Annotated in this window: 59 protein-coding genes, 1 tRNA gene and 4 pseudogenes (1 of these 64 only partly in view); 63 read left to right on the top strand and 1 reads right to left on the bottom strand. The window is 53.5% G+C overall.

Annotation, left to right across the window (positions count from 1 at the left end):
* The 27 genes from TCARDRAFT_RS04330 to TCARDRAFT_RS04205 form a co-directional block, all read left to right on the top strand.
* Positions 1-115, top strand: partial view of an NADH-dependent [FeFe] hydrogenase, group A6 gene (locus TCARDRAFT_RS04330; protein ID WP_007288799.1) — the final stretch only. Its footprint begins 1,610 nt before the window's first position; the window shows 115 of its 1,725 coding nt (coding positions 1,611-1,725); the start codon falls outside the window, past its left edge; its stop codon occupies positions 113-115.
* 171 nt (positions 116-286) lie between these two features.
* Positions 287-928: a redox-sensing transcriptional repressor Rex gene (locus TCARDRAFT_RS04325; RefSeq protein ID WP_007288798.1), complete on the top strand. Its 642-nt coding sequence runs from the start codon at positions 287-289 to the stop codon at positions 926-928.
* A 446-nt stretch (positions 929-1,374) separates the two neighbouring features.
* Positions 1,375-2,880 (top strand): acetyl-CoA hydrolase/transferase family protein, encoded by a 1,506-nt coding sequence (locus tag TCARDRAFT_RS04320; RefSeq protein WP_007288797.1) that lies wholly within the window; start codon positions 1,375-1,377, stop codon positions 2,878-2,880.
* Between the two features lie 20 nt (positions 2,881-2,900).
* On the top strand, positions 2,901-4,547 hold the full coding sequence (locus TCARDRAFT_RS04315) for an acyl-CoA mutase large subunit family protein (RefSeq protein ID WP_007288796.1): 1,647 nt from the start codon (positions 2,901-2,903) through the stop codon (positions 4,545-4,547).
* Between the two features lie 23 nt (positions 4,548-4,570).
* Positions 4,571-4,963 carry a cobalamin B12-binding domain-containing protein gene (locus TCARDRAFT_RS04310; protein ID WP_007288795.1) on the top strand — a complete coding sequence of 131 codons (393 nt, stop codon included), beginning with the start codon at positions 4,571-4,573 and terminating at the stop codon, positions 4,961-4,963.
* A gap of 73 nt (positions 4,964-5,036) precedes the next feature.
* On the top strand, positions 5,037-5,975 hold the full coding sequence (meaB, locus tag TCARDRAFT_RS04305; RefSeq protein ID WP_040683063.1) for a methylmalonyl Co-A mutase-associated GTPase MeaB: 939 nt from the start codon (positions 5,037-5,039) through the stop codon (positions 5,973-5,975).
* A 115-nt stretch (positions 5,976-6,090) separates the two neighbouring features.
* Positions 6,091-6,498 (top strand): methylmalonyl-CoA epimerase, encoded by a 408-nt coding sequence (gene mce / locus TCARDRAFT_RS04300; RefSeq protein WP_007288793.1) that lies wholly within the window; start codon positions 6,091-6,093, stop codon positions 6,496-6,498.
* A gap of 32 nt (positions 6,499-6,530) precedes the next feature.
* Positions 6,531-8,060: a methylmalonyl-CoA decarboxylase subunit alpha gene (gene mmdA / locus TCARDRAFT_RS04295; protein WP_007288792.1), complete on the top strand. Its 1,530-nt coding sequence runs from the start codon at positions 6,531-6,533 to the stop codon at positions 8,058-8,060.
* A gap of 23 nt (positions 8,061-8,083) precedes the next feature.
* Entirely contained in the window at positions 8,084-8,410 is a 327-nt protein-coding gene (locus tag TCARDRAFT_RS04290; protein WP_007288791.1) for a hypothetical protein, read from the top strand.
* A gap of 29 nt (positions 8,411-8,439) precedes the next feature.
* A complete protein-coding gene (locus TCARDRAFT_RS04285) occupies positions 8,440-8,862 on the top strand; it encodes a biotin/lipoyl-containing protein (RefSeq protein WP_007288790.1) in 423 nt (140 codons plus the stop codon).
* A 149-nt stretch (positions 8,863-9,011) separates the two neighbouring features.
* On the top strand, positions 9,012-10,169 hold the full coding sequence (locus TCARDRAFT_RS04280; RefSeq protein ID WP_007288789.1) for a sodium ion-translocating decarboxylase subunit beta: 1,158 nt from the start codon (positions 9,012-9,014) through the stop codon (positions 10,167-10,169).
* A 14-nt stretch (positions 10,170-10,183) separates the two neighbouring features.
* A complete protein-coding gene (locus tag TCARDRAFT_RS15720) occupies positions 10,184-10,339 on the top strand; it encodes a hypothetical protein (RefSeq protein WP_007288788.1) in 156 nt (51 codons plus the stop codon).
* Positions 10,340-10,551: 212 nt separating this feature from the next.
* On the top strand, positions 10,552-11,847 hold the full coding sequence (locus tag TCARDRAFT_RS04275; protein ID WP_007288787.1) for an SLC13 family permease: 1,296 nt from the start codon (positions 10,552-10,554) through the stop codon (positions 11,845-11,847).
* A gap of 392 nt (positions 11,848-12,239) precedes the next feature.
* Positions 12,240-13,583, top strand: coding sequence for an SLC13 family permease (locus tag TCARDRAFT_RS04270; RefSeq protein WP_007288786.1), 1,344 nt, complete (start codon positions 12,240-12,242; stop codon positions 13,581-13,583).
* 139 nt (positions 13,584-13,722) lie between these two features.
* Positions 13,723-14,907: a CaiB/BaiF CoA transferase family protein gene (locus tag TCARDRAFT_RS04265; RefSeq protein WP_007288785.1), complete on the top strand. Its 1,185-nt coding sequence runs from the start codon at positions 13,723-13,725 to the stop codon at positions 14,905-14,907.
* Positions 14,908-14,981: 74 nt separating this feature from the next.
* Positions 14,982-15,533: a hypothetical protein gene (locus tag TCARDRAFT_RS04260; protein ID WP_007288784.1), complete on the top strand. Its 552-nt coding sequence runs from the start codon at positions 14,982-14,984 to the stop codon at positions 15,531-15,533.
* A gap of 125 nt (positions 15,534-15,658) precedes the next feature.
* A complete protein-coding gene (trkA, locus tag TCARDRAFT_RS04255) occupies positions 15,659-16,999 on the top strand; it encodes a Trk system potassium transporter TrkA (protein ID WP_007288783.1) in 1,341 nt (446 codons plus the stop codon).
* A gap of 11 nt (positions 17,000-17,010) precedes the next feature.
* Positions 17,011-18,465 carry a TrkH family potassium uptake protein gene (locus tag TCARDRAFT_RS04250; protein WP_040683050.1) on the top strand — a complete coding sequence of 485 codons (1,455 nt, stop codon included), beginning with the start codon at positions 17,011-17,013 and terminating at the stop codon, positions 18,463-18,465.
* A gap of 48 nt (positions 18,466-18,513) precedes the next feature.
* Entirely contained in the window at positions 18,514-19,791 is a 1,278-nt protein-coding gene (locus TCARDRAFT_RS04245) for an ArsB/NhaD family transporter (RefSeq protein ID WP_007288781.1), read from the top strand.
* 254 nt (positions 19,792-20,045) lie between these two features.
* Positions 20,046-20,465, top strand: coding sequence for a SoxR reducing system RseC family protein (locus tag TCARDRAFT_RS04240; RefSeq protein ID WP_007288780.1), 420 nt, complete (start codon positions 20,046-20,048; stop codon positions 20,463-20,465).
* 14 nt (positions 20,466-20,479) lie between these two features.
* A complete protein-coding gene (gene rsxC, locus TCARDRAFT_RS04235; protein WP_007288779.1) occupies positions 20,480-21,799 on the top strand; it encodes an electron transport complex subunit RsxC in 1,320 nt (439 codons plus the stop codon).
* A gap of 14 nt (positions 21,800-21,813) precedes the next feature.
* The gene (locus TCARDRAFT_RS04230) at positions 21,814-22,809 is read left to right on the top strand and encodes an RnfABCDGE type electron transport complex subunit D (RefSeq protein ID WP_007288778.1); all 996 of its coding nucleotides are present in this window, start codon (positions 21,814-21,816) and stop codon (positions 22,807-22,809) included.
* Between the two features lie 6 nt (positions 22,810-22,815).
* Positions 22,816-23,382, top strand: coding sequence for an RnfABCDGE type electron transport complex subunit G (locus tag TCARDRAFT_RS04225; RefSeq protein WP_007288777.1), 567 nt, complete (start codon positions 22,816-22,818; stop codon positions 23,380-23,382).
* A gap of 10 nt (positions 23,383-23,392) precedes the next feature.
* Positions 23,393-24,055 (top strand): electron transport complex subunit RsxE, encoded by a 663-nt coding sequence (gene rsxE, locus TCARDRAFT_RS04220; RefSeq protein ID WP_007288776.1) that lies wholly within the window; start codon positions 23,393-23,395, stop codon positions 24,053-24,055.
* The gene (locus tag TCARDRAFT_RS04215; RefSeq protein WP_007288775.1) at positions 24,055-24,636 is read left to right on the top strand and encodes an electron transport complex protein RnfA; all 582 of its coding nucleotides are present in this window, start codon (positions 24,055-24,057) and stop codon (positions 24,634-24,636) included. Before rsxE ends, TCARDRAFT_RS04215 begins: the two co-directional genes overlap by 1 nt.
* A gap of 29 nt (positions 24,637-24,665) precedes the next feature.
* Entirely contained in the window at positions 24,666-25,556 is an 891-nt protein-coding gene (gene rnfB, locus TCARDRAFT_RS04210) for an RnfABCDGE type electron transport complex subunit B (protein ID WP_007288774.1), read from the top strand.
* A 68-nt stretch (positions 25,557-25,624) separates the two neighbouring features.
* The gene (locus TCARDRAFT_RS04205) at positions 25,625-27,628 is read left to right on the top strand and encodes a molybdopterin oxidoreductase family protein (RefSeq protein ID WP_007288773.1); all 2,004 of its coding nucleotides are present in this window, start codon (positions 25,625-25,627) and stop codon (positions 27,626-27,628) included.
* Between the two features lie 79 nt (positions 27,629-27,707).
* On the opposite strand, the gene TCARDRAFT_RS15445 is transcribed toward TCARDRAFT_RS04205, so the two are convergent.
* Positions 27,708-27,878: a hypothetical protein gene (locus tag TCARDRAFT_RS15445; RefSeq protein WP_007288772.1), complete on the bottom strand. Its 171-nt coding sequence runs from the start codon at positions 27,876-27,878 to the stop codon at positions 27,708-27,710.
* 171 nt (positions 27,879-28,049) lie between these two features.
* Here TCARDRAFT_RS15445 and TCARDRAFT_RS04200 point away from each other — a divergent pair, with 171 nt between their 5' ends.
* From TCARDRAFT_RS04200 to TCARDRAFT_RS04030, 36 genes and pseudogenes are all read left to right on the top strand, one after another.
* Positions 28,050-28,430 (top strand): NusG domain II-containing protein, encoded by a 381-nt coding sequence (locus TCARDRAFT_RS04200; RefSeq protein ID WP_040683049.1) that lies wholly within the window; start codon positions 28,050-28,052, stop codon positions 28,428-28,430.
* Positions 28,431-28,442: 12 nt separating this feature from the next.
* Positions 28,443-28,961 carry a Gx transporter family protein gene (locus tag TCARDRAFT_RS04195; protein WP_007288770.1) on the top strand — a complete coding sequence of 173 codons (519 nt, stop codon included), beginning with the start codon at positions 28,443-28,445 and terminating at the stop codon, positions 28,959-28,961.
* A gap of 253 nt (positions 28,962-29,214) precedes the next feature.
* A complete protein-coding gene (locus TCARDRAFT_RS04190; RefSeq protein ID WP_007288769.1) occupies positions 29,215-29,487 on the top strand; it encodes a DUF4321 domain-containing protein in 273 nt (90 codons plus the stop codon).
* Positions 29,488-29,497: 10 nt separating this feature from the next.
* On the top strand, positions 29,498-30,067 hold the full coding sequence (locus TCARDRAFT_RS04185) for a Maf family protein (protein ID WP_007288768.1): 570 nt from the start codon (positions 29,498-29,500) through the stop codon (positions 30,065-30,067).
* Entirely contained in the window at positions 30,064-30,762 is a 699-nt protein-coding gene (gene radC, locus TCARDRAFT_RS04180) for a RadC family protein (RefSeq protein ID WP_007288767.1), read from the top strand. The genes TCARDRAFT_RS04185 and radC overlap by 4 nt, the downstream gene beginning before the upstream one ends.
* 38 nt (positions 30,763-30,800) lie before the next feature.
* On the top strand, positions 30,801-31,835 hold the full coding sequence (locus TCARDRAFT_RS04175) for a rod shape-determining protein (RefSeq protein ID WP_007288766.1): 1,035 nt from the start codon (positions 30,801-30,803) through the stop codon (positions 31,833-31,835).
* Positions 31,836-31,849: 14 nt separating this feature from the next.
* A complete protein-coding gene (mreC, locus tag TCARDRAFT_RS04170) occupies positions 31,850-32,749 on the top strand; it encodes a rod shape-determining protein MreC (protein WP_007288765.1) in 900 nt (299 codons plus the stop codon).
* A complete protein-coding gene (mreD, locus tag TCARDRAFT_RS04165; RefSeq protein ID WP_007288764.1) occupies positions 32,746-33,240 on the top strand; it encodes a rod shape-determining protein MreD in 495 nt (164 codons plus the stop codon). Before mreC ends, mreD begins: the two co-directional genes overlap by 4 nt.
* 66 nt (positions 33,241-33,306) lie before the next feature.
* Positions 33,307-35,112 (top strand): penicillin-binding protein 2, encoded by a 1,806-nt coding sequence (gene mrdA, locus TCARDRAFT_RS04160; protein WP_007288763.1) that lies wholly within the window; start codon positions 33,307-33,309, stop codon positions 35,110-35,112.
* Positions 35,113-35,247: 135 nt separating this feature from the next.
* Entirely contained in the window at positions 35,248-35,859 is a 612-nt protein-coding gene (locus TCARDRAFT_RS04155) for a septum site-determining protein MinC (protein WP_007288762.1), read from the top strand.
* A gap of 19 nt (positions 35,860-35,878) precedes the next feature.
* The gene (minD, locus tag TCARDRAFT_RS04150) at positions 35,879-36,670 is read left to right on the top strand and encodes a septum site-determining protein MinD (protein ID WP_007288761.1); all 792 of its coding nucleotides are present in this window, start codon (positions 35,879-35,881) and stop codon (positions 36,668-36,670) included.
* A gap of 17 nt (positions 36,671-36,687) precedes the next feature.
* Positions 36,688-36,969, top strand: coding sequence for a cell division topological specificity factor MinE (gene minE, locus TCARDRAFT_RS04145; RefSeq protein WP_007288760.1), 282 nt, complete (start codon positions 36,688-36,690; stop codon positions 36,967-36,969).
* A 104-nt stretch (positions 36,970-37,073) separates the two neighbouring features.
* Entirely contained in the window at positions 37,074-38,180 is a 1,107-nt protein-coding gene (gene rodA, locus TCARDRAFT_RS04140) for a rod shape-determining protein RodA (RefSeq protein WP_007288759.1), read from the top strand.
* A gap of 107 nt (positions 38,181-38,287) precedes the next feature.
* Positions 38,288-39,019 carry a M23 family metallopeptidase gene (locus tag TCARDRAFT_RS04135; RefSeq protein WP_007288758.1) on the top strand — a complete coding sequence of 244 codons (732 nt, stop codon included), beginning with the start codon at positions 38,288-38,290 and terminating at the stop codon, positions 39,017-39,019.
* Positions 39,020-39,023: 4 nt separating this feature from the next.
* Positions 39,024-39,896 (top strand): M50 family metallopeptidase, encoded by an 873-nt coding sequence (locus TCARDRAFT_RS04130; RefSeq protein WP_007288757.1) that lies wholly within the window; start codon positions 39,024-39,026, stop codon positions 39,894-39,896.
* Positions 39,897-40,022: 126 nt separating this feature from the next.
* Positions 40,023-42,571 (top strand): annotated as a pseudogene (locus TCARDRAFT_RS04125) (TIGR03960 family B12-binding radical SAM protein).
* A 25-nt stretch (positions 42,572-42,596) separates the two neighbouring features.
* Positions 42,597-44,018 (top strand): Rne/Rng family ribonuclease, encoded by a 1,422-nt coding sequence (locus tag TCARDRAFT_RS04115; RefSeq protein WP_007288754.1) that lies wholly within the window; start codon positions 42,597-42,599, stop codon positions 44,016-44,018.
* Positions 44,019-44,157: 139 nt separating this feature from the next.
* Positions 44,158-44,470 (top strand): annotated as a pseudogene (gene rplU, locus TCARDRAFT_RS04110) (50S ribosomal protein L21).
* Between the two features lie 2 nt (positions 44,471-44,472).
* Entirely contained in the window at positions 44,473-44,793 is a 321-nt protein-coding gene (locus tag TCARDRAFT_RS04105; RefSeq protein ID WP_007288752.1) for a ribosomal-processing cysteine protease Prp, read from the top strand.
* Positions 44,794-44,798: 5 nt separating this feature from the next.
* Entirely contained in the window at positions 44,799-45,095 is a 297-nt protein-coding gene (gene rpmA, locus TCARDRAFT_RS04100) for a 50S ribosomal protein L27 (protein ID WP_007288751.1), read from the top strand.
* Positions 45,096-45,211: 116 nt separating this feature from the next.
* On the top strand, positions 45,212-45,433 hold the full coding sequence (locus TCARDRAFT_RS04095) for a Spo0B domain-containing protein (protein ID WP_007288750.1): 222 nt from the start codon (positions 45,212-45,214) through the stop codon (positions 45,431-45,433).
* An 82-nt stretch (positions 45,434-45,515) separates the two neighbouring features.
* On the top strand, positions 45,516-46,787 hold the full coding sequence (obgE, locus tag TCARDRAFT_RS04090) for a GTPase ObgE (RefSeq protein ID WP_007288749.1): 1,272 nt from the start codon (positions 45,516-45,518) through the stop codon (positions 46,785-46,787).
* Between the two features lie 19 nt (positions 46,788-46,806).
* On the top strand, positions 46,807-47,097 hold the full coding sequence (yhbY, locus tag TCARDRAFT_RS04085) for a ribosome assembly RNA-binding protein YhbY (protein WP_007288748.1): 291 nt from the start codon (positions 46,807-46,809) through the stop codon (positions 47,095-47,097).
* 24 nt (positions 47,098-47,121) lie between these two features.
* Complete coding sequence (gene proB, locus TCARDRAFT_RS04080) at positions 47,122-48,261, top strand: glutamate 5-kinase (RefSeq protein WP_007288747.1); 1,140 nt, start codon at positions 47,122-47,124, stop codon at positions 48,259-48,261.
* Positions 48,261-49,514, top strand: coding sequence for a glutamate-5-semialdehyde dehydrogenase (locus TCARDRAFT_RS04075; protein ID WP_007288746.1), 1,254 nt, complete (start codon positions 48,261-48,263; stop codon positions 49,512-49,514). The genes proB and TCARDRAFT_RS04075 overlap by 1 nt, the downstream gene beginning before the upstream one ends.
* A 156-nt stretch (positions 49,515-49,670) precedes the next feature.
* Positions 49,671-50,747 (top strand): efflux RND transporter periplasmic adaptor subunit, encoded by a 1,077-nt coding sequence (locus TCARDRAFT_RS04070; RefSeq protein WP_007288745.1) that lies wholly within the window; start codon positions 49,671-49,673, stop codon positions 50,745-50,747.
* A gap of 13 nt (positions 50,748-50,760) precedes the next feature.
* The gene (locus TCARDRAFT_RS04065) at positions 50,761-51,438 is read left to right on the top strand and encodes an ABC transporter ATP-binding protein (RefSeq protein ID WP_007288744.1); all 678 of its coding nucleotides are present in this window, start codon (positions 50,761-50,763) and stop codon (positions 51,436-51,438) included.
* Between the two features lie 16 nt (positions 51,439-51,454).
* A pseudogene (locus TCARDRAFT_RS04060) lies at positions 51,455-52,668 on the top strand (ABC transporter permease).
* A 48-nt stretch (positions 52,669-52,716) separates the two neighbouring features.
* A complete protein-coding gene (locus tag TCARDRAFT_RS15715) occupies positions 52,717-52,854 on the top strand; it encodes a hypothetical protein (protein ID WP_198003893.1) in 138 nt (45 codons plus the stop codon).
* 81 nt (positions 52,855-52,935) lie between these two features.
* Positions 52,936-53,553, top strand: coding sequence for a nicotinate-nucleotide adenylyltransferase (gene nadD / locus TCARDRAFT_RS04055; protein WP_007288741.1), 618 nt, complete (start codon positions 52,936-52,938; stop codon positions 53,551-53,553).
* Positions 53,554-53,648: 95 nt separating this feature from the next.
* Positions 53,649-53,900: an RNA recognition motif domain-containing protein gene (locus TCARDRAFT_RS04050; protein ID WP_007288740.1), complete on the top strand. Its 252-nt coding sequence runs from the start codon at positions 53,649-53,651 to the stop codon at positions 53,898-53,900.
* 110 nt (positions 53,901-54,010) lie between these two features.
* On the top strand, positions 54,011-54,577 hold the full coding sequence (gene yqeK / locus TCARDRAFT_RS04045) for a bis(5'-nucleosyl)-tetraphosphatase (symmetrical) YqeK (protein ID WP_007288739.1): 567 nt from the start codon (positions 54,011-54,013) through the stop codon (positions 54,575-54,577).
* 35 nt (positions 54,578-54,612) lie between these two features.
* The gene (locus tag TCARDRAFT_RS04040; RefSeq protein ID WP_007288738.1) at positions 54,613-55,581 is read left to right on the top strand and encodes an LCP family protein; all 969 of its coding nucleotides are present in this window, start codon (positions 54,613-54,615) and stop codon (positions 55,579-55,581) included.
* Positions 55,582-55,765: 184 nt separating this feature from the next.
* Positions 55,766-56,115 (top strand): annotated as a pseudogene (gene rsfS, locus TCARDRAFT_RS15710) (ribosome silencing factor).
* Positions 56,108-56,989 (top strand): CvfB family protein, encoded by an 882-nt coding sequence (locus TCARDRAFT_RS04035; protein WP_040683061.1) that lies wholly within the window; start codon positions 56,108-56,110, stop codon positions 56,987-56,989. The pseudogene rsfS and the gene TCARDRAFT_RS04035 overlap by 8 nt, the downstream one beginning before the upstream one ends.
* A 155-nt stretch (positions 56,990-57,144) precedes the next feature.
* A tRNA-Ala gene (locus TCARDRAFT_RS04030) sits at positions 57,145-57,220 on the top strand.
* The last annotated feature ends 176 nt before the right edge of the window (positions 57,221-57,396 follow it).

Genomic DNA, 57,396 nt, shown 5'->3' with positions numbered 1-57,396 from the left:
ATCCCATGAAAATCCGGCCATTAAAGAACTCTATGAGACATGGCTGGGAACACCGCTGGGCGAAAAATCGCACCGCCTGCTTCATACCCACTACCATCCGCAAAAGCGCGGCTAAAGGTTGACAAAGAAGGCGACCAGCTGGTCGCCTTCTTTGTCATAACCGTTATTTATTAGAAGTTCAGAAAATACAATAATCTATATCTGTGCTTTTTTGAACAAAGTAGCAGGATTTTCTTCTCCTAAGTCCGAATATGTAGTGGAACATTATTGGGGGGAGGACCGCTTTTTGAAAGGGCATATCGTCATCTCCAAAGCCACGATTGATCGCTTGCCGCTCTATTTTCGCACACTCCGCCAAGCGCAGGAGGAGGGAGTGGAAATCATCTCCTCGGAAGAACTTGGCCGGCGAATTGGCGTAACACCCGAACAAATCCGCAAGGATTTGGCTTCGTTCGGCGAGTTCGGGAAAAAAGGCGTGGGCTACTATGTGCGCGAGCTTATCCGTCACATCGGTGAAATCTTGGGACTCCACCGCAACTGGAATATTGCTATCGTCGGGGTAGGTCACCTCGGCTGGGCGCTGGCCAATTACCGCAACTTCGCTTCCCTCGGCTTTAATTTGGTCGCCATTTTTGACATAGATCCGGCGAAGGTCGGACAGAAAGTCAATGACGTTCAGGTATATCATCTGCAAGCGCTGGAGACGGTGGTTAAAGAAAAAGGCGTTCAGATCGGCGTTATCACCGTACCCGCTGAGCAGGCCCAGGACGTGGCCAACCGGCTTGTTGCCGCTGGGGTGCGGGGGATTTGGAATTTTGCGCCCATCAAAGTTAACGTGCCCCCGTCGGTCCGCATTGTCAGCGAGGATTTGTCAGTAGGGCTTAGCAGTTTGTCCTACTATTTGTCCCGACAACTTTGCGATAAGTAAAAAAAATGTTAAATTTTCTGCGGGTATTAGCAGGAATTTATCGAGGTATTATGGAATATTATGTATGGTTAATAGCTGAAGTTTCTTTCTGCAATGGCGAGTGCCTTTATACACTTGTACGGACAGGATGGCCAGGTTGCCAAACTGAAAGTACACGCAAAAACCAGGTTCTTACGACCTTTGGCCGAGGCTTAGGGAGGCCATAGGGCAAGTATGAACACCAAGGTTTGTTTTGCAATTTTGCAAAATAAACAATGGTGTTTTTTTGTGTCAAAACGCCGGCGTATATATTTTCTATTTTCTCGCTGATAATAAATGTAACATTGCAAAATAGGCAGCATGAAAACAGCGTAAGGAAAAAAGCGACACCGTGTGTTTTAGCAATGCTGCTAAAGGGTTTTCCCAGTAGCATGGAATTATAGATTATTTGTTGAGGAGGAGAGTGCATGATTGACATTCGTGACCGCGTCCGCAACAGTGCGCTGCATGCCAAGATTGTCAGCGCCGAGGAAGCGGCCGCCATTATCAAGCCGGGCATGAACATCGGCACCAGCGGTTTTACCCCCGCCGGTTATCCGAAAGCTGTGCCCCTGGCGCTGGCGGAAAGAATGAAAAAGGAAAAATTCCAGGTTAACCTGTGGACCGGCGCTTCGGTCGGCAAGGAATTGGATGGCGCCCTGGCTGAGGCCAATGGCATTGCCAAACGACTGCCTTATCAGACCAATGAAGCTATCCGGAAAATGATTAATAATGGCTCCATCCAATACACTGACTTGCATCTCAGCCATGTAGCCCAGATGGCGCGTTACGGTTTCTTGGGCGGCAAGGTTGATGTAGCCATTGTCGAGGCTTGCGCCATCACCGAAGAAGGCCATATTATTCCTACGACATCGCTGGGCAATTCGGCTTCCTTTGTGCAGGACGCCGACATTGTTATTGTTGAAGTAAACGTTACGCAACCTCTTGAACTGGAAGGCATGCATGACGTATACATTCCGAAAGATCCGCCCAACCGCGAACCTATTCCCATCATGAAAGCGGATGACCGGATCGGCACTCCCTATATTCCCTGCGGCGTCGATAAAATAACCTACATAGTTCCTTGCGACCTGCCGGATGCCGTTCGTCCGCTGGCGGCCATCGACGATGACGCCCGGGCCATGAGCGGCCATCTTATTGAGTTTTTGAATAACGAGATTAAGCACGGACGGCTGCCGAAAAATCTGCTGCCACTGCAGTCAGGCGTAGGCTCGGTTGCCAACGCCGTAATCTCCGGTCTTGTCGATTCGCCGTTTGAAAACCTTTCCGTGTATACCGAGGTCATTCAGGACGGCATGTTCGACCTTATTGACGCCGGCAAGCTTACGTTTGCTTCCGGTACGTCGCTGACGCCTTCACCGGAAGGTCTCAAGCGCTTCTACGCCAATATTGCCGAATACCGCAAAAAAATCCTGCTTCGCCCGCAGGAAATTTCCAATAACCCGGAAGTTGCCCGCCGGATCGGTGTTATTGCCATGAACACTGCTATCGAGTTCGACATCTTTGGGCATGTCAACTCCACCCATATCATGGGAACCAAGATGATGAACGGGATTGGCGGTTCCGGCGATTTCGCCCGCAACGGTTATCTGACCTTTTTCTTCACCAGTTCGGTGGCCAAAGGCGGCGCAATCTCTTCCATTGTGCCGATGTGCTCCCATATCGACCACACTGAACACGATGTTGACGTCTTCATTACCGAACGTGGTGTAGCCGATGTGCGGGGCTTAAGCCCGAAAGAGCGGGCCCGGGTCATCATCAATAACTGCGCTCACCCAGACTATCAACCCATGCTGCTTGATTACCTCGAAAGAGCGGAAAAAGCCACTGGCTTGGCCCATACTCCGCATTTGCTGGAGGAAGCTCTTTCTTGGCATATCCGGTTTATGCAAACCGGTACAATGAAAAAGTAACTGCAAAGGAGGACTTGTGAATGGCTAACGAATCTTTGAAAGCCAAACTGGAAGCGTATACTGCCAGAGTGCAAAAAGCGCTTGCCAAATTCCCCGAGCGTAAAAATCTGCCGGAACAACGCATTTACACTCCGCTCGACCTTGAGGGATTTGATTATGAAAGAGATCTCGGGTTCCCGGGCGAGTACCCCTTTACCCGCGGCGTCCAACCCACCATGTACCGCGGCCGTTTCTGGACCATGCGCCAGTATGCCGGCTTTGCGACTGCCGAAGAGTCCAACAAACGGTACAAATTCCTCCTCGAGAATGGACAAACCGGTTTGTCGGTAGCTTTCGACCTGCCGACCCAAATCGGTTATGACTCCGACCATCCGATGTCGGAAGGCGAAGTCGGTAAAGTAGGCGTGGCCATCGACTCGCTTGCTGATATGGAAATCCTCTTCGACGGCATTCCGCTCGACAAAGTTTCCACGTCCATGACCATCAACGCACCGGCTTCCGTACTGCTGGCCATGTATATCGCGGTTGCGGAAAAGCAGGGCGTAACGCCGGATAAACTCAACGGCACCATCCAAAACGACATTCTGAAAGAATACGCCGCCCGCGGCACCTATATTTTCCCGCCCAAGCCCTCGATGCGGCTGATCACCAACATCTTCGAATATTGCTCCAAGCATGTGCCCAACTGGAATACCATCTCCATTTCCGGTTATCATATTCGCGAAGCCGGTTCGACTGCCGCGCAGGAAATCGCCTTCACGCTGGCCGACGGCATTGCCTACGTCGATGCCGCAGTCAAAGCCGGCCTGAACGTCGACGACTTTGCCGGCCGTCTGTCCTTCTTCTTCAACGCCCACAACAACGTGCTGGAAGAAGTGGCCAAGTTCCGCGCCGCTCGCCGCATGTGGGCCAAAATCATGCGCGAGCGCTTCAAAGCGCAAAATCCGAAATCCTGGATGCTCCGCTTCCATACGCAAACTGCCGGTTCCATGCTCACCGCCCAGCAGCCTGACAACAATATCGTCCGCGTTGCCCTGCAAACGGTGGCGGCGGTACTCGGCGGCACCCAGTCGCTCCATACCAACTCCAAAGACGAAGCGCTGGCTCTGCCTACCGAAGACTCGGTACGCATCGCTCTGCGCACTCAGCAGATCGTTGCTTACGAAAGCGGCTTAGCCGACGTAATCGACCCGCTGGCCGGTTCTTACTATATCGAAGCAATGACCAACAAGCTTGAAAACGAAGCTTGGGAGTACATTAAGAAGATCGACGAACTGGGCGGCGCCGTGGTTGCCATCGAAAAAGGCTACATTCAGAAAGAGATTCAGGACAGCGCCTATAAATGGCAAATGGAAGTCGAAACCAAACAGCGCATTATCGTTGGCGTCAACCAGTTCCAAATCGAAGAAAAGCCGGTCGAAGGCCTGCTGCGCGTCGATGCTTCCGTTGGCGAACTGCAGAAGAAGAAGCTGGCTGACCTGCGGGCCAAACGCGACAACGCCGCAGTACAAGAAAAACTGGCTGCCCTGGAAAAAGCCTGCCAGGACGAAAATGTTAACCTTATGCCTTACATTCTCGATGCCGTTAAAGTTTACGCTACTCTCGGCGAAATCTGCGGCGTAATGCGCAAAGTATTCGGTGAATACGAAGCGCATGTCAACCTGTAAGCGAAGAGTTAGGAGGGACAACGATGGAAAAACGGATTAGAGTATTAGTAGCTAAGCCGGGTCTGGACGGTCATGACCGCGGCGCCAAAGTCGTAGCCCGCGCTCTCCGCGACGCCGGCTTTGAGGTGATCTATACAGGACTGCGGCAAACTCCGGAGCAGATTGCCGAAGCGGCTCTGCAGGAAGACGTCAATGTCGTGGCGATGAGCTTACTTTCCGGCGCGCATAACACACTGTTCCCGAAAGTGGTAAACCTGTTGAAAGAAAAGGGAATGAACGACGTTTTGGTAATCGGCGGCGGCGTTATTCCCGATGCCGACATTCCCGGCCTGAAAGCTGCCGGCGTCAAAGAAGTATTTACGCCTGGCACGCCCACTTCGGTCATTATCGACTTCATTAAACAAAATGTTAAGTAACCATTGATAAATATGGCGTTTATGCAGCTCCCCGTTTGGGGAGCAGCATAAACCCATAGGGTGGTGCATGTTGTTGAAAATTGCGGAAGAAGTGCTTGCCGGTTCGCGATTGGCGCTCGCCCGGGCAATTACCGCGGTGGAGAACGAATATGACGACGCCGTTAAAATTATGCAGGAACTTTACCCCCATACCGGCAAGGCTTATGTCATTGGTATCACCGGTCCTCCAGGCGCCGGCAAAAGCACGCTGACCGACAAGCTGGCCAAAGAATACCGCCGCCAGGGTAAAACAGTTGGCATCGTCGCGGTGGATCCTACCAGTCCTTTTTCCGGCGGCGCCATTTTGGGCGACCGTATCCGGATGAATGAACTGACGCTGGACGAAGGCGTCTTTATTCGCAGTATGGGTACTCGGGGCAGCTTGGGCGGCTTGTCGCGCAAGACGGCCGAGGTAGTAAAAATTCTGGATGCTTCCGGCAAGGACATTATCTTTATTGAAACGGTCGGCGTCGGCCAGTCGGAAGTGGACATCGTCAAAGCGGCTGATACGACGCTGGTGGTATTGGTTCCCGGCCTCGGCGATGACATTCAGGCCATTAAGGCCGGCATATTGGAGATTGGCGACATTTTTGCCATCAACAAGGCTGATCGTGAGGGCGTGGACCGCCTGAACATTGAACTGGAAATGATGCTTGATCTTAACTCCGAAGCCGTCGACTGGCGGCCGCCTATTAAACGCACCGTCGCCAGCCAAAACACCGGCATCAGCGAACTGGTTGCCGCGATTGAAGACCATCGGCGCTATTTGGAGCAATCGGGTCAGCTGGTAAAACGCCGCACCGAACGGACGAAGAATGAAATTGTCGCCATGCTTGATGAACAAATCGGCCGTTATATTATGAATAAAGTGCTTACCGGCGACGAATTTGCCCGCCTGGTGGCCAGCGTGCAAAGCCGCGAGCAGGATCCGTACAGTGTGGTAAGCGGCATTCTCAGCGCCGTTTTGCGCTAGGTAATGATTGCCCGCGGTAGTAAAAAATTTTTAAACAAAAGGATTTTTTTGCGTGTTAGTATAATTATCCAATGTTCCCATATGTCGAATTTTGCTAAGCAAAGGAGGTTTATCCATGTTTAAAGTCCTGAAGGTTGACCACATCGGTATTGCCGTGAAAGACCTTGAACAAGCCAAGAAATTTTACACGGAAGTACTCGGCATGGAAGCAATGGGCGAGGAAGTAGTGGCTGAGCAGAAAGTGAAGGTCTGCTTCATTCCCTGCGGCGACAGCGAGGTCGAACTCTTAGAGTCCACTTCGCCGGACGGCCCGATTGCCAAGTTTATTGAAAAGAACGGCGAAGGCATTCAGCATATCGCGCTGCGCGTCGACAACATCGAAAACGCCTTGGCTGACCTCAAAGCCAAAGGTGTGCGCCTAATCGACGAGAAGCCGCGTTATGGCGCAGGTGGCGCCAGCATCGCCTTCTTGCATCCGAAAGCTACCGGTGGTGTCTTGCTCGAACTGTCCGAGCGCAAGTAATGTGCCTGGCCGGCGCATCTAGGAGGTGTGATATGGCTACTGTTCAAGAAAAAATTCAAGACCTGAAAAAACGTCAAGAAAAGGTTAAATTAGGCGGCGGGCAAAAGAGAATTGAGAAACAGCATGCCTCCGGCAAACTGACGGCGAGGGAACGAATTGAGAAGTTGCTTGATCCCGGCAGTTTTGTCGAGCTTGACCAATTTGTCCGTCATCGCTGCACTAATTTTGGCATGGAGAAGGAAGAAGCCCCCGGTGAAGGCGTCGTTACCGGCTACGGCACGATCGACGGCCGCCTTGTCTATGTATTTGCTCAGGACTTCACCGTTGTCGGCGGGTCGCTGGGTGAAATGCATGCCGCCAAGATCGTCAAGGTGCAAGAACTGGCCATGAAAATGGGTGCACCGCTTATCGGCCTGAATGATTCCGGCGGCGCTCGCATCCAGGAAGCCGTTGATGCTTTGTCCGGTTACGGTAAAATCTTCTTCCGCAATACACTGGCATCTGGTGTTATTCCGCAGATTTCGGCCATCATGGGCCCGTGCGCGGGCGGCGCGGTGTATTCACCGGCTCTTACCGACTTTATCTTTATGGTAAAAAATACCAGCCAGATGTTTATTACTGGTCCGCAGGTCATCAAGTCGGTTACAGCCGAAGAAGTCACCGCCGAAGAACTGGGTGGCGCCATGACGCATAATAGCGTTTCCGGTGTAGCGCACTTCGCGGCGGAAAACGACGAGGACTGCTTACGGCAGATCCGCTATTTGCTGAGCTTCCTGCCCAGCAACAATTTAGAGGAACCGCCGGTTGTCGATACCGGCGACGATCCCAACCGCATGGACGAAAGCCTGAACACGCTGCTGCCTGACAATCCGAACCAGCCTTACAACATGAAAGATGTTATCAGCCGCATTGTCGACAACGGCGAGTTCTACGAAGTTCATGCCCATTACGCGCAAAACATTATTACCTGCTTTGCCCGTTTTGACGGACAAACGGTCGGTATTATCGCCAACCAGCCTTCCGTTATGGCCGGCTGCCTCGATATTAACGCATCCGATAAGGCAGCTCGCTTCATTCGCTTCTGCGACGCCTTCAATATTCCGCTGGTCAACCTTGTCGACGTTCCTGGCTTCTTGCCTGGAACGGGCCAAGAGTACGGCGGCATTATCCGTCACGGGGCGAAAATGCTTTATGCTTACTCCGAAGCCACCGTGCCGAAGGTCACCGTTATTACGCGGAAAGCCTACGGCGGCTCGTACCTGGCCATGTGTTCGCAAGACCTCGGCGCCGACCAGGTATTGGCTTGGCCGACAGCCGAAATCGCCGTTATGGGTCCTGCCGGCGCTGCCAACATTATTTTCCGCGGCGACCCGGACGCCAAAGCGAAGACGGAAAAATATGTGGAAGAATTTGCGACCCCGTATAAAGCGGCGGAACGCGGGTTTGTCGACATGGTCATTGAACCGATGGAGACCAGACCGCGCATTATCACGGCCCTTAATATGCTAGCTACCAAGCGTGAATCGCGCCCGGCCAAGAAACACGGCAACATTCCGCTGTAGCCGTCAAGAAGGGGGATTGAAACATGGGGTTCTTTGATTCCTTGTTTGGCGGCGGCAAAAAGGCCGAGGCTCCGAAAAAAGAGAAGAAAAAGAAGGCTGCGCCTGTTCCTGCCGACGAAACGGCTGAACCGGCGCAGGCTTCCGGTCTGACGCCGGAAATTATTGCCGCCATCAGTGCAAGCGTGAACATGGTCCTCGCCGATGAGTCCGACCCGGCCGTAGTGGCGGCAGTTGTGGCTGCCATTGCCCACGCTCAGGGCGGCGTCAGGGCTGTTCGCTTTAAGCGCACCAACAATATTTGGGCTGTTACCGGTCGCCAAAAAATTATGGATAGCCGGCAGTTTGTTTAAAAAACACATAAGGATGGAGGAATAAGAGCATGAGAAAGTTTAAAGTAACTGTCAATGGTGTCACTTACAACGTTGAAGTGCAAGAAGAAGGCGTAGCCGTTGTGGCTGCTCCTGCGGCCGCCCCCGCTCCGGCTGCAGCTCCCGCGCCTGCACCTGCTCCGGCCGCTGCCCCCGCTCCGGCTGCAGCTCCCGCGCCTGCGCCCGCTCCGAAACCCGCTCCGGCTGAAGTAGCTGCCGGTGACACTCCGGTTACCGCGCCGATGCCTGGCAAAGTGACCAAGATTGTTGCCAAAGTTGGCCAGCAAGTCAAGAAGGGCGACACCATCATGATTCTCGAAGCCATGAAGATGCAGAATGAAATCGGCGCTCCGGTCGCCGGCACCGTTAAGTCCATCAACGTTACCGCCGGCCAAAGCGTGAAGCCTGGCGAAATTATGGCGGTCATCAGCTAATCGGTATACCGTGCTTTATCGGTTTTGCGCGGCAGTCGCCGCGCAAAACCGGCATGAAGCCAGATATATCCGGTTGTTAGTTTCCGCTACGTTTTGTAATATGTATATTGTATCCATATATTTATTTACCATGGGAGGGTAAAACAACAATGGAAGCTCTGATTCAACAGTATCCCTGGCTGGACGAGCTGCTCATGGGTATTCTGGGACTTTCCTGGAAACACGTGGTCATGTGGCTCATCGGCGCGGTTCTTATCTATTTGGCCGTAAAGCATGACTACGAGCCGGCGCTGCTCCTGCCCATCGGTTTCGGCGCGATTCTGGCTAACATTCCCCATTCCTCGGCTGTTTCGCAGATCCCCGGTGAAGAAGGTTTCCTGTATGTTCTGTATAAAGGCGGTATCGCTAACGAACTGTTCCCTGTACTTATCTTTATCGCTATCGGCGCAATGTGCGATTTTACCCCGCTAATCCGCCGTCCGTCGGTCATGTTCTTTGCGGCCGCCGCTCAGTTCGGGATTTTTGCCACCGCTGTCGGCGCCACGCTGGTCGGCTTTAAGTTTGAACATGCCGCATCCATCGGCATCATCGGCGCCGCCGACGGTCCGACCACGATTTATGTGGCCAGCCGTTTCGCGCAAGAACTGCTTGGACCTCTTTCGGTCGCCGCGTACTCCTATATGTCGCTCGTGCCGGTTATTCAGCCGCCGATCGTGAAACTTCTCACCACCGAAAACGAGCGCAAAATCAAAATGGGTTACATGGGTGAAGAGCCTGTTTCCCAAACGGCTAAATTCCTGTTCCCCATTATGGTTGTCCTCATTGCCGGTATTGTGGCGCCTATTTCCGTTGCCCTCATCGGCAGTTTGATGTTCGGCAATCTGCTGAAAGAGTCCGGCGTAGTCGAAAACCTTGCCGGCGCCGCGGAAAACGAACTGGCCAACCTGGTAACCCTCCTGCTTGGTATCGTTATCGGCGGTACCATGGACGCTGACCGGTTCCTGACGATTGACGTCGCTCTGATTATGGGCCTGGGCGCTCTCGCCTTCGTCTTTGACACTGCCGGCGGCGTTATCTTCGCCAAACTGCTTAACCTGTTCAGCTCCACCAAGATCAACCCGATGATTGGCGCCTGCGGTATTTCGGCCTTCCCGATGTCCGGCCGCGTCATTGCCAAAATGGCTCTGAAAGAAGACCCCACCAACTTCATTATTCAGCATGCTATCGGGGTTAACGTTGCCGGACAGGTTGCGTCCGTTGTGGCCGGCGGTCTGGTACTGGCGCTGATCCCCGCATTGGCGAAGTAAGGGAGGAAAAAACAATGGGTGCTACCGCGAAAGCTCTTACCATGATGGCAGTTGCCCTGCCGACCATGTTTGCCGTAATTGGTGTGTTCTATCTTGCAACAAAAGCTCTCCATGCCGCGTTCCCGGCGGTTGAAGACGAAGAAGAGGGCGAAGACGAAGACGAAGAATAAGTATTTGGTATAATTTGTCTAGCGATACATTATGTGTCGCTAGACAGATTACATAAAAATCATATAATCAAAAATCACATAATCAAATATGTAAACGCCAGCATCCCTGCTTTTTTGCACCAGGCAAATGTCCTGACATCGCAGCGGAAAGGCCTCTTGCTATCCAGGTAACGTACTCTAGCGGGAATAATAAACAGCGAGGAGGAAAAATCATGGCAATCAGCACAGCAGCCCTGGCGTCAATTATTGCGCTGGGCATCATCGTCCTCATTTCCTGTTTTAAGGAAATGAACGTCGGTATCCTCGGCATTGCCGCAGCCCTGTTGGTCGGCATTCTTTTTTCCGGCATGAAGATTGCTGCTATTTTCAAGGGCTGGCCGATCGGCCTGTTCATGATCCTAATTGGTGTTACCTTCATGTTTGCCTGCGCCCAGGTCAACGGCACCATGGAAAAATTCAGCGCTTATGCCGTTCGTCTGGCGAAAGGCAATACTGCGTTGATCCCCATTATCCTTTTCCTGCTGATTACTGTCATCACTACGATTGGTCCTGGCAACATTGCCACTACGGCGCTGATGGCGCCGATGGCCATGGCTATCGCCGGCCGGATTGGCCTGTCGGCGTTTGCCATGACCCTGCTGGTCGTTGGTGCGGCTAACGGTGCTGCTTTTTCGCCGTTTGCGCCGACCGGCATTATTTCCAACGGTCTTATCGCCAAAATGGCGCCCCAGCTCGGTCTTACCGACCTGCAGGGCTTGGCTTGGAAGGTTCATTGGAACTCGGAAATTGTCCAAGGGGTCGTTAACTTCGGCGGTTTCTTCCTGTTTGGCGGTTTGGCTTGGATGCGCAAACAGCGCGGCGGGTCATCGCTGAACATTGACGAAATTGCGCCGAAGCCCGAACCGTTTACCGCGAAACAATGGGCTACCCTGGCCGGTATCGCTGCCCTTATTTTCTCCGTTATCGTCCTGAAATGGGACGTTGGCGCCGTAGCCTTCGGCATTGGCGCAATCTTCATGCTCTTCGGCATTGCCGATGATGCCAAAGCGGTCAAAGCCATGCCCTGGGGCGTTATCCTCATGGTCTGCGGTATGTCGGTGCTTATCGACGTCATGGACCAAGCCGGCGGTCTGAATGCGCTGGTCAGCATGATCGCTACCGTTTCCAATCCAACTACCGTTAACGGCGTTTTGGGCCTGATCACCGGCATCATTTCCGCCTATTCGAGCTCGTCCGGTGTTGTAATGCCCATGTTCCTGCCGATGGTGCCTGGTCTCATTCAGCAAATTGGCGGCGGTGATCCGGTCGCTATGATATCGTCCATCAACATTGGTTCGCATATTGTAGATACTTCACCGCTGTCCACCCTTGGCGCTCTTTGCATTGCCTGCGCGGCCGAACATGAAGACAAAGCCAAACTTTTCCGCAACCTCATGCTATGGGGTCTGTCCATGTCGGTTGTCGGCGCAATTGTTTGCTACATTGCCTTCGGTATTCTCGGTTTGTAATTTAGCTTAGAGCAGGGGAGGGGATCACCTCTTCCCTGCAATCTTAAGTACCCACGCAAGAGGACTAGACTGGCAAATCACATTGTGGTGCAGGTATTAGCGTGCCATGTATAGAGTATTTATTAAATACCAAATGATGCTCTATATTTTTTTCGCAGTAGTTGTCAGACTAGTCCCTATTTACATAATTGTGGGTATCATGATAATATTATAATTATAAAAGGAAGGAGGGGATGCGCACGGTGACAGCAGAGTGGCGGCAGTTATTGAGATGGTAATGCAGCCTAGTCAAACCTGTAACGGACAATACGGCAAGGCCTCCTGTCCCGGATTAAAAATTTTAAAACCGTCCTCATGTATTTTATCTATAATGTGGAGGAGGAGAAAAAGATATGGATATCTCGTTGGCAGCAATGATGTCAATCGTTGCGCTCGCAATTGTCGTCATTATAAGCTGTGTTAACGAAGACCTCAACGTCGGTTTCCTTGGCATCGCTTTTGCCATTCTTGTCGGCGGTCTCTGGGGCGAAACAGCGGCCGCCAAAGTTATGAGCTACTTCCCGACTAGCCTGTTCATGATTTTGGTCGGCGTTACCTTTCTCTTTGGCATGGCGCAGACCAACGGCACCATGGAAAAGCTCACCGCATACTCGGTGCGGCTCTGTAAAGGCAATACCGCGTTAATGCCCCTGATCATTTTCATTCTTACCACCTTTGTTACCACCATCGGACCGGGCAACATCGCCGGTACTGCCCTCATGGCGCCGGTCGCCATGGCGATTGCCACCCGGATCGGCATGCCGGCCTTCCTCATGACCCTGCTGGTTGTCGGCGCCGCTAACGGCGCAGCTTTCTCCCCCTTTGCCCCAACCGGCATCATTTCCAACGGTCTGATCGCCAAGATGGCGCCCCAGCTGGGTCTTACCGACCTGAGCGGTCTGGCCTGGAAAATCCATTTCAACTCTGAAATTGCCCAAGGCTTTGTCAATATCGGCGGCTTCTTCCTCCTCGGCGGCTGGGCCTGGATCCGTAAACAGCGCGGCCAACAGCTAGATATTGATGAGCTTGCTCCTAAACCCGAGCCTTTTACTAAACATCAATGGTTGACTATCGCCGCGGTTGGCGTGCTCATCGTCCTCGTCGTTCTGCCTGGTTTGCCGGCCTTCAAAGGCGTCTTCCCCAAACCCGTTATGAACCTCTTGTCTAACGTCGGTTCTATCGCTTTCCTGTTGGCGGGCATTCTCATGCTGACCGGCTCAGGCGATAGCAAAGCGGCAATCAAGGTTATGCCGTGGGGCGTTATCATGATGGTGTGCGGCGTTACCGTCCTCATCGAGGTTATGGATAGAGCCGGCGGCCTTAATGCCATCGTTAAGATGATTGGTGCTCTTTCCAATCCGGTTACCGTAAATGCTTGGCTAGGTCTGTTTACCGGCATTATCTCCGCCTATTCGAGTTCGTCCGGGGTGGTAATGCCCATGTTCCTGCCCATGGTGCCCGGTCTGATCAAGGAAATCGGCGGCGGCAACCCGGTGGCGATGATTTCCTCGATCAACATCGGCGCCCACCTTGTCGATACATCGCCTCTTTCCACGCTCGGTGCGCTCTGCATCGCCTGCGCCGGCGAACACGAAGACAAAGCCAAACTGTTCCGCAACCTGCTCATCTGGGGTCTGTCCATGTCGGTTGTCGGCGCCATAGTTTGCTGGGTCTTCTTCGGCATTCTCAACCTCTAATCGTTCCTTTAGGCCTGAGCGGTTTTTCGCTCCGGCCTTTTAAATTTTAAAGTTTCCGCTAGCAGGTTTTTTTCGTTGGTTTTCCAAAATACTATATTTATCCTGGAAATATCAAACTAAGGAGGTAGTATTTTTAGCGATGAAACCGCTACAAGGAGTTGTCGTTTTAGACCTGACCCGGGTGTTGGCCGGCCCTTATGCGGCCATGATGATGGCCGATTTCGGCGCCAATGTGATTAAAATCGAGCCGCCGGGGGTAGGGGATGATTCCCGGGCGTTTGGTCCGTTTGTCGGCAAGGAAAGCGCCTATTTCATGAGTCTTAACCGCAATAAACGGTCGATGACCCTTAACCTAAAACATCCTGAAGCCCGGGAGCTTTTTAAAGAGATGGTGAAAAAGGCCGACGTCGTCCTGGAAAACTACCGGCCGGGTACTATGGAAAAGTTTGGGCTGGGGTATGAAGAACTTAAGAAAATCAACCCGAAAATTATTTACGCCGCCTGTTCAGGTTTTGGCCATACCGGGCCTTACATGGATAAACCGGCCTATGACGTTATCGTCCAGGCCATGGGCGGAATTATGAGCATTACCGGCCAGGAAAATGGCGAACCGACGCGTGTGGGCGCTTCGATTGGCGACATTACGGCCGGCCTGTTTACCATGATCGGGGTTATGATGGCCCTCTATCATCGCAGCATCACCGGTGAGGGACAGAAAGTGGATGTCGGCATGCTGGACTGTCAGGTAGCCATTCTGGAAAACGCTATCGCCCGCTACCTTACTTCCGGCGTCGTGCCCAAACCCCTTGGCAACCGTCATCCGTCGATTACGCCGTTTGAAGCCTTTACGGCGAAAGACGGGTATGTCATCGTCGGCGCCGGCAATGACCGGCTGTGGGAAAAACTGTGCAATCTCATCGGCCGTCCCGATTTGGTAGCTGACGAGCGGTTTGTTACCAATGCCAAACGGACCCAGAACGTGAAGGAGCTTAAAGTAATTCTCGATGAAGTCTTTTCTGCCAAAACGGTGGACGAGTGGCTTAAAGAACTGGAAGAAGCGGGTATTCCCTGCGGGCCGATTAATACGATCGACCGGGTGATTAATGACCCGCAAGTTCAGGCCCGGAACATGATTGTCGAAACCGACCATCCCGTTGCCGGTAAAGTCAAGATGGCGGGCGTGCCCATCAAGATGTCCGCCACCCCGGGTGCGGTAGAACGGCCGGCGCCGCTGTTAGGCCAGCATACCGAGGAAATATTGATGGAAATGCTGGGGCTGTCAGCCGAGGAAGTGGCTGCCCTGCGGGCCAAGGATGTGCTGTAACCGGCTTGTTGCACCGCTGTCCGTTATGCTGTATACTGTGATTGCAGCATAATGCAAGCGGGGAGGCAGCAGCAATGGGAACAAATGGCAGTATTGTTGAGCATTCGATTATTTCCCGGAAAAACGTTATGGTAATGGGCGTTGTCGCTCTGCTGTTCCTGGCCTGGGCGGCATTTACGGCTTACCGGTGGTTCTATTTGAACATCAAGCAGCCTTCGGAAGCCTTCTTCCTGGCAATGCTGGCTTTTGCGCTGTTTGAGCGGTCCAAACCGACTTATGTGTATGAGGCCGGCAAAAAGATGCTGCGGATTACCAAACATGGTTTGTTTGGCACGGATGTTTACGAAATCCCGTACAAGGATATCTTCGGCATTTACCAGTATAAAGCGCAGCTCATCCGGCCGGTTAAGTTCCGGCGCACATACCGCCTCCACTCGGCCCTTGACAACCGGCGGGTTTGGACGGTTGCTTATATGGTGCCGGGAAAAAAAGGCAAACCGGAAAACAGGCGCGTGTACTTTAAGCCAAGTGAGACCATGCTCCGCTTTTTGCAGGAAAAAATGCCAAACAAGGTGATGGTTCCGGAAGAACAGGTGGTTGTCGATATCATCAAGAACACTGACTAGGCGTAAGCTCCAAAGAATTTTCTTTGGGGCTTTTTCTTTGCCAGGAGTTTTTCGTTTGGCAGCGAATACTTTGTCGTTTAGTATTTAATGAAAATTTTCTCATAACTTGTTACGGAGGTGACCCTGTGCGCGTTGTCATTGTCGGCGCAGGCAAGGTGGGTTATAGTCTCGCCCAGCGCCTGTCCGAAGAAAACCACGAGGTGGTGGTAATTGAGAAAGATGAAGAACGCCGCAGTATTGTCCAAAACAACCTTGATGTAATGACAATCGCCGGTAATGGCGCCAGTCCCCGCGTCCTGACCGAGGCGGGGATAGAACAGGCTAAACTGATGATTGCCGTAACCGATAGCGACGAGGTCAACATGATTGCCTGCATGGCCGCCAAGCAAGCAGGGGTGGCCCGTACGATCGCCAGGGTGCGTGATCCCGAATATGCGGCGCAGGACCAGCTGGTCTTTAATCGGTTTTTAGGCGTTGACTTGGTCATCAACCCGGAAATGGTGACAGCGATCGAAATCAGCCGTATCATTCGTACCCCGGCGGCACTCGACGTCGAGGACTTTGCCGGCGGCAAAGTACGGATGCTGGAAGTGAAAATCCGGTCCGATTCACCCCTTGTTAATGTTCCGCTGCGCAAGCTAACGCTGCCGCCGCAGATACTGGTGGCCGGTATCCTGCGGCAGGCGCGGATGATTATTCCGCGGGGCACCGATGTAATTTTGCCCCATGACAGTGTTTTTTTCGTCGGCGAACATACTGCCATTGAAGCTTTTGAAGGCCAGTTTATGAATAAGCAGTCGCCGGTAGAGCGAGTCATGATTATCGGCGCCGGCCGGATTGGACGCCATTTGGCCGTTCTGCTGGAAAAAAACGGTCTTTCCGTAAAAGTGCTGGATAAAGACCGCAGCCGCTGTCAGGAATTGGCGAAAATGCTGACTAAGGGCATGGTATTATGCGGGGACGGTACGGACATTGATTTTTTGGCCGAGGAGGGGGTCGGCGAGGCCGATGCGGTTATCTGCCTCACCGACGACGACAAGCTTAACTTGCTAATGGCGCTATTGGCCAAACACCTGGGCGCACAGAAAACGTTTGTGCGCGTCGGCCGATCGGAATATATTCCGCTTCTTGAACAAGTAGGCATTGATGTGGCTTTGTCGCCGCGCCTGCTGACGGCCGGAGCAATCCTGCGCCTGGTCCGCCGCGGCGATATTGTTCATGTGTCGCTCTTGGAGGGGGCTAAAGCCGAAGCCATGGAGATCATCGTGTCTCCTAACTGTGACGGGGTAGGCAAACGGCTAAAAGACATTCATTTCCCCCGTAACGCGTTAGTGGGCGCCATTGTTCGCCAAGACCGGACGATTGTGCCTGACGGCAATGAAATTTTGTGCGCCAATGATCGGGCAATCGTTTTTGCCCTGCCGGACACGGTTGGCAAAGTCGTAGAATTCTTTGAAGGCAGGTAGAGCTAACTTTTATGCATTATCCGTTAGTAGCAGGGATTCTTGGGCGGTTGATGCTTGTCTACGGACTGTTTATGGTTGTTCCACTCGCCTTGGCCATAGTATGGCGCGAGGCAAGTATCGGCGCTTTAACTATCTCGGTGCTGTCATGTTTGGTGACCGGTGGCGTAATGGCGTTTTTGGCCCCGAGCAGCGGCCGCATCGGCATCCGGGAAGGGTATGCCACCGTACTGGGGGGGTGGCTGTTTGCCTCGTTGTTTGGCGCTTTGCCATATTGGCTCGGCGGGGTCATGCCAACGTATATTGACGCCGTGTTTGAGACGGTATCGGGCCTGACGACGACTGGCGCCAGTGTAATTGACCGGTTGGATGATGTGCCGCGGAGCATTATCTTCTGGCGGAGCATGACCCACTGGCTGGGCGGGATGGGCATTATTGTCCTGTTCATCGTCATTTTGCCGCACATCGGTGCCGGCGCCGCTCACCTGTTCAAGGCCGAAGTGCCGGGGCCCACGGCCGACCGTGTTTCGCCGCGCATCCGCGATACGGCCATAGCGCTGTGGATCATTTATACCATTTTAACGGTCGCCGAGATTGTTCTCTTAATGTTGGCCGGCATGTCCTTGTTTGACGCGGTCAATCACGCTTTCGCCACTCTGGCCACCGGCGGGTTTTCCACCAAAGATGCCAGTATTAAGCACTATGACAGTTTGGCCATTGAACTAATTGTCGTCCTGTTTATGATTATTGCCGGCGGCAACTTCGCCCTCTATTTTCAGGGCTGGCAAAAAGGGTGGCATCGGGTTTACCGTGATACCGAGTTCAAGGTTTATCTTGTTATTATTGCGGCCAGCACCTTTTTAATTGCCGTTAATCTTTGTCTGGCGGCAGGCGAGGAGGCCGGAAAGGCGCTCAGGGTGGCCCTCTTCCAGGTGGCGTCTATTATCACCACCACCGGTTTTGCTTCGGCTGACTTTGACGCCTGGCCGCCGCTAGCTAAATTAGTCCTGTTTATTTTAATGTTCATTGGCGGCAGTGCCGGGTCGACCGCCGGCGGCATCAAAGTGTCCCGGATTATTCTGCTGGTAAAACAAGGATGGGCGGAACTTAAGCGCTCGCTCCACCCGCGCGTGGTCGTCAGCATCTGTGTTGATCAAAAGAGTGTCGAGCCGACTGTCCTCAACACCGTCTGTCAATTTTTCTTTCTCTATATGTTCACCTTTTTTGCGGCCGTTCTGCTCGTGGCGGCCACCGGCCTTGCGCCGTTCGATGCCATGAGCGCCGTGGCGGCGACCCTGGGCAATGTTGGTCCCGGTTTTGGCGTTGTCGGTCCGACTACCACCTATTCCAGTCTTTCTCCTTTGGCCAAAACCGTTCTTACGCTGTGCATGCTGTTAGGACGGCTTGAATTGTTTACGCTTCTTGTATTTTTACGGCCGGAATTTTGGCGGGCCCATCGCAACTGGTGATAACTACAAAACAGGGTCAAATTTTCATTGACTGAGGAGGTAATCTACATGAATGGGCAAATGGCCCTCATGGCCGTGATTGTCTTTGTTGCAACTTACGGTATTATTGTTTCGGAAAAAATTCACCGGACCAAAATCGCCCTCGTTGGCGCTCTTGTCCTGCTGCTTGTTAAAATCATGCCGCAGGAAGAAGCGATCGCCAAGGTCGATTTTAACACCTTGGGACTACTTATCGGCATGATGATTATCGTGGCCATTGCCATGCGCACCGGCATGTTTCAATATATGGCCGTCAAGCTCGCCAAGCGGGCACAGGGCAATCCGGTCAGGATTATGAGCGTCTTTTTTGCCTTTACCGCCGTTACCTCGGCGTTTTTGGACAACGTGACGACCGTTTTGCTGGTAACGCCGATTATTTTCTCCATTACCGGAATTTTGAAAATCAATCCGGTGCCGTTTCTCATTTCCGAGATTATGGCCTCCAATATTGGCGGCACGGCAACGCTCATCGGCGATCCTCCCAACATTATGATTGGCGGCGCCACCGGGTTGACTTTCAACGATTTTCTCATCAACCTGACGCCGGTCATTATCATCATCGGGTTCGTTACCAACTGGCTGTTCCTCTGGCTGTACCGCAAGGAGCTTGTCGTCGACCCTGCGGCCCAGCAGGGGATTATGCAACTTGATGAGGAGTCGTACCTCACGGATAAAGCGCTCCTGCGCAAAGTGCTCATCATCCTTACCTTGACGATCGGCGGCTTTGTCGCCCACGGGCCGCTTGGCTTTGAATCGGCTACCATTGCCATGGGCGGGGCGGCTATCCTGCTCTTAATCAGCGGGATTGAACCGGAAGAAATCTTCCGGGACGTGGAGTGGAATACCATCTTTTTCTTTATCGGCCTCTTTATCCTGGTCGGCGGTCTGGAGGTTACCGGCGTCATTCGCATGATTGCCGAATGGGGGCTGGCAATTACCCATTCCGATGTGTTGCTGATGAATGTTTTAATCCTATGGCTGTCGGCCATTGCTTCGGCGTTTATTGACAACATTCCTTTTGTGGCTACCATGATACCGCTGATAAAGGCCGTCAACCAAATCAGTGGCATTGATGTTTCCTCCATGTGGTGGGCCTTGTCGTTGGGCGCCTGTCTGGGAGGCAATGGCACCATCATCGGCGCTTCGGCCAACGTCGTGGTATCAAGTATTGCCGCCTCCCGCGGTTATCCCATGACTTTTGTCAGCTACCTGAGAATTGCCTTTCCGCTCATGCTTGTTTCCATTATTATTTCCAATATTTACATTTATTTCGTTTACTTGCGCTAACGAGAAAGGGACAGGCTGCCGGCTTGTCCTATTTTGTTTATTATTACTTTTGCCATTTTTCATGAAAGTGAAAAAAATAACTTACACCGCTGGAGGTAATTTTCGCTGATAACCGAATATTTTTATAGAACTAATATCGTCAACAAGACTATTTATTCTCGCGGACGCATAAGAATCAAGAGTAGTGCAAAAGGCAAGCGGCGTGGTAGCGATCAACTGGTATGACCATAAGACCAACCAGAGGAGGCGATAAAGTGGCAAAAGAGCAGGAGGGTATCGTAATCGAGCTGGCAGGGGATATGGCCAGAGTCAAAACCAGCCGCCATAACGACTGTGAAAACTGCGGGGCCTGCCCTGGCAACGCGGCAATTGTGGTGGAAGCCAGCAATGCCATAGGGGCACGGCCAGGCCAGCGGGTAGCTCTGCAGGTTCCGGAAGTGAACATGCTGAAAGCCGCTTTTATTGTTTACGTCCTGCCGCTTTTGGCATTATTTATGGGGGCGGCTACCGGACATTATTTGGCCGGTGGGCTGGGCTTGCCCGCCTTATGGCTGCAAATCGGCGGCGGCGGCCTTGCTTTTGGTGCGTCCCTTGCCTACATCCGCTATGTTGATCGCCGGGCCAAGTCGAATGCCAAAATGCAGCCTATCATTACGCGCATTTTGTCTAACTAAAAAGGGGTGAAAGTATGGCAAAAAGCTTTCGTGGGGGGGTACATCCCAACGATCGGAAAGGGTATACGGCTGCCAAACCCGTTGAGGTTGCGCCAGTACCGCAGAAAGTCATTATTCCTACCCGCCAGCATATTGGTGCGCCGTGTGCGCCAATTGTCAAGGTAGGCGATCTGGTCAAAAAGGGCCAGGTCATTGCCGATGCGCAGGCCTTTGTTGCCAGTCCGGTACATGCGTCCACATCCGGCAAGGTAGTGGAAATCGGCGAATATCCGCACCCTGTTTTCGGCACGTGTCAGGCCATTGTCATTGAAGCCGACGGTCTGGACGAGTGGGCCGACGGGTTGCCGCTCAGCCGCGACTGGCGCAGTATGGACAGCGGTGCGATCCGCGATATTATTCGCCAAGCCGGGATTGTCGGCATGGGGGGCGCGACCTTTCCGACCCATGTAAAAATGGCGCCGCCCAAGGAAAAACCAGTAGACACATTTATTTTAAACGGCGCCGAATGTGAGCCCTATTTAACCGCCGACCATCGCGTCATGCTGGAAGCGGCCGACCGCGTGGCAACAGGCATGCAAATTGCCATGAAGGTGCTTGGTGTAACAAAAGGACTTATTGGCATTGAGGAAAATAAGCCTGATGCTATCGACAGCATGCGTAAAGCCTGTGCGGGAACAGGCATCGAGGTAGTGCCGCTTAAAACCAAGTATCCGCAAGGGGCGGAAAAAACGCTTATAAAAGTGCTGACTGACCGGGAAGTTCCTTCGGGTGGACTGCCTATGGACGTGGGGGTTGTCGTGCAGAACGTCGGCACGGTCGTAGCCATTGCCGATGCCGTCGAAAAAGGGCTTCCCCTCATTGAACGGGTGGTAACCGTTACCGGCGGATGCGTCGCGGAGCCGAAAAATTTGCTGCTCCGGATAGGTACAACTTTCCGGCAGGCCATTGAGTTATGCGGCGGATTTAAAGAACAGCCGGTGAAGGTGATCATGGGTGGCCCCATGATGGGACTAGCCCAGCGCACGCTTGAAGTGCCGGTTATTAAAGGAACTTCCGGTATTTTGGCCCTGGCGGCCGGCGATGTCAATCATGGCCCCGAGCGGCCTTGTATCCGCTGTGGCCGCTGCGTCGAGGCCTGTCCGATGGGACTGGTGCCCAGCATGCTGAGTGTGCTTGGCGAACGGGGGCTTTACGCCGTCGCCAAAGACGAGCATGATCTGTTAGATTGTGTCGAGTGCGGGTCCTGTGTCTACGTTTGCCCGGCCAAGCGCAATATTGTCCATTACATTAAACTGGCCAAAGCGCAGAACGCGGCTGCGGCCGCGAAGAAATAGGGGAGGTCGGCGGTATGAGCGTACAAGCGAAAATGGAAACAGGCACGCTTACAGTGTCGGCATCGCCCCATATTCGGTGCGATGAGTCGATTGCCAAGATTATGTGGACTGTCAACGCGGCCCTGGCGCCGGCGGCGCTATTTTCCGTTTATCACTTTGGCCTGCCGGCGCTTACGACCATGGTGATCTGTATTGTCGCGGCGGTTGGCACAGAATATTTGATCCAGAAATGGCAGGGGAAAGAGGTGACGGTCAGCGACGGCAGCGCCTTTTTGACCGGGCTATTGCTTGCTATGAACGTACCCGCTACTTTGCCATGGTATATGCCGCTTTTAGGTTCGATTGTCGCGATTGCCATCGCCAAACATACCATGGGCGGCCTTGGCTACAATATTTTTAACCCTGCCCTTATTGGTCGGGCCTTTATGCTAGCGTCCTGGCCGGTAGCCATGACGACCTGGCCGGCCATGCCAAGCAAGGTGGACGGCGTGACGTCGGCTACACCGCTTGGTATTTTGAAACTGCAGGGTTATGAAAAGCTAGTGCAGGTCTTTGGCGACCGTCCGGAATTGTACAAAGCGCTCTTTTTGGGGCTGCGTAGCGGCAGTATGGGCGAGACGTCGGCGCTGCTTATTCTGCTCGGTGGTTTGTATCTTATTTACCGGGGCTATATTAATTGGCAGGTTCCGGCGGCTATGATCGGTACGGTTGCCGTCCTGACCTGGGCGTTTGGCGGCTCAAGCGGCCTGTTTACCGGTGATCCGCTGGTGCATATGATTTCCGGCGGTTTGATGCTCGGCGCCTTCTTTATGGCTACCGATATGGTTACAATTCCTATTACCCTTAAAGGGCAAATTGTGTTTGCCGTCGGTGCGGGGGTTTTAACGGTGCTCATCCGTCTGCTTGGCGGTTATCCCGAAGGCGTCTGCTACGCCATTTTGCTGATGAACTCGGTGACGCCGCTCATCGACCGGCTGATAAAACCGGTAAAGTATGGGGCAAGGAGGTAAGCGCGCATGTCACACGGCCATGAGCAGCAAAGCAACAGTATTTTTAAGGTAGGCATGAATCTTGCCATCGCCTGCTTCCTTTCCGGGGCGGTTATTGCCAGCACTTATGCCATGACGGCGCCGATCGCCGCCCAGGAGCGCATTAATCAGAAAAACAAGGCCATGAAAGAACTCGTCGCCGATGCCCAGGAATTTAAGCCTGTTGACGGTAAAACGGATTGGTACGCGGCCTTGAAAGACGGCAAAATCGTGGCTTATGTGGTGCCGGCGGAAAGCAAGGGCTATGGCGGCGCCATCAAGATGGTGACGGCCATCAGCCCTGATGGCAAAGTAATCGACTACAAAATATTGGCTCACAATGAAACTCCCGGCCTGGGCGACAAGGCGGCCGAGCCCAAATTCCGCAAGCAGTTCGCCGGCAAGGCTGCTCAAGATCTGGAAGTGGTAAAAACACCGACCGACAAAAATATTCAGGCCCTGACAGGCGCTACCATCACTTCCCGGGCCGTTACCAAGGGTATCCGGGAAGCGGCGGAACAAGTGGCCGCCTACGCGGCAAGCCAGAAGAAGTGAGGTGTGGGTCGTGAGTTTGTGGCAAATTTTTTATAAAGGTCTTTTTGAACAAAACCCGATTTTCCGGCTGGCCTTGAGTTTGTGCCCGGCCCTGGCAGTAACTTCCACCGCGACCAATGCCTTGGGGATGGGCCTTTCGGTGCTATTTGTCATTACGGCAAACAACGTTGTCGTATCAATTTTCCGGCATTGGGTCAACCCGAAAGTGCGCGTACCGGTGTTTATTACCTCGATTGCTACCATTGTTACCGTGGTGCAGCTAACGCTTGAAGCATTTTTTCCGACCCTGTACAAAGAATTGAGCATCTACTTGGCCCTGATCGTCGTGTTCGCCATTATTTTGGCGCGGGCCGAAGTATTTGCCGCCAAGAACACCGTTGTTCCGTCATTCTTTGATGGCCTGGGGATGGGTGTTGGCTTTGCCGGGGCGATGGTGCTGATTGGTATGATTCGTGAATTGTTTGGCGCCGGTACGGTCTTCGGCATACCTGTTTTCGGCGCCGGGTACGACCCGGTCCTGATTATGGTTCTGCCACCCGGCGGTTTTATCTTGATCGGTTTGTTAATCGGCACTTTCAATTTAATTGGCGAGTATCAGGATAAAGTAAAAGCCGCCAAGGCGAAACAGCAGCCGGAACTGGCAACCATGACGACGCAAAGGAGTGAAGCCTGATGGCAGAGTACTTTACCTTATTCATGGGCGCCGTGATCGTCAATAACTTTGTGCTTACCCGGTTTCTGGGCCTGTGCATTTTCTTTGGCGTGTCAAAAAACCTTAATGCCTCGATCGGCATGGGGATGGCCGTTACCTCGGTTATGACGCTGAGCTCCATATTGGCGTGGGTTGTCTATAACTATGTGCTCCATCCGTTTGGGCTTACCTTTTTAACAACAGTAGTATTCGTCGTTTTGATCGCCAGCTTCGTGCAGCTATTAGAGATGATTATTAAAAAACATGCGCCCACGCTGTATAACATGTGGGGCATTTACCTGGTGCTGATTGCCACCAACTGTATCGTCTTAGGCGTGCCGCTTTTGAATGCCGAGTCGGGATATAACTTTACCAAGAGCGTTATTCATGCAATCGGTTCCGGGGCGGGGTTCGCGCTGGCCATTATTCTTATGGCCAGTCTCCGGGAAAAGCTGCAGTATGCCGATGTGCCCAAGCCGCTGCAAGGGCTTGGCATTGCCTTTATCCTGGCCGGGATGCTGGCATTGTCGTTCTTCGGCTTCTCGGGCATGATCCCGCTATAATGCCTTAATTAGAAGCGGAGGGAAATAAGATGAGCACATCCATACTGATTTTGCTTGTGTTAACGTCGCTCGGACTGGTTTTTGGGTTTATCCTGGCTTTTGCCAATAAAAAATTTGCCATTGAGGTAAACCCGCTCATCCACTTGGTAGAAGATGTCTTACCGAAAGGACAGTGTGGTGCCTGTGGCTTTGCCGGCTGTCAGGCTTATGCCGAGGCGGTGGTGCTGCGGCCCGACGTGCCGCCCAACCTTTGTATTCCCGGCAAGGAAGCGGTGGCTAAAGCGGTTGCCGAACTCACCGGCAAAGTTGCGGAAGCCGTTGAACCGCGCATCGCCCAGGTCAAGTGCGCCGGCGTAGCGGGAAAAGCGGCCAAGGACTATGAGTATCAAGGCGTACAGGACTGCGTTGCCGCAAGCCTCTTGGCCGGCGGTTTCAAAACCTGCAAATACGGCTGTTTAGGGCTTGGCACCTGCGCCAAAAATTGTACGTTTAACGCTATTACCATGAGTCCGGATGGGCTGCCGGTTATCGACCCTGATAAATGTACCGGTTGTGGTAAATGTGAAACAGTATGTCCGAAACAGGTTATTACGATGATGCCGCTAGGGGCGCGCGTGCGGGTGAACTGCAACTCCAAAGACAAGGGGGCAGTGGCCCGCAAGGCCTGCAGCGTTGCCTGCATTGGCTGTTCGCTTTGCGCGCGGGAGTGTCCGCACGGGGCGATTAAAATAGAAAATAACCTGGCCACCGTTGATGCCCACATTTGTAAAGAGCAGTGCACTGATGCCAAGTGTCTGACTAAATGTCCGACGAAGGCCATCCGGCCGGCCGTGCTGGGGGTCGTTCCCGGCAGCGAGAGTCAGGCTAGCGTGGAAGCGGTCTGTCCTTCTTGTATAAAGCCGCCTAATGTGGCTGGCTAATCTCTACCGCAAACCGCCTATTTGTGGTAAGCTATAGTTAGCTTATCATAGATGGGCGGTGTTATTTTATGGCGATCGAGAAAAGATCTGTTTGTCCCTATGATTGTCCCGACGCCTGCGGGTTGTTGGTGAAAGTGGCAAGCGGCAAAGTCACGGGGGTTAGGGGCGACCCTGACCATCCCTTTACCCGCGGCAGTTTGTGTCCGAAAATGGCCCACTACGAGCGGACGGTGTACGCACCGGGCCGCCTAACCCGGCCGCTTTTGCGCACTGGCCCGAAAGGGGCCGGGCAGTTTAAGCCTGTTTCGTGGGATGAAGCCATTAAGATAATTGTTGAAAGGTGGCAAAAGATCATTGCCGAGAACGGCGGTGAGGCCATTTTGCCGTGCTCATATGCCGGCACGATGGGACTCGTCCAGCGTAATGCCGGTCACGCCTTTTTTTACCGGCTGGGCGCATCACGGCTTGATCGCACCCTTTGCACGCCGGCCAAAGATTACGGCTGGAAAGCGGTAATGGGCGGAACGCTGGCGCCCCATCCCGATGAAGCAGCCGCCAGCGACCTCATCATTTTATGGGGCTTGAATGCGTTAGCCACCAACATTCATTTTCTTCATGCCGTGCGGCGGGCCAAAAGGCAGGGCGCAGCCGTGTGGCTAATTGATACCTATGCCAACCCTACGGCCAAAATTGCCGACCGCGTCTTTCTCGTCCATCCCGGCAGCGACGCTGCCCTGGCGGTGGCAATGGCCCATGTCTTGGTACGTGACGGTTTAGTAGACCAGGCCTTTATTGACCGCCATGTCCAAGGCTATGAAGAGTATAAGAGGGAAATACTGCCTGACTATACCCCCACGGCAGCCAGTAAACTGACCGGCCTGCCGGCGGAAGTGATTGAAGAAATGGCCTTGGCCTATGGCCGTGCCGCGGCGCCGTTTATCAGCGTGGGCGGCGGTTTAGCCCGCTACGGCAACGGGGCGATGACGGTCCGGGCGATTGTGACGCTGCCGGCGCTGACCGGGGCGTGGCAGAAGCGGGGCGGCGGTGTGCTGGTCGGCGTTGCTACTGGCAGTGCTTTAAACGTTTCGCTCGTAACCCGCGAAGACCTTATGGATGAGCGAACGCGGATCATCAATATCAATCAAATCGGCGATGCCCTAAATGATTTAACCGATCCCCCGATAAAGAGCCTCTATGTTTATCATTCTAATCCGGCGGCCGTGCTGCCTGATCAGAACCGGGTAATCCAGGGTCTGTTACGGGAAGACTTGTTCACCGTAGTCCATGAGCGCTTCCTCACCGACACAGCCCGTTATGCGGACATAGTCTTGCCGGCTACCACTTCGCTGGAACACAGCGATATTTATCGCGCTTACGGCCATTATTGCCTGCAGCGTGCCTTTCCGGTCATTGCGCCGGTCGGCGAGGCCAAGTCCAATTGGGAAGTTTTTTGTCTGCTGGCGCAGGCGATGGGCTTTACGGATGAGATTTTCCGGCGGACAACCGACGAACTCATTGAAGAAATGCTCGCTCACCCGACGCCTTGGCTTGAGGGAGTGGACATGGCGCGGCTAAAGGCCGGCCTGCCGGTTGAACTCCCGCTGCCGGCGGATTATAAACTGGATTTTAAAACTCCGTCCGGTAAAATTGAAATTTACAATCCCCGTGACGCGGAGCCGCTACCCCGCTATCTGCCGCCCCATGGCGACGAAGCCCCGTTCTGGCTGATGACGGCGCCCAGTTTGTATGGTCTGAATTCGTCGTTCAATGAGCGAGCCGACCTCATTCGGCGGCGCCAGCGCATGAGTCTGCTTATGAATCCTGACGACGCCACGGGAAAGGGACTGCGCGATGGCCAGCGCGTGATTGCATTTAACCGCCGGGGAGAAGTCGCCTTTTATCTTGCCGTGTCGCCGGCGGTGCCGCCTGGCGTCGTTGTTGCCGAAGGGGTATGGTGGCTGGACTACGCCTTAAACGGCCGCACCGTTAATGCGCTTACGTCGCAGCGCCTGACCGACCGGGCCGGCGGCAGCACCTTTTATGATACCAAAGTAGATGTAAGAGCAGAGTAGAAATGCAAAAAAGGGACAAGGTCTTAGGCGATCTTGTCCCTTTTCTATGCACCGGTGGGCTATTGCGGGATAGTGTTTTTTAACCGGCAAAATAACCGTCGAGCAGCTTGATATACTGCTTTTTGGTTAACAGTGGCTTAAAATCGGCGATAATAGCTTTGGCTTTCTCGGCATTGCCGGCCAGGAGATCGATAACGGTCATGGCCAGCAGTTTGGCCGGCAGAACACAGGCGGCAACGTAATCCACCACTCGGAAATCGCGGACATGGAGTGAACCGGCTACCCCGGCCGGAAAAAGGGGAGGTGGTGCGCCACCTCCTTAAGTTTTTTCCATTATTTACACGGCTGCCCCGATAGTTTACAATGGTAAACAGAGGTAAACAGAGGTAAACAGAAAAATGTGCCGGCGGGGTTGATAGGAATGGGCCTTACACGGGCGGATAAATGGCTGGCGGCTTTGCTGGTTGCGGTGGCGCTGGCCGGAATAGGCCTTGAGCTGTGGCTGCTGCCCCAGCCAGGCAGTAAAGTTGTCCAAATTTGGCAGGACGGCCGGCTTGTTCGGACGGTTACGCTGCGGGAAGGCTACCATGAAGAAATACGGCTGGGTGGTGCCAGCCGCTTCAATATTGTGGAAATAGATGGCACGCGGGTGCGGGTGCGCGATGCCGATTGTCCCGACCGGTTGTGCGTTCGCACCGGCTGGGTTATGGCCGAACCGCAGCAGGTAGTATGCTTGCCCTACCGAGTTGTGGTCAAAGTAGTGTCATCCGTTCCGCCAGACGTTGATACAATTGTCCGCTAGTGAGGGAAAGCCATGCACACTAGACGAATGGTTCTTATTGCGCTACTTACTGCAGTCGCAGGCGTCCTCCATGCGGTGGAAGGGTGGCTGCCTCTGCCGGTGGCCGTACCTGGCGCCAAGCTCGGTTTGGCGAATATTGTGTCACTTGTTGTCCTGGAATTGTTCGGGTGGCGAGCGGCGCTGCTTGTTGGCCTGCTGCGTGTTCTGCTTGGGACGCTGCTGGGCGGCGTCTTGCTTGGCCCGGCGTTTGCCATGGCCTTAAGCGGCGCCGTTGTCAGCACGGCAGTCATGGCGGTGATTCTCCCGCGGTGGCGGCCTCCATTTTCGTTGGCCGGGATCAGCGTCATTGGTGCGGCGGTGCACAACATAGTTCAAATGCTGACTGCGGCCTTTTTGGTTGCCAGCCCAGGACTTTTCTGGTATTTGCCATATTTACTGCTGTTTGCGGCGCCTACTGGCCTGGTAACTGGCCTGACGGCACAGTATTTCCTGGCGAAACTGCCCCGGGACTTTACTTCAGGCAATTTATAGCCAAACAAAAACTAGCCGGACAAAGTTAGTAAGAATAACATTTAGCCGCATATGGAAACATTTCTTGTCGTCCGGTATAACGAGAAACGCAACAAATCCAGCCGGCGACATTTACAGCAACATATGCCGATCTATCAAATCTGACAAGAAATGCGTAAAATCCAGACAGCGGTGCAAGGATTTCTTTTTTGTGTGTAGAAGAATGTTTGATGCGGCCCAAGCGGTATCTTAGACGATGCAGGGGGTTATACTGGTGAAAGGCGGCAGAAACAAAGGCGTTGGCACGCTGGTGTTGTTTTTAGTAACCGGCGCGGTGTTGGGCGGGGTTCTTGGTGAGGTCATTGCCGGTTCGACGCTGCTGGCCGGAATTGTACCTTATTTGATTAAAACTTATCCGGTCTTTGACTTTCCGCCGGTTACCATAAACTTATATGTGCTTCGTCTGGTAATAGGATTTGCTTTCCATCCCAATCTGATCAGTCTGTTAGGCGTTATCGTAGCGCTAGTTCTTTTCCGCCGTTTCTAGGAGGTAGCTTATGGGTATTATTTTAGCGTCCGCCTCGCCGCGGCGTCAGGAACTGCTAAGGCAGGTAGGCTGTCAGTTCGAGGTTGTTGTCAGTGATGTGATTGAGGATAATGAACAGAGCATGGCGCCAGCCGAACTGGCGGTAACACAGGCCACGGCCAAGGCGCTTGACGTAGCGACAAAAGTGAGCTGCGATCGGATCGTGGTTGGCGCTGATACCATTGTCGTGCTGGAGGGGCAGGTATACGGTAAACCGGTTGACGCCGACGATGCTCGGCGCATGCTAACCGACTTATCCGGGAAGGAACATCAGGTTATTACCGGCGTGGCTGTTGTCAAGGGGCAAAACGTATGGACCGACTTTGCCGTAACTAGTGTCAGGATGCGTAATTTGTCCGCTGTAGAAATTGAGCGCTATATTGCCACCGGTGAACCAATGGACAAAGCCGGTGCCTATGCCATTCAAGGCAAGGGCGCTCTTTTGGTTGAGGGCATAAGCGGTTGCTATGCCAACGTAGTGGGGCTGCCCCTGGTTACTTTGGCCAGACTCTTAGACAAAGCGGGCGTTGAATTACTATGAAAACAACGCTTGATAAACCTTTGACGCTCAAAGAACTGCCCGAAGAGGAGCGGCCACGGGAAAAATTGCTGGCCAAAGGGCCCGCGGCGTTGAGCAATGTCGAACTGCTGGCGATCTTGCTCCGCACCGGTACCAAAAATCAGTCGGTCATGCGCCTGGCCGAGGGGCTGCTGGCGATGCAGGACGGTTTGGCCAAGGTTAGCCGGCTTACCGCGCAAGAGCTCAGCAAGATAAAAGGTATCGGCGCGGCCAAAGCCGTTACGCTTGTCGCCGCCATGGAACTTGGCAAGCGGCTGGCATCGCTCGAAGCCATGCAGCGCGCGGTCATCAGATCGCCTCAGGACATCCGGGATCTCATGATGCCGCGCTTGCGCTATGAAACAAAGGAACACTTTGTTGCTCTGCTGTTATCAACCAAGAACCATGTTCTGGCCATGCCTGTCATCTCGGTGGGCAGCCTGAACGCCTCGCTCGTTCATCCGCGGGAACTATTTCGCGAGGCCATCAACCATAGCGCTGCCGCCGTCATTCTTGTACACAACCACCCGAGCGGTGACCCCACTCCTAGCCGGGAAGATATAGAAATTACCGGGAAAATGGTCCAGGCGGGCGAGATTTTAGGCATTGCCGTTCTCGACCATGTAATAATCGGCGACGGCAAGTATGTTAGTCTGAAAGAAAAGGGAATAATATAAACAGTTTTATGTGCTGATGAAAGGAGTCTTAATCATATATGGTTAGTTTATTCAATTCGCTGGCGCGCGATATGGGGATCGACCTTGGCACGGCTAATACGCTTGTTCATGTAAAAGGCAAAGGCATTGTGCTGCGCGAACCGTCGGTAGTGGCGATTCAGCGCGATACCGGCGAAGTACTGGCCGTGGGCGAAGAGGCCAAACAAATGATCGGCCGGACACCTGGCAATATTGTTGCGATCCGGCCGCTGAAAGACGGTGTCATTGCTGATTTTGACGTTACGCAGGCCATGCTCAAGTATTTTATTCGCAAGGCTATGGATACACGTTCTTTCATTCGCCCCCGCGTTGTTGTCGGCGTTCCGTCAGGGGTGACGGAGGTCGAAAAACGGGCTGTCATTGATGCCACCATCCAGGCCGGCGCCCGGGAAGCGTACTTGATTGAAGAGCCGATGGCGGCGGCCATAGGCGCCGGACTGCCGGTACACGAACCGACAGGTAACATGGTTGTAGACATCGGCGGCGGCACGACCGAAGTAGCGGTTATTTCCCTGGGAGGTATCGTCACCAGCCGCTCGATTCGGATTGGCGGCGATGAATTGGACGAGGCCATTATTCAGTACATTAAACGGACCTATAACCTCATGATTGGCGAGCGGACAGCCGAGGAAATTAAGATCTCCATTGGCTCGGCCATTGTGCCGGCGGAGGATGAGACCATGGAAATCCGTGGTCGTGACCTGGTTACCGGCCTGCCGAAAACATTGCCGATCCGGGCAACGGAAATTCAGCGCGCGCTCAGTGAGCCTGTTTTCGGGATTATCGAGGCGGTAAAAGTTACGCTGGAAAAGACACCGCCTGAATTGGCCGCTGACATTATGGATCGGGGGATTGTCATGACCGGGGGCGGTTCGCTGCTGCGCGGCCTGGATAAGCTACTTAACAAAGAAACCGGCATGCCGGTGCATATTGCGGAAGACGCCCTGTCATGCGTCGCTTTGGGTACCGGCAAAGCGTTGGAGAGTATTGACCTGCTAAAACGCGTGCTGATGTCGCCGAAAAAGCTCGGATAAGGGGGAGGCCCGGGGTGCGTTTTTTTCAAAAAAAAGCGGTCTTGTTAACAGTAGCGATATTGACCGTCTTTTCGCTGGCCTTCTTCGCTGCCCGCGGCAAGTACCAGTTCACCGTTTTGGAGCAAGTGGTGACGACGGTGCTGGCGCCGGTAGAATCACTCGTGGCCAAAATTGGCTATACTGTTCGCAGGGTAACATCCTCTTCTTGGCAGTTGGTGACCGTATATCGCGAAAACCAGCAGCTTAGGGCCGAGATCGAGCAACTCAGACAAACCAACCTGAATGTGACGGAAGTTCTTGCCGAAAACGCACGACTGCGGGCCATGCTCGACTATAAAAAGGGAGCGCCGCAGTTTGACTTTGTAACGGCGGCAGTGATCGCGCGCGATCCGGGTACGTGGACAAATGTAATTGTTATTAACCGGGGGGCAGCAGATGGCCTGACTAAGGACATGCCGGTTGTCACGCCGCGAGGATTGGTAGGCAATGTTGTCCAGGTATACCAAACGACGGCCAAGGTACAGCTTATTTTAGACCCGCGCAGCGCTGTCGGCGCCATGGTGCAGCGACCTGAATCGCGGGTGGCGGCTATTGTCGAAGGCACCGGCGCCAATCCGCTGTCGCCCCGCATGGTTAACCTGGCCCGCGACGCCGATATTATTAAAGGTGATAAAATTATTACCTCCGGTTTTGGCGGTATTTACCCCAAGGGGCTTTTGATTGGCGAGGTTACTGACATCGTCAACGAAGAAGGCGGGCTGCTAAAATATGCTGTCTTGAAGCCAGCTGTCGATTTTGATAGACTAGAAGAGGTCATGGTGATTGTCCGCTCTCGCGAACTCGCGCCGACTCAGCCGGCGCCGTCGCCTGCCGGAAAAAGCGCGCCTGAAGTGCCGAAAGGAGCGGCAGGATGAGGACGCTGGTATGGTCGGGGCTTATTCTGATCACGATAATTTTTCAGGCTGCCGTGATCCCGCTTATCGGCTATAAGGGAGTGCGGCCTGATTTACTACTGATTATTGCCGTTTCCACCGGCCTACTCTTTGGCAAAGAACAGGGGGTGGGTGTCGGTTTTTTTGCCGGCCTCATACAGGACTTGGCGTCAGGCAATATCTTCGGGCTTAATACGCTGGCCAAAATGGCGACCGGTTATGTCGCCGGCCTGGCGGAACGCAAGGTATTTAAAGAAAACATCCTGCTGCCGGTGCTGGCTACCGTCGCCGCTACCCTGTTTCATGGCGCGATCATTGTGGTGCTGCTTGCCGGTTTGGGGTATAAGGTTGATATTGCGGCGGTTTTTATTTATAACTTTTTACCGCAACTTGCGTATAATGTAGTTTTGGCCATTCCTGTCCATCTGCTGGTGGTTCGCGTCAGCCGGATTGGTAGTTCTCCCCGCGCCTGATTAAGCGGGGGTTTTTGGTTAGAAAGGAGGGGTGTTGGGTGCTGGTCAAACGGATTAACCACCGCTTTGGACGTGCTGGCGATAGTCATTATCTTGGTGTTCGTCGCGCTCGTCAGTCGTCTGGCATTTTTGCAGGTGGTACAAGGTAAATATTACGAGCAACTGGCAGACGGCAACCGTATCCGGCTTATTCCTATTATGGCCCCCCGCGGCATTTTCTATGACCGTAACGGGATGACGCTGGTATCCAACCGCCCCGGTTTTACCGTGTCGCTCTTGCCGATTACCGGGCCTGTACCGCCGGAAGTAGTGGACAAGTTAGCCGGGATTTTGGGGATGAAGCGGGAAGAAATTGAGACCAAAATTAAACAGCACACCGGCACCTTTGAACCCATCCGCATCAAGACCGATATTGGCCCGGAAATCGTGACGAAAATCGAGGAGCGGCGCAGCGAGCTTCCCGGGGTGGTAATCGAGATCCAGCCTGTCCGCAACTATGTTTATAATGAGCTTGGCGTACATGTTTTTGGCTATGTCGGCGAGATCAATGATGTAGAGCTGGAAAAAAAGAAAGCGGAAGGCTATAAAGTTGGCGATATTATCGGTAAAGCCGGGCTCGAGCGAGTATATGACCGCCAGTTGCGCGGCACGGACGGCGGCGGTCAGGTAGAGGTTGACGTAACCGGTCGGCCGGTGCAGATTTTGGGCAAAAAAGAGCCGACGCCGGGTAACAACCTTATTTTGACTCTCGATTACCGGGTGCAAAAGGCGGCCGAAGCTGCTATTGACGAACAACTTAAATATCTGCAGACTAAAACAAAATATGTTAACGCAAAAGCGGCGGCCGCCGTGGTTATGAACCCGCAGACAGGTGAGATTATTGCCATGGTCAGCCGACCGGCCTTCAATCCTAATCTGTTTAACGGCGGTATCTCGGCTAAAGACTGGAAGGCGATTAACGAAAATCCTTTTGACCCGATGACAAATAAGGCTATTTCCGGGGAATATCCACCTGGTTCAACTTTTAAAATCGTGACCGGGGCGGCCGCCTTGGAACTGGGGAAAGTTACGCCGGAGGAAAAAATTCTTGATACCGGCAAACACTGGATCATTCCTAAAGGCAATGCGATGGGCGAGGCGCTTGGCTGGATTAACTTTAAGGAAGCGTTATCCAAGTCAGATAACGTATACTTCTACGAGATGGGTTACCGACTTGGTATCGACAACCTGGAGAAATATGCCCGGATGTTTGGCCTTGGTGCTCCCACCGGGATAAATTTGCCTGGTGAAATGGACGGGCTGGTGGCCAACCGTCGTTATAAAGAAAAAGTATACGGCGAAGACTGGTACTTATCTGAAACTTTTGACGCGGCCATTGGTCAGGGCTTTCAATTGGCGACACCGCTGCAGTTAGCGGTGCTTATTAGTGAAGTGGCGAATGGCGGTTATCGCTACCGGCCTTATCTGGTAAGCAAAATTACCGGGCCGGACGGTAGTGTTATCAAAACTTTTCAGCCTGAAATCATGGGCAAGGTCGAGCTTTCGCCACAGACGCTCAATCTGATCCGCGAGTCGCTGGCCGAGGTGGCCAAGGAAGGCGGTACGGCCTGGGAAGTTTTCCGCGATTTCCCGATCACCATTGCTGGCAAGACAGGTACGGCGGAAAACCCCCATGGCGACGACCATGGCTGGTTTGTGGCCTACGCGCCTTATGAAGACCCGCGGATAGCCGTCGCTGTAATTGTCGAACAGGGCGGCTTCGGTGCTTCCTCCGCCGTACCCATTGCGAAGAAAATCTTTGAGGCGGCCTTTAACTTAAATCAGCCGCCGAACGCACAGCAGCGCGTATATAAGCCGCATACCGCCTTATAAGCATGGGGCGGCAAATGAGAGTGATTAAAAGGGGGCCTTGAGCGCCCCTTTTTCCGTTTTCGGCAGGAATATTCCGTTTGGGTCGCGAATTAAATTGCAGATATTCGGTACACATGGTAAAATTTGGGAGAGAATATGGCGGAAACTGTAGTATTTAAAGGAACCAAGGGTGGTCTTAGACTGCTCTTTGATGAAACAGAAGATTTTGCCGTCGTCTTACAGCAGTTAGCCGCAAAGCTGGAGCAGGCTTCCGCATTTTTTACCGCCGGCGCCAGCATTGCCGTTCCGGCGGCAGCTACGTTTATGCCGGAGCAGCGACAGCAGCTCCGCGACCTGTTGGCTCGGTATGGTTTGATCATGGCTGAACCGGAAGCGCCAATGCCGGCCAAGCGGGAAGAGGGGCCGCTAGCCGCAGGCAAGGACAAGCCGTCGGTACTGGTGATCGGCAAGACACTACGTGGCGGGCAGAAAGTGGAATATGATGGCGCCATTATCGTGGTCGGTGATGTAAATCCGGGCGCTGTCGTCATTGCCGGCGGCGACATAACCATCCTCGGCGCCTGCCGGGGCGTTGCCCATGCGGGCGCCTACGGCAACCGGGAGGCGACCATTACCGCCGACCGGCTTATGGCCACGCAACTTAGAATTGCCGATTTAATAGCCCGTGCGCCTGACCATCTGGAAGAGCCGCAGTGTCCGGAGCGGGCACGCATTGTCGGCGAAGCGGTAATTATTGAGCCAGCCTAATAGTATGAGGAGGATTTAGATGGGAGAAGTCATTGTTATAACATCAGGCAAAGGCGGCGTTGGCAAGACGACGACTACCGCTAACCTGGGCACAGGCTTTGCCCTCCAGGGTAAGCGGGTCGTACTTGTTGACGCTGATATCGGACTGCGCAACCTGGATGTGGTAATGGGCCTGGAAAATCGTATCGTTTACGATTTGGTCGATGTTACCGAGGGCAACTGCCGGCTAAAGCAAGCCTTAATCCGGGACAAGCGTTATGAAACGCTGTATTTGTTGCCGGCCGCCCAGACCCGGGATAAAACGGCGGTGAGTCCCGACCAAATGAAGCAGTTGTGTCAGGATTTGGCGCAGGATTTTGACTATGTAATCATTGACTGTCCTGCCGGCATTGAACAAGGCTTTAAGAATGCGATTGCCGGTGCTGACCGGGCGATTATTGTGACTACGCCCGAGGTTTCGGCGGTACGGGATGCCGACCGCATCATCGGTCTTTTGGAAGCTGAAGGCAAACACAACCCCAAGCTCATCATCAACCGGATCCGGCCCCATATGGTGAAAAAGGGCGACATGATGGATATTGACGACATTATCGAAATTCTGGCCATCGACCTTCTGGGGATTATTCCCGAAGATGAGTATATCGTTATTTCCACGAACCGCGGTGAACCCGCGGTGGCCAACCCGGCTTCCCTGGCCAGCACGGCTTACAAAAATATCGTTCGGCGGCTAATGGGCGAGAATGTGCCGCTCATGACATTGGAAGCCGAGGAAGGGTTTTTCGGCAAATTGAAAAAAATTTTAGGCCTGTAAGGTAAGGAGGGAGCGGCGTGTTTGAGTTGTTGCAGAAAGTGTTCGGCAAAGAGACGGGCGGGTCAAAGGACATCGCTAAAGAACGGTTGCGGTTGGTGCTTGTTCACGATCGGGTCAACGTTTCGCCTCAGTTTATGGAAGTTCTGAAAGAGGACATGATTAAGGTCATTTCCAATTACATGGAGATTAATGAGCGGGAAATGGAAGTTCAGCTTACCCATACCAACAGCTCGGTGGCATTGGTGGCCAATATTCCGGTTAACCGTATGAAACGCAGCGCTTTGATGCCCGAGCCTTAAAAGCAGGGGTAGTCCCTGCTTTTGCCACTTTACGTGCGCCTGGATGACGGCGGCGTTTGGGATTATAATATAACAGAAATCTGTTTATAAGGAAAAAATTAAGGATGTTAAACCGTCGTTTACTGAAAAATCTCGATTACACGGTTATCACCGTGACCGTGCTGCTGGTCATGATTAGCCTGGTCATCATTGGCAGCGCCACCCATATCAACACGCCGAGCGAAGACCGTTACTGGTATGTACAGCGCCAGGGTTTGTTCGCCCTTATTAACTTCGTGCTGATTTTTATCATGCTCCATTTCGACTATAAGGCGCTAAGCAAGTATGCCAATATCCTGTACGTCGTCAACCTTGTTATGCTGCTGGCGGTCATGTTTGTCGGCACTTCCGCCCTGGGCGCCCAGCGCTGGATACAAATCGGGCCGATTACCCTGCAACCTTCCGAATTTTCGAAACTGATTATGATTATTTCCCTGGCGCATATGCTGGACAAGCGCATGAATAAGCTTAACACTTTTAAAGACATCATTCCCGTTTTTATCTATGTGGGTGTCCCTTTTCTTCTGGTGCTCAAGCAGCCTGACCTCGGCACGTCTCTCGTCTTTCTGGCCATTCTGTTCGGGATGATTTTTATTGCCGGTATCAGTATTAAGCACTTGCTGGCTATTTTTGGCGCCGGTATCGCCTTTATGCCGATTTTTTGGCACTTTCTCAAAGATTATCAGAAAAAGCGGTTGCTTGTTTTTTTGGATCCCAATGTTGACCCGCTTGGGTCGGGTTATCACATTATCCAGTCCAAGATTGCCATCGGCTCCGGCATGCTTTTTGGCAAAGGTCTCTTTGCCGGTACGCAGAGCCAGCTTAACTTTTTGCCTGAAAACCATACCGACTTTATTTTTGCCGTGATCGGCGAAGAACTGGGTTTTGTCGGCGCCGTTGCCATTCTTTTGTTGTACTTTGTTTTACTGTACCGCGGCGTGAAGATTGCCGCCGCCGCCAAGGATAACTTCGGTACGCTGCTGGCGGTCGGTATTACGTCGATGTTGACTTTCCACGTCCTTGTCAATGTCGGTATGACGGCGGGCATCATGCCGGTGACCGGCATTCCGCTGCCGCTGATGAGCTATGGAGTAAGTTCGCTTACCACCAACCTTATGAGTATTGGCATCTTGCTGAATATCTATATGCGGCGACAGAAAATCCTCTTTTGAACGAAGAGTGCACAATTAGGCTTGTGCACTCTTTTGTTATATTTGAACGGCTTTGTCATATATATTGCATAAGAACTTATTTTCGCGCATATGTGGAGGGGATGGCGATGGCAAAGCTGTGGCATAGATGGAAAAGTCGCTGGGACAGCAGGGACTATCATTGGCAATACCACCGTGATGACGAAGTGGATTACGGCTGGCTGAAGCAGGCGGCGGTGGCAGCGCTTATTTTTTCCGCTGTCTACATTGCCCACGTTTCCGAGACGGTAGTCGGCAGAGTGGTAGATGACGGCATTCGCTATATTCTTGCTACGGAAACCGATTTTGCCTATCTTGCCGACTGGTTGGCAAACTACGCGCCGCGCACGTTTGACACGACGGTGCTCAAACGGGTCCAGACGACTGTTTCCCGTCCGGCCGACCCGCTCATGTATATGAGTAAGCCGGTGGACGGTAAAATTGTTTCCCCTTTTGGCTGGCGAACCCATCCGGTGCTCAAACAGCAAATGCTGCATGAAGGCATTGATATCGAAGCGCCGCTGGGCGCCAGCGTTAAGGCGGCAGCGCCAGGCAAGGTAAAAATGGTTACGGACAGCGCCCAACACGGCCGGGTGGTCATTATTGAACATAGCCAGGAAGTGGAAACGATTTACGGTCATTTAGGCGAAGTGCTGGTAAAACCCAATGAACCGGTTAGCCAGGGCCAGGTAATTGCTCGGGTGGGCAAGACCGGCATTACGGCCGGGCCGCTTTTGTACTTTGAGGTTCGGGAAAAGGGCAAACCGATAGATCCGCTGACACGGCTTAAAGGAACATTCCCGGACAAAGAAGGGAAGTGACAGTTTGCGGGCCGGCAAAGTGGCAGGCGTACAGTTAATCCTTAATAATTGGTTCTTACTGCTGATGGCTTTATTTGCTGCTGCCGGCATGCTAGGAAAAGCGCTGGTGGTGTTTGGCTCGGTTTTGTGGCACGAGACGGCCCATGCCCTGGTGGCGCATCAGCTGGGCTATCGCGTGCGGGAGATCGAACTGCTGCCATTTGGGGGGGTGGCCCGCATCGATCGGCTGGGGGAAGCTGCGGCGAGCGAACTTTGGATTGCCGCGGCCGGACCGCTGTCCAGTCTTATTATGGCCGGCCTGTTAGCTATGGGGCGCACGGCATGGCCAGCGTGGTCGGAGGAACTTACCTTCTGCCTCCATGTTAACTTAACTTTAGCCGCCTTTAATCTCTTGCCGGCACTGCCGCTCGACGGCGGCCGCATTTTCCGGGCGCTGCTCAGCAGAGGGCGGGATTACGGTCAGGCGACGGCGGTAGTCGTCAGGCTGGGTAACCTTATCAGCCTGGGACTACTGGCGGCCGTGGCCTTTGACTACCTTGTCCACCAGAGTATTAATCTCACCTTTCTTATCGCCGCCGTGTTTTTATACGCCGCCGCCAAGGCTGAAGCTTCTGTTGTCAGTTTCCGCATAATGCGGGTGCTGGCCGGTAAAAAGGCCGAACTGACGGCGCGGAGGGTGATGCCCACCGTTCACTTCACGGCGGTGGCGGGTGCGGCCGCCCGTGACGTGGTCCGCCAGTTTGGCCCGGAGCAATATCATATTGTGCTAATTGTCGATGATAATTTTCGCCTGCGCGGCGCCCTTACCGAGACAGAGGTGTGGGAAGCATTGCCCGAGCATGGACTATACGCTAAAATCGGTGATTTTTTACCTTAATCCTGCCGTCTTTGGCAGGATTTTTGCATAAAGCGGAGAAGCTAAGGTTGCATTCGGGAAGTAATGCCGACTCATGGGCAATACTATGGCCAAAAGATGATACTTTTCTTGCTTTGGAGGTAACCGATGATTGTTCTCGATCCGGCCATTCTTAGCAGAGTGGCGAAACCTGCCCGTTATACCGGTCATGAGTGGAACAGTGTGCACAAAGACCATGGCAAGGTCGATGTCACTTTTGCGTTGGCTTTTCCTGACGTTTACGAAGTAGGGATGTCCCATCTTGGACTCAAAATCTTGTACCATATCCTAAACCGGCGACCGGATACGGCCGCGGAGCGCACGTTTGCCCCCTGGGTGGATATGGAGGAGGAAATGCGCCGCCATGGCATTCCGTTATATGCGCTGGAGAGTTTTCGTCCGGTGCGGGAATTTGATGTCCTGGGCTTCACCCTCCAGTATGAAATGAGCTATACCAACATTCTCAACATGCTCGACCTGGCAGGCATTCCCCTGCTGGCGGCCGAGCGGGGCGATAATGACCCGTTTGTCATTGCTGGCGGTCCCTGCGCGTTTAATGCCGAGCCGCTGGCCGATTTTATCGACTTTTTTGTGTTGGGTGAGTCAGAAGAAGCGGTAGAAGAAGTTGTTGCCGGCATTGCCGCCTGGAAAAAGGCCGGCCGGCCAGGTGGTCGCACCGGTTTGTTAGCCCGCATGGCGGCAATCGATGGTGTCTATGTTCCTTCCTTCTATGATGTGACTTACCAAGCCGACGGCACGGTGGCGGCCGTCGTTCCGCGCCGTGCGGAAGCTAAAGCGACCATTACCAAGCGGATTGTTAAGGATCTGGAAAAAATCGACTATCCCACTAACCCGATAGTACCATATACAGATATTGTCCATGACCGCATTATGTTGGAACTTTTCCGCGGCTGTACGCGGGGTTGTCGCTTCTGCCAGGCTGGCGTGCTGTATCGGCCGGTGCGCGAGCGCAAAGTGGAAACACTGCTCCGTCTGGCTGAGGATTTGATAAATAATACGGGTTACAGCGAAATTTCCCTCACCTCGCTCAGTTCGGCCGATTACTCGGGGCTAGACCGGTTGGTAACCGAACTGATTAATCGTTTCCGCGATCGCGGGGTTAGCGTTTCGCTTCCCTCGCTGCGCATCGACAGTTTTTCCATCGAGCTGGCGCAAAAAGTGCAGCAGGTGCGCAAAAGTGGATTGACATTCGCGCCCGAGGCGGGAACCCAACGCATGCGCGATGTCATCAATAAAGGCGTAACCGAAAAAGATCTGGAAGAAGCGGTGGGCGCCGCCTTCCGCGCCGGCTGGTCGGCCGTTAAACTGTATTTTATGATTGGGCTGCCCACCGAACGGGAAGATGATGTGAAAGGCATTGCCGACTTAGCATACCGCGTTCTCGATCTTTATAAAGAATTAAAGGGTCGTCGCGGGGCCAAAGTAACTGTTAGCGTGTCGTCGTTTGTGCCGAAGCCGCATACGGCCTTTCAGTGGTACGGCCAGAACACGGTTGACACTCTCCAGGAGAAACAAAACTATCTCCGCTCGCTTTTGCGCGATCGCGACATTTCCTTCAATTGGCACGATGCCCGCATCAGCTTCCTGGAAGGCGTCTTTTCGCGCGGTGACCGCCGGCTGGGCAAAGTTCTTATGGAGGCTTGGCGGCGCGGCGCTAAATTTGATGGTTGGTCGGAACACTTTAAATACGAAGTTTGGCTGGCGGCCTTTGCGGCGGCCGGACTGGATCCGCATTTCTATGCTACGCGGGAGCGCTCCTTCGCTGAGCGGCTGCCGTGGGATCATCTTGATGCCGGCGTTAACAAGGCTTTTCTGCGCCGTGAATACGAGCGGGCGCTGGCCGGCACTTTCACGGCCGACTGCCGCCGCGATTTATGCAGCGCCTGCGGCGTTTGTCCGGGATTAGGCGTGGATATCATTGACTGGGGGGACAAGCGGTGATGGCCAAAGTGCGGCTGGAGATTACCAAAGGCGATGAAATACGTTATATTTCGCATCTTGACTACTCGCGCACCGTGGAACGGGTGCTTAGGCGAGCCAATGTGCCCGTGGCTTACTCAGAGGGCTTTAACCCGCATATGAAGGTAGCATATGCTTCTGCATTGGCGGTGGGGGTAGCCAGCTGTGCCGAATATGTGGATATTGAACTGACCGAAGAAATACCCCTGGACGATTTTCTCGCCCGGGTGACGCCGCAGCTTCCGGCCGGAATTCGCATAAACCGGGCCCGCTATATCAATCCGAAAACGCCAGCCCTGATGGCGACGGTCAATTTAGCCGTTTACGAAATTCGCGCTCCCTTGCCGCCGGCGGCGGCAGAGGCGGTAAAGGCCAGCCTGGCCCGGTTTCACGACGCGCCGGTGGCTCCTTATGTAAAAGAAAGCCCAAAAGGCCGGCGCGAAGTGGACGTTAAGCAGTATCTAGCCGGGCCGGTGCGGGCCGTAATGGCAAACGGCGCGCTCTGGCTGGAAATGGCGATAAAGATTACTAAGACCGGCAGTGTCAAGCCCGGCGAAGTGCTCGAATGTCTTGTTCGACAATTTGGCCTGCCGATAGAGCCTATGGCGGCCGTAATTGACCGCACTGGCCTGTACATTAGTGACGGGGCGGTGCGGCTGACGCCCCTTGACGTGTAAGGGGAGGCTAAAGGGGGAGAGGGCTGTGGGCAAAACCATTATCGCCAGCATTATGCCGGAAGAAAGTCGGATGGCGCTGGTCGAGGACGGTGAGCTGGTGGAGTATGTTCTCGAGCGGAGCGCAACCGGCCACTTGGTAGGCAATATTTATAAAGGAAAAGTAAAAAACGTCCTGCCTGGTATGCAGGCGGCATTCATCGATATTGGCGGCGACAAAAACGCTTATTTGTATGTAGGGCATGCTGATGCAAACGCAGGCCGGCTTACGGTCGGTCAGGACATACTGATCCAAATTGTCAAAGACGCCAGCGGCAGTAAGGGACCGCGGACGACAACGGGATTAATGCTGCCCGGCCGCTATGCGGTGCTTGCGCCTTATTCCGACGGTACCGGCGTTTCCCGCCGGATCGAAGACGATGCTGAGCGCAAGCGGCTCCGTCAATTAGCCGATAAGGTCAAACCCGACGGTGTAGGTATGATTGTCCGCACCGCTGCCGCCGGTTGCAGCGAAACGGAACTGGCGCGTGATGTGGAATATTTACATAACCTCTGGGCAGCCCTTGCTGCCCGAGCCAAACGGTCGCCGGCCCCGGCCCTGCTTTACCGTGACGTAGACTTAGCGATTCGCATTGTGCGCGATTATCTCGATGATGATGTGACCGAGGTGGTCATTGATAACCGCGATGCTTATGGGCGGGTGTGCGACCTCTTGCAACATCTGGCGCCGGCGGCGCTGGCGAAAGTAAAATTTTATCAATACCCGGAAGATATTTTTGTCCACTACGGTATAGCCGCTGACCTCAATCGCTTGCTCAAACGGGAGGTGGAACTGGCCTGCGGCGGTTTTCTCGTTATTGACCAGACCGAAGCGCTTACCGTCATTGATGTTAATACCGGCCGGTTCGTCGGCGATACCAGCCTTAGTGATACGGTCTTCCGGGTTAACATGGAGGCGGCGGCGGAAATTGCCCGCCAGCTCCGGCTGCGCGATATTGGGGGCATCATAATTGTCGACTTTATCGACATGGCCAAGGCAGAACATAAACAGGCCGTACTTGCTTTTTTGGCGGAAAAAATGCGGCGCGACCGCACGCGTTCCAAAATTTTGGGCCTCACCAGCCTGGGACTTGTGGAAATTACCCGTAAGAAGGGACGACAGGACCTGAATAGTCTTATGTATAGCGAATGTCCCTGTTGTGCAGGACGGGGACGAATTCAGTCGCCCGAGACGGTGGCCATTAATATCCGGCGGCACCTGCGCTGGGCGGCGGCGCAGCGCAAACTGGCATCGCGTCTGGTTATTCAGGCCCACCCGCAGGTTGTGGAAATATTATCCCGCCAGGGCGAATTGGCGCGCCTGGAGCGGGAATTGGCGCGAAAACTTACGCTGGAGTCGGCACCGGCCATGCACCCCGAATGTTACTCTATTTTGTATGATAAAGAATAACCGGGCTTCATTGACAAAGCTTATCCAGGCTGGTAGAATTAATTGATGTAGGCACTGGCCTGCTTTCAACCGCTCGGAGAGGTGGGGAAAATCCGCAAGGTACCGTATCCGGCGAGTCTATAGCAAGGGAGGTGTAGCAATGTACGCAATTATTGAGACTGGCGGCAAACAATACCGTGTAGCCGAAGGCGATGTACTGACGATTGAAAAAATTGATGCCGGTGAAGGGGAAACAATCGACTTCGACCGGTGTTCTCACCGTTGTGAAAGACGGCGAAGTGCTTATCGGCAAACCGATGGTGGCTGGCGCGAAAGTAACTGCCAAAGTGCTGGAACATGGCAAAGGCAAGAAGATTTTAGTTTTCAAATATAAAGCTAAGTCCAACTACCGCAGACGGCAAGGCCATCGTCAGCCCTTTACCAAAGTTGTGATTGAGAAGATTCACGCCTAACCATGATTAGGGTGGAGATAGTTCGTAACCGCGCCGGGGCGATTGAAAGTTTTTGCGTTACCGGCCATGCCAATACGGCGCCGCACGGTGCGGATATTGTGTGCGCCGGCGTATCGGCGCTGACGGATTCGGCGGTGCTCGGTCTCGAGCGCCATCTTGGCCGTAAGCTGACCTTACAGGCCGGCTCAGGTCTTTTGTCCGTGAAATTGGCGGCGCCGCCTGATGAGCGGACAGACGCCATTTTGGAAACTATGCTGTTAGGTATTAAGGAAATTGCTCGCTTATATCCGCGTATTGTTCGGATTGTTGAACACGGGAGGTGAAACACGTGTTTAGGTTTAATCTTCAGCGTTTTGCCCATAAAAAAGGTGTTGGCAGCTCGCGCAACGGCCGCGATAGTGAATCTAAACGTCTTGGCGTAAAGCGCCATGCCGGTGAGGTTGTCACCGCTGGCAGCATTTTGGTGCGCCAACGCGGCACGCATTTCCATCCGGGCGTTAACGTCGGTATCGGCAAAGACGACACCCTATACGCCAAAATTGCCGGACGGGTCGCTTTTGAACGCAAAGGGCGCTACAACCGGCAGGTTAGCGTATATCCCTTGGAAAGCGAACAAGCCATGTAATGAGACAATACCTGCGGTTGACCGCAGGTATTATTTTTTGCTGTGCCGGTAGGAATTTTGTGTTTTAGCGCGAAAGAGTCAAGCAAAGTGCCAATAATCCGGAAGGACTGATAGCAATGGCTACCGGCGAGGTATGTTCCGAACTTATCCGTCTACTGAAAATGCAGCGTCATGACTTTATTAATCACCTGCAGGTCATTCATGCCATGCTGCAACTGGGGCGAGTGGAAAAGGCGCTCAAGTATATCGAAGACTTGTCGCATGACCAGGCACTCGTCACTGAACAATTGGCCAACCATAAAGAGCTGGCCAATTGCCAGCGTAAGACCGGAACGTGATTATTTTTGGGCAAAAAGTGCATATTACTATTACTTGCCAGATATGGCCACTGGCCAAACGAAAAGGCAAAGGGGATTTTGAATGTTTATCGATCGTGCAAGGATTTTTGTCAAGGCTGGCGACGGCGGCAACGGTATGTCCAGCTTCCGGCGGGAAAAGTACGTGCCCAAAGGCGGGCCGAACGGGGGTGACGGCGGCCGCGGCGCCGACGTTTACCTCATTGTCGACGACAGCCTGAATACACTGCTTGATTTTCGGTATAAACGTAAGTTTCAAGGTGAAAACGGCGGCGCCGGCGGTTCCAGCAATAAGCATGGCCGAGACGCCGAAGACCTGTTCATCAAAGTGCCGCCCGGGACCATTGTGCGCGATGAGGCGACCGGCGAAGTGATTGCCGATTTAACCGCGAACGGGCAGCAGGTACTGGTGGCCAAAGGCGGCCGCGGCGGCCGCGGCAACGCCCGCTTTGTTTCCAGTGTTAACCGTGCCCCCACGTTTGCGGAAAAAGGCGAGCCAGGTGAAAGCCGTTGGCTTATTTTGGAACTGAAAGTGTTGGCTGACGTGGGGCTAGTTGGTTATCCCAGCGTCGGCAAATCCAGTATTCTGGCCCGGGTATCGGCGGCAAAACCGGAAATTGCCGCTTATCACTTCACGACCCTGACGCCGGTGCTGGGGGTGGTGAGTGTCGGCGACGGGCGTAGCTTTGTGCTGGCCGACATTCCGGGATTAATTGAGGGTGCTCACGCCGGCGTAGGTCTTGGGCATGATTTTCTGCGCCATATCGAACGGACCAAAGTGCTGATTCATGTCCTTGACGTATCAGGCCTGGAGGGGCGCGACCCTATTGACGATTATCACAAGATTAACGAGGAACTCCGATTGTATAACGAGAAACTGGCCCGGCGGCCGCAAATTATTGCCGCCAACAAAATGGACTTGCCGGAGGCGCAGGCTAATTACAAACGGGTTGCCGAGTACATGGCTCGGGAAGGACGGGAGATTTACCCCATTTCGGCGGCCACCGGCGACGGTCTTCCGCTCTTGATGCAGCGGGCCGCCCAGCTTTTGGCCGAGTACCGGGAAGAGCCGGAAGCGGCCGAGGAGGTAAAAGTTTACACTGCCCAGCCGGAAGAGCCGTTTACGATCCGGCGCGCTGACGACGGCGCCTTTGTGGTCGAAGGCAAAAACATCGAGCGGCTAGTCGCCATGACTAACTTTGACAATGACGAAGCGGTGCGCCGCTTTCAGCAAATCTGGCGGAAGCTGGGCATTGACGATGCGCTGCGCGAGCGGGGGATCCAAGAAGGGGATACGGTACGCATTCACGGTGTAGAATTTGAATTCAGGCCATAGGAGGATTTTATAAAATACGATGTTAACAGGTAAACAAAAACGCTTTTTACGGGCTAAAGGGAGTGTTATCGACCCGGTCGTCCAAATCGGCAAGGCCGGGGTCGTCGGCTCTGTGGCCGCCAGCACCGAACAGGCCCTGCTGGCCCGGGAACTAGTGAAGGTGCGAGTGTTGCGCAACTGTCCGCAAGAACCGGTCGAGGCCATTGCCGCACTGGCTACAGCCGTTGGCGCCGAGGTCGTCCAGGTTATTGGCCGCAATGGCCTGTTATATAAACGTAACCCCGAGAAAAGTAAAATCGAACTGCCGTAATCAGGTAAAAATGGGGGAGAGGGTATGCTAACGCGAAACAGTCTTGCCGCGGCCCGGCGCATTGTCGTTAAAGTAGGCACCAGTACGCTTACCCATAGCACCGGTAAGCTGAACTTACTCCGCATTGAACGGCTGGTAAGAGAACTGTCCGATTTGGCTAACCAGGGAAAACAAATAATTTTAGTGACGTCAGGGGCGGTTGGCGCCGGCATGGACCGGCTGGGCCTCAAGGAAAAGCCGAAAACCATCCCGGAAAAACAAGCGGCGGCGGCGGTGGGGCAAGGTATTCTTATGCATACTTATGAAAAACTGTTCGGTGAGTATGGCCAGACGGTAGCGCAGGTACTCCTGACGCGGGAAGATTCGGTTAACCGCAAGCGCTACGCCAACTCCCGCAACACCTTGCTGACCCTGCTTAATATGGGCGTCATCCCCATCATTAATGAGAACGACGCCGTTGCTATTGATGAGCTAAAAATCGGCGATAATGACACTTTGTCGGCGATGGTGGCCAGTATTGTTGATGCCGACGCGCTTATTATCCTTTCTGACGTGGAAGGTGTGTATACCGCCAACCCGCAAACTAATCCCGATGCCGCGCTGATTGCCGAAATCCGCGAAATTACTCCGGACGTGGAGGCTTTGGCCGGCGGTCCGGGTACCATGCGGGGCACTGGCGGCATGTATACAAAGATCCAGGCCGCGAAAATCGCCATGAGTTCCGGCGTGATGATGGTCATTGCCTCCGGCAGCCGCGACGGCGTGGTACGGGAAGTACTGAGCGGCGCCGAGGTAGGCACCTTGTTTGTGCCGAAAGAAAGCCGTCTGCAAATCCGCAAACGGTGGCTCGCTTTCGGCGCCCGTATTCATGGCGCAATAACGGTAGATGAAGGCTGTGAACAGGCGCTGCTAAAAGGTTCCAGCGTGCTTGCTGCCGGCATTAGGGCGGTAGAAGGCGATTTTGAGCAGGGTAACACCATTCGGGTGCTGTCCCTCACCGGTCGGGAAATTGCCCGGGGGATAACCAACTACAGCGCCGAGGATACTCGCAAAATTATGGGCGCTCATACCAACGAGATCGCCGGTATCCTGGGCTATAAGCTTTATGATGAGGTTATTCACCGGGACAATATGGTATTATTAGTGGGAGGGGGAAAAACGTGATGGACTACCGGGCAGAACTGGAGGAGAAAGGTAGTAGAGCCAAGCAGGCGGCGCGCAAGTTGGCGACTCTGCCGACAAATATAAAAAACCAGGCATTGTTAAATATGGCCGATGCCTTGGAAGAACACCAGGAAACGCTGCTGGCGGCCAACGCCCGTGACATGGAGAATGGACGGGCCAAGGGCCTTAGCTCTTCCTTGCTTGACCGGCTGCTTTTAAATGGCAGTCGCATCAAGGCCATGGCTGATGGCCTGCGGCAAATCGCCGCCCTGCCTGATCCGGTGGGGGAAGTGCTTGGCATGTGGCGACGACCGAATGGCCTCGAAATTGGCAAAGTGCGGGTGCCGCTCGGCGTCATCGGTATTATTTACGAGGCTAGGCCCAATGTCACGGTCGATGCCGCCGGTCTGTGCCTAAAGGCGGGCAACGCAGTCATCCTGCGCGGCGGGTCGGAAGCCATCAACTCCAATATCGCGATCACCAAGGTAATTACACGGGCGGCGCAAGCGGCGGGCATTCCGGAAGGAGCTATCCAGCTGATTGAGACTACCGACCGGCAGGCCGTCAACGCCTTGCTGCGACTAAACCGTTACCTTGACGTTATCATCCCCCGCGGCAGTGCGGGTCTTATTCAAACGGTGGTGGAAAACAGCACTATCCCCGTTATTGAGACTGGTATCGGCGTATGTCACACCTTTGTCGATGCCAGTGCCGATTTGGCAATGGCCCAGGAAATTGCTTTCAATGCCAAGGTATCCCGGCCGGCGGTGTGTAACGCAATGGAAACGCTGCTGGTACACCGGGCTATAGCTGCCGAATTTCTGCCGTCGGCACTGGAGCGGCTGCACCAGGCCGGGGTGGAGCTACGGGGGTGCCCGGAAACGCGGCGCTACCATCCGGCGGTTAAACCGGCCACTGATGAGGACTGGGCGACCGAATATCTGGACCTGATTTTAGCGGTCAAAGTAGTAGGCAATCTGGAAGAGGCGCTGGAACATATCGCTGCCTATGGAACGCGCCATTCCGAGGCCATTGTAACGCGCGATTACGATAACGCCCGGCGTTTTCTGCAGGAAGTAGACGCGGCGGCGGTCTATGTCAATGCTTCAACGCGCTTTACCGACGGCTTTGAGTTCGGTTTTGGCGCCGAAATCGGCATCAGCACCCAAAAGCTTCATGCCCGCGGCCCCATGGGTCTGCCCGAATTGACCAGTATCAAGTATATTGTTTATGGCAATGGACAAATCCGCTAAACGCGGAGGGCTCCTGTCAGACGGCAGGGGTCCTTTGTGTTTTTTGGCGGTCGCCGCGACCACTCCTGATTGACTAGCCAGTCACAAACCCGTACAATGAATTTAAAAGACTGGGTTACAGACCAAGGCCAATGATATAGTGGAGGGGAGCATGTTATGCAGGCTCTATGGCGCAAACTGCTGCAACACAAGAAATGGTGGATTTTGCTAATAATCATTGCGGTGGCGGTTAAATTCGGCGCGCCACTGCTGTGGACGGAACCAAAGCCGGCGACAGTTGGCCGCTCGGTGGCGGTGGAACGGGGCGACATTACATCAGTCGTATCGGCGACTGGAACAATCAAGCCGGTGAACAGTGTAGATATCAGCTCCAAAATAACCGGACTGATTAAAGAAGTACGGGTAGCGGAAAACGATCAGGTGAAAGCCGGTCAGGTGCTGATCGTTTTGGACGATACGCATCTCCGGGCGCTTGTCAACCAGGCAGCGGCCCGTCTGGCCAATGCTGCCGCGAACTTGGAGCGCTCGCAGCGGCTGGCGGCTATCGGCGCGATTTCCCAGCAACAATTGGATGCCGCCCGCATGGATTATGATGTGGCGAAAGCCGCCTATGACGACGCCCAGTCGCAGCTTGAAGATACTACTATCAAGGCGCCGATTGACGGCAAAGTTATCGGCAAGCCGATTCCGGCCGGTCAGACCGTGGCGCCGGGGATTTCAAACCCGATGGTGCTCATGACCATCGCCGATATGTCGAAAATGCAGATTGAAACCCAGATTGACGAGTCTGATATTGGCAAAGTAAAAGTGGGCCAAAAAGCCACGTTCACAGTCGACGCTTACCCCGGCCAGACCTTTTCCGGCGTGGTATCCAGTATTTCGGAAAAGGCGTCTATCCAACAAAACGTGGTCTACTATCCCGTCATTATTGACGTGGAAACAGGCGCCGGGTTGCTTAAACCGACCATGACGGCCCGGGTTTCCATCCTGGTTGGTGAAAGCAAGAACACGCTCTTAGTGCCGCTGATGGCGGTTAAAGAAAATAAAGGCCAGCGTTATGTTCAAGTGCTGCGCGCTGGTCAGCCCCAAAATATTCCGGTTAGTATCGGACTGACGAGCGACGATAAAGTAGAGATTACCAGCGGCTTGGCCGAAGGCGACCTGGTCCTGCTACCGCAGGCTAAACAACCGGCCGCACCGCCCAATGCCCTCAGGCGGTTTTTAGGCCGTTAGCGGGGGTGGCGGCATGAGTATTAATCTAAAAGATATTGCCAAAATATATCACATGGGTGACCAGGTAGTGCATGCTTTAGCCGGGATAACGCTGGACATTGCCGCCGGTGAGTTTACCGCTATCATGGGTCCGTCCGGGTCCGGCAAATCGACGCTGATGAATATTATTGGTTGCCTTGACCGGCCCACCAGCGGCTCTTACCGGCTGGACGGACAGGAAGTCGCCAGCCTAAATGACGACGAGTTGGCCGTCACTCGCAATCAAAAAATTGGCTTCGTGTTTCAGAACTTTAATTTGCTGCCGCGCATGACGGCCCTGCAGAATGTAGCATTGCCGCTTGTCTACGCCGGGGTTGCCAAACATGAACGGCTAGAGCGCGCGGCGAAAGCTTTAACCATGGTCGGCCTTGAACACCGCCTGCACCACCGTCCCAACGAATTGTCGGGCGGTCAGCGGCAGCGGGTAGCCATTGCCCGCGCGCTGGTCAATAATCCGGCGATACTGATGGCTGACGAGCCGACCGGTAACCTTGACACCAAGTCAGGGGACGAGATTATGCAAATCTTTACTGACTTGAACCGGCAAGGACGGACCATTATCCTTGTTACGCATGAACCGGACATTGCCGCCTTTGCCCGGCGCATCATTCATATTCGCGACGGACAAGTCGTGCGGGATGAAAGGCGATAGGGGGGAGGAAAGCGACGTGTTTTGGGAAAGCGTCCTTATTGCCCTCGAAGGGTTAAAAGCCAATAAGCTGCGCTCTATTCTCACTATGCTGGGCATTATTATCGGCGTTGGCGCCGTTATTGCCATGGTGTCCATTGGCTTGGGCGTGCGGGAAAAAGTACAAAACTCTATTGCCGGGCTTGGCAGTAATCTGCTTATTGTCACCCCGGGAGCGACGTCGCCCACCGGCGTCCGGCTAGCGGCTGGTTCGAGCACTACGCTGACGAACAAGGACGCCCAGGCTATTGCCCGGGAAATCGCCGGGGTCAGTATGGTCGCTCCCAGCGTCAGTCGCCAGTACCAAATCGTGTACGGCAACAAAAACTGGATCACCAACGTGCAGGGTACAACGCCGGAGTTTCTCGCTGTTCGCAATTTCACGGTAGAAACGGGAACTTTTTTTACCAACCAGGATGTAGATACGCGGGCTCGTGTGGCCGTGTTGGGCAAGACCGTGGCGGAAAATCTCTTTGGCGACATCAGCCCTGTCGGGCAGACCATCAGAATAAACAAAGCCCCGTTTCGCGTTATCGGTGTGCTACAGGCTAAAGGTCAATCGGCCAGTGGCGCCGATCAAGATGACTTGATCGTTATTCCCTTGACGACGGCGCAGGAGAGGATGCTGGGGATTACGTACCTGCACAGCATTAGCGTGCAAGCAGCAAGTCCGGAAGTAATCAACCAGGTGCAAGAAGATATCACCACCTTGCTGAGAACGCGCCACCGATTAGGGCCCAATGTTCCCGATGACTTACAGTGCGCAACCTGGCGGCCGTTATGGCCACCGCCGAGGAAACCACCCGGACAATCACGCTGCTATTAGGTAATATTGCCGCCATTTCTCTCTTGGTTGGCGGCATCGGCATCATGAATATCATGCTGGTGTCGGTAACGGAGCGGACGCGGGAAATAGGCATCCGCAAGGCTCTTGGCGCCACATACCGCAATATTTTGCTCCAGTTCTTGATTGAAGCGGTCATTATTGGTGTGACCGGCGGTCTAATCGGAATTGCCGTGGGGATAGGCGGGGTGTATGTTATTTCGGTTCTTGCCGAGTGGAATACGGTGATCTCATTCGCGGCTATTTTCATGGCGTTTGGTTTTTCCGTACTTGTTGGCTTGTTTTTCGGCATCTATCCCGCTCGTAAAGCGGCGCTGCTTGATCCCATCGAGGCTCTGAGGTATGAATAAATTCCGTTTCTGGTACAATAAAAACATAACCGGTGAAAGGAGTCGTTTATGGGATACTTTTACGCCCTATGGAATTATCTTAAAACGGACAAGGCCCGTTATGATCTGATGGACTATATTCGGGCTGCTATCATTATTGGCGCGGTCATGGCCATGGTGCGCGTGCTGGCGGACATCCTTCTTTAGTCCCGCCATTTGTTTCTTCCAAGTTGGACAACACTCTGCTATAATAGGAAAAGAACTTATTCATAGCAGGGAGAGGGCCAAATGGCGGAGGGTAAGACACGGATTGGCATTATGGGCGGTACTTTCGATCCCATTCACATTGGGCATCTTGTGACGGCGGAAGCAGTCCGGATTGAGTTCGGCCTGGACAAAGTGCTTTTCATTCCGGCGGCTAATCCGCCGCATAAACAGCATGCGCAGGTAACGCCGGCGATTCACCGTTATATTATGACGGTTATGGCGACCTATTCCAATCCCAGCTTTTTTGTATCGCCCATCGAGCTTGAGCGCCCAGGCCCATCATATACCATTGATACAGTACGGGCCCTTATTGACCAGTACGGCGAAAAATCGGACTTCTATTTCATTACCGGCGCCGATGCCATTGCCGACTTGCCAACCTGGAAAGACATCGACGAACTGCTCGGTTTGTGCCACTTTGTTGCTGCTACCCGCCCCGGATGCATCAGCATGATTGATGCGGTCATTCGCCGGTTCGGGGCCAAAGGCCGTCAGCGTATTCACCGGCTAGCCACGCCGGAGCTTGAGATTTCGTCTACCGATATCCGCGAGCGCGTAAAACTTGGGCGGTCGATTAAATACATTGTCCCCGAAAGCGTGGAGCAGTATATTCTTAAAGAAGGTTTATACCGTGGCTAGCAGTGTGCCAAATTAAGGCAGGCATAAATTACGGAGAATCGTAAATAATGAAAATGTAAACATCATCCCAATTCGCGAAAGAGGTGATTCTCCGCATGGCCAAAACACTGTATGTCGGCAATCTTCCTTGGGGAACTACTGAAGCGGCGCTTGCTGATGCTTTCCGGCCGTATGGCACGGTGTACTCCAGCCGTATTATTATGGATAAGGAAACAGGGCGCTCCCGGGGGTTCGGCTTTGTCGAAGTAGCCGATGAAGATGCTGAAAAAATGGTAACGGCAATGAATGGCTCAGAGCTTGGCGGTCGCCAGATTGTCGTCAACGAAGCCAAACCGCGGCAGGGGTAAGTACTGAGCAAGCGCCAACTTGATATAGGGGAAAGAGCCTCCTTGCGGGGGCTTTTTATTTTTAGAGGAATAATGGAAGAAAAGGGCGAATTTTGTTGTGGGTGAAAGTTATGGATTATCAACAAATTAAGGCAAAATTAGCACGACGTCTAACGCCTAAACGGCTGGCTCATTCCGTAGGTGTAAGCGAAACATCCGCCTGGCTGGCGGAAAAATACGGCGCTGACGTCCGCGAGGCGCGGCTGGCCGGTCTAGTGCATGACTGCGCCCGGGAGATGACCAGCAATACCCTATTGCAATTGGCAGAGGCCTTTGGTATAGTGGTGAATGATGTCGAACGGCAGGAGCCTGTTTTGCTTCACGCTCCTGTCGGGGCGGCGCTGGCCGAACGGGAATACGGCATCCGCGATCCCCAAATCCTGCGGGCGATTGCTTTGCATACTACCGGCGGCGCAGATTTAACTTTGCTGGACAAAATTGTCTACCTCGCCGATTTTATCGAGCCTCATCGCGATTTTCCCGGCGTAGACAAGCTACGTTCGCTGGCGGGAATAGACTTGGACGCGGCAGTACTTGCCGCATATGACCAGACGCTGCAGTATATTGTCAGCCGCCGTGCCCTGCTCCACCCGGCTACGGTAGAAGGCCGCAACCAGTTGCTGATAAAGCTGAAATAGTATTTGTGCATCTGTCTTGGGAGAGGAGGATGACTATGCGCAAAACGCGACGTCGCATCCGCTGGTCCCGCGTCTTTTTGTTGCTCTTTGTGCTTGCTGCTCTAACCGTTTCGCTGGCTGGCGCAGCCCTTTACGCTTACAATGCTTTTTTTGCTGCGCCGGTGACCGCGCGGGAGACGCCGGTGCCGGGGTCGTCCCTGCCTTCTGCTGATAAGCTTAATAAACGCGTAAATGTGCTGCTGCTAGGGATTGATGACGGCGACCCGGAAACACCGGGTGCGCCCCGACGCTCTGATACGATGATGGTAGCCAGTGTCAACCCGGATGACGGCACGGTCAGCCTGCTATCCATTCCCCGTGATACGCGGGTCATCATTCCCGGACATAAGGGTTATGATAAGATTACCCATGCCTTCGCCTACGGTGGGCCACAGCTTGCCGTTCGTACGGTGGAGCAGCTGTTATCCATTCCAATTAACTATTATGTGGTCGTTGATTGGCGTGGGTTCATAAAGCTGATGATATTTCTGGGTGGCGTCGACCTTTATGTGGAAAGTAATATGGATTATGAAGACCCCTATGCTGGGTTAAAAATTCATTTGGACAAAGGTTATCAACATCTGGATGGCCAAAAGGCAGGTCAATATGTCCGCTTTCGCCATGATGAGTTAGGGGATATTGGTCGCGTACAACGCCAGCAGCGGTTTTTGAAGGCGTTGGCCAATGAAATGCTGCAGGTTGGAACCATTTTTAAACTGCCGGCTTTGGTGTCGACCATTGATCAATATGTTGAGACCGACATGAGCCTGTTTACGATGATAAGGCTGGCTAATAGCCTTAAAGGCCTGCAGGCCGGCGGTATGCGCACCGAAGTGCTGCCGGGCAATTTTGCTACTATTGACGGTCTCAGTTTTTGGGTGGCTGACAAAGAACAGACTAAACAGATTGTGGAAAAAATGTTTTCCGCCCAAACGACTAAGGTTGGCCAGTTGCCGACCCATTAGAACAACCTGCGGCTAAAAACCGCAGGTTGTTGGTCTCCCGTCCTTGAGGGGCAGCTAGGTTTGCACCACTGCTAAAAAGCTTAGTGCAAAAGTTTTCCGAGAGGAGCCTTGGTGTTTGACGAGAATAGAATATTATAAGGCGAAGAAGCTAAAATAGAGTTACTCATTTGCAGGAGGTAGAGTAATGGCTGATACACCCATTCATATGCCGGAACTGGTTGCCGCCGCGGCCAGTGATAAAAAAGCTCGTGATATTGTAATCCTTGATGTGCAAGGCATATCGCCCGTAACCGATTATTTTGTTATTTGCAGTGCCAACACCAGCACGCAAGTCCAGGCCATTGCTGACAATATCGAGGAAAAACTTGAGGAGCAAGGCGTAAAGCCTTTGCACAAGGAAGGATACCGCGAGGCACGGTGGGTGCTATTAGATTACGGTTCCTGCGTGGCTCATATCTTTGTGGAAGAGGACCGGCGGTTTACAACCTTGAACGGCTGTGGGGCGATGCCAAGGCCAAGGTGTACCATGAATAGTCGCTCTAAGTCTATGATCACGTCCAGACTAGAACCTGGGCAGGTAGTAACGCTGAAAGTAGCACGGCAGACAGATCTGGGAGCTTTTTTGGATGCCGGCACCGGCCGGACGGCGGATGACATTCTGCTGCATAAAATGCAGCAAACGGCGCCGGTAGCAGTCGGGGAAGAAGTTAAAGTTTACTTATATCGCGATCCCAAAGGCCGTTTAGCCGCCAGTATGCGTTTGCCGCAGATGCGCCCCGGGCAGATTGCCAGAGTGAAAGTGATTAATGTGACTCGGGACGGTGCGTTTGTCGACATTGGCGCCGAGCGGGGCGTCTTTATGCCTTTTGCCGGTATGCGCGGCCGGGTAAAGCGCGGCGACCGGGTATGGGTCAAGTTGTATACAGACAAGTCCGGACGGCCAGCAGTTACAATGGATGTGGACGAAGAAATCGCCCGGGCGGCACGGCCGGCGCAGGATATCAAAATTGGGGATCAGGTTGCCGGTACTGTTTACAGTGAAGGGGAAAACGGTTTCTTTTTATTTACCGGCGAACGTTACATCGCTTTTCTCCATAAAGACGAGATTACCAGGCCGCTTAGAATGGGCGAGGAGATTGTCGTCAGAGTAACGTATCTTCGTCCTGACGGCCGTATTAATGTTTCCATGCGGCCGCAAAAGGAAGAGGCTATTGGGGTAGATGCGCAAAACATTCTGGCTGTGCTGCGCTCGCGCGGCGGCAAGATGCCTTATAGCGACGAGACGGCGCCGGAAGTGATCAAAGAAAAATTTCAGATCAGCAAAGCTGCCTTTAAACGGGCGCTGGGGCGCCTGATGAAAGAAGGACTTGTTGTTCAGCAGGAAGGCTGGACATACCTGGTTGAGTAAGAGGTTGAAGAAGCGTGAAAGCAGCCTTTTCGGCTGCTTTCACGCGGTAAGCTTATGTAAAATTTTTTATAACAAAACTGTTGACATTATGTCGCATAATACGATATAATAACCAATGTCGGCGGGACATGCGGCGACAAAATGATAAAGAACATGGGGATATAGCTCAGTTGGGAGAGCGCTTGAATGGCATTCAAGAGGCCAGGGGTTCGACTCCCCTTATCTCCACCAAGTAAAATCAAGGCCTGCGAGGTGCCTACCACGTAGGTCTTGATTTTTTACATTTACTAACAATCGGTATGCAAACATACCGGATTTAGCAAAAGTCAAAAGCCATAGTATTAGTATTGTCTTTCGTTTAGTTTTGCCTAAGCTCAAAGCCAATAAAAAAATATAGTCGTACGAAC

The organism is Thermosinus carboxydivorans Nor1 (assembly GCF_000169155.1).
In the GTDB taxonomy this organism is placed as follows: Bacteria; Bacillota; Negativicutes; order Sporomusales; family Thermosinaceae; genus Thermosinus; species Thermosinus carboxydivorans.
The sequence above is the reverse complement of the archived record's forward strand: the minus strand, read 5'-3'. Positions and strand labels throughout refer to the sequence as shown.

Bases quoted from the DNA above. Each gene is read 5' to 3' on its own strand.
- TCARDRAFT_RS04070 (WP_007288745.1), top strand. From the start codon at position 49,671: ATGCAGGCTCTATGGCGCAAACTGCTGCAACACAAGAAATGGTGGATT.
- TCARDRAFT_RS04225 (WP_007288777.1), top strand. From the start codon at position 22,816: ATGTCACACGGCCATGAGCAGCAAAGCAACAGTATTTTTAAGGTAGGC.
- TCARDRAFT_RS04185 (WP_007288768.1), top strand. From the start codon at position 29,498: ATGGGTATTATTTTAGCGTCCGCCTCGCCGCGGCGTCAGGAACTGCTA.
- TCARDRAFT_RS04215 (WP_007288775.1), top strand. From the start codon at position 24,055: ATGGCAGAGTACTTTACCTTATTCATGGGCGCCGTGATCGTCAATAAC.
- TCARDRAFT_RS04065 (WP_007288744.1), top strand. From the start codon at position 50,761: ATGAGTATTAATCTAAAAGATATTGCCAAAATATATCACATGGGTGAC.
- TCARDRAFT_RS04260 (WP_007288784.1), top strand. From the start codon at position 14,982: ATGGGAACAAATGGCAGTATTGTTGAGCATTCGATTATTTCCCGGAAA.
- TCARDRAFT_RS04230 (WP_007288778.1), top strand. From the start codon at position 21,814: ATGAGCGTACAAGCGAAAATGGAAACAGGCACGCTTACAGTGTCGGCA.
- TCARDRAFT_RS04285 (WP_007288790.1), top strand. From the start codon at position 8,440: ATGAGAAAGTTTAAAGTAACTGTCAATGGTGTCACTTACAACGTTGAA.
- TCARDRAFT_RS04270 (WP_007288786.1), top strand. From the start codon at position 12,240: ATGGATATCTCGTTGGCAGCAATGATGTCAATCGTTGCGCTCGCAATT.
- TCARDRAFT_RS04205 (WP_007288773.1), top strand. From the start codon at position 25,625: ATGGCGATCGAGAAAAGATCTGTTTGTCCCTATGATTGTCCCGACGCC.
- TCARDRAFT_RS04320 (WP_007288797.1), top strand. From the start codon at position 1,375: ATGATTGACATTCGTGACCGCGTCCGCAACAGTGCGCTGCATGCCAAG.
- TCARDRAFT_RS04275 (WP_007288787.1), top strand. From the start codon at position 10,552: ATGGCAATCAGCACAGCAGCCCTGGCGTCAATTATTGCGCTGGGCATC.
- TCARDRAFT_RS04315 (WP_007288796.1), top strand. From the start codon at position 2,901: ATGGCTAACGAATCTTTGAAAGCCAAACTGGAAGCGTATACTGCCAGA.
- TCARDRAFT_RS04245 (WP_007288781.1), top strand. From the start codon at position 18,514: ATGAATGGGCAAATGGCCCTCATGGCCGTGATTGTCTTTGTTGCAACT.
- TCARDRAFT_RS04075 (WP_007288746.1), top strand. From the start codon at position 48,261: ATGGACTACCGGGCAGAACTGGAGGAGAAAGGTAGTAGAGCCAAGCAG.
- obgE (WP_007288749.1), top strand. From the start codon at position 45,516: ATGTTTATCGATCGTGCAAGGATTTTTGTCAAGGCTGGCGACGGCGGC.
- yhbY (WP_007288748.1), top strand. From the start codon at position 46,807: ATGTTAACAGGTAAACAAAAACGCTTTTTACGGGCTAAAGGGAGTGTT.
- mreD (WP_007288764.1), top strand. From the start codon at position 32,746: ATGAGGACGCTGGTATGGTCGGGGCTTATTCTGATCACGATAATTTTT.
- mce (WP_007288793.1), top strand. From the start codon at position 6,091: ATGTTTAAAGTCCTGAAGGTTGACCACATCGGTATTGCCGTGAAAGAC.
- minD (WP_007288761.1), top strand. From the start codon at position 35,879: ATGGGAGAAGTCATTGTTATAACATCAGGCAAAGGCGGCGTTGGCAAG.
- TCARDRAFT_RS04105 (WP_007288752.1), top strand. From the start codon at position 44,473: ATGATTAGGGTGGAGATAGTTCGTAACCGCGCCGGGGCGATTGAAAGT.
- rodA (WP_007288759.1), top strand. From the start codon at position 37,074: ATGTTAAACCGTCGTTTACTGAAAAATCTCGATTACACGGTTATCACC.
- proB (WP_007288747.1), top strand. From the start codon at position 47,122: ATGCTAACGCGAAACAGTCTTGCCGCGGCCCGGCGCATTGTCGTTAAA.
- nadD (WP_007288741.1), top strand. From the start codon at position 52,936: ATGGCGGAGGGTAAGACACGGATTGGCATTATGGGCGGTACTTTCGAT.
- TCARDRAFT_RS04200 (WP_040683049.1), top strand. From the start codon at position 28,050: ATGGGCCTTACACGGGCGGATAAATGGCTGGCGGCTTTGCTGGTTGCG.
- TCARDRAFT_RS04280 (WP_007288789.1), top strand. From the start codon at position 9,012: ATGGAAGCTCTGATTCAACAGTATCCCTGGCTGGACGAGCTGCTCATG.
- radC (WP_007288767.1), top strand. From the start codon at position 30,064: ATGAAAACAACGCTTGATAAACCTTTGACGCTCAAAGAACTGCCCGAA.
- TCARDRAFT_RS04265 (WP_007288785.1), top strand. From the start codon at position 13,723: ATGAAACCGCTACAAGGAGTTGTCGTTTTAGACCTGACCCGGGTGTTG.
- TCARDRAFT_RS04040 (WP_007288738.1), top strand. From the start codon at position 54,613: ATGCGCAAAACGCGACGTCGCATCCGCTGGTCCCGCGTCTTTTTGTTG.
- TCARDRAFT_RS04195 (WP_007288770.1), top strand. From the start codon at position 28,443: ATGCACACTAGACGAATGGTTCTTATTGCGCTACTTACTGCAGTCGCA.
- rnfB (WP_007288774.1), top strand. From the start codon at position 24,666: ATGAGCACATCCATACTGATTTTGCTTGTGTTAACGTCGCTCGGACTG.
- TCARDRAFT_RS04050 (WP_007288740.1), top strand. From the start codon at position 53,649: ATGGCCAAAACACTGTATGTCGGCAATCTTCCTTGGGGAACTACTGAA.
- TCARDRAFT_RS04250 (WP_040683050.1), top strand. From the start codon at position 17,011: ATGCATTATCCGTTAGTAGCAGGGATTCTTGGGCGGTTGATGCTTGTC.
- TCARDRAFT_RS15720 (WP_007288788.1), top strand. From the start codon at position 10,184: ATGGGTGCTACCGCGAAAGCTCTTACCATGATGGCAGTTGCCCTGCCG.
- TCARDRAFT_RS15715 (WP_198003893.1), top strand. From the start codon at position 52,717: ATGGGATACTTTTACGCCCTATGGAATTATCTTAAAACGGACAAGGCC.
- TCARDRAFT_RS04155 (WP_007288762.1), top strand. From the start codon at position 35,248: ATGGCGGAAACTGTAGTATTTAAAGGAACCAAGGGTGGTCTTAGACTG.
- TCARDRAFT_RS04135 (WP_007288758.1), top strand. From the start codon at position 38,288: ATGGCAAAGCTGTGGCATAGATGGAAAAGTCGCTGGGACAGCAGGGAC.
- TCARDRAFT_RS04095 (WP_007288750.1), top strand. From the start codon at position 45,212: ATGGCTACCGGCGAGGTATGTTCCGAACTTATCCGTCTACTGAAAATG.
- TCARDRAFT_RS04175 (WP_007288766.1), top strand. From the start codon at position 30,801: ATGGTTAGTTTATTCAATTCGCTGGCGCGCGATATGGGGATCGACCTT.
- rsxC (WP_007288779.1), top strand. From the start codon at position 20,480: ATGGCAAAAAGCTTTCGTGGGGGGGTACATCCCAACGATCGGAAAGGG.
- TCARDRAFT_RS04310 (WP_007288795.1), top strand. From the start codon at position 4,571: ATGGAAAAACGGATTAGAGTATTAGTAGCTAAGCCGGGTCTGGACGGT.
- mmdA (WP_007288792.1), top strand. From the start codon at position 6,531: ATGGCTACTGTTCAAGAAAAAATTCAAGACCTGAAAAAACGTCAAGAA.
- TCARDRAFT_RS04035 (WP_040683061.1), top strand. From the start codon at position 56,108: ATGAATAGTCGCTCTAAGTCTATGATCACGTCCAGACTAGAACCTGGG.
- TCARDRAFT_RS04290 (WP_007288791.1), top strand. From the start codon at position 8,084: ATGGGGTTCTTTGATTCCTTGTTTGGCGGCGGCAAAAAGGCCGAGGCT.
- yqeK (WP_007288739.1), top strand. From the start codon at position 54,011: ATGGATTATCAACAAATTAAGGCAAAATTAGCACGACGTCTAACGCCT.